Genomic DNA, 57312 nt, shown 5'->3' with positions numbered 1-57312 from the left:
GCACGCTCGACCGCCAGCTTTCCCGGGGCCTTTCCCCCGCTCATGCTCGCTGAAATGGACAGGCTCACCAGCGAACGCAGGCTGGCCTGGCGGGGCCGCGAGGCGTTCCTGAAACGCGTGATGCCAAGCCGCTGGAAGCGCGGCCAGCTCGCCGAGGCAGCGCTCGTCGATGGCGCTGTTCTCGTCAACCGGCCCTTCGCGCCCGCCATGGCCGTGCTGCGCGACAGGCCCGCCCAGCGCGAGGTTGACCGCCGGTTTGTCTATATCGACCCGAGCCCCGGCATCGGCGTGCCCGCGCAATCGGACCGGCCGGTCGGCTTTTTCTCGGCGATCTTCGGCTCACTCTCCTCGATCCCGCGCGAACAGCCGATCCGCGACAACCTCGAGGCCCTCGAAGCCCAATCGCGCGAGCGGGCGCGCCTCAGGATGATCGTCGATACCTTGCGCGGCGAAATCGATACCGCGGTCGAGCGGCTTTTCGGCTTTACCTTCTTCTTCGATCATCCGAACCAGAAGCGTCTCACGGCGTGGCGCGCCAAGGCGCAGCAGGCCGCCGCCGAGCAGGCCGGTTTCGCGTTCCACGGCTACGCGCAGGTCAAGCTCGCCGGCGTGGTGACGTCACTCGCCGAGGTGATCGAGGGAGCGATGGCGGACGCTCCACCTCGCGGTGCGGTCGAGGCCGAGCTCTGGGCACATCTCGCGACGCGCGGGTTCGACCGCCTTGCGCAGGCCAGGGGCGGCGCGACGGCGGAGGCCATCGCCTTTTTCCGCGCGCATGATTTCGGCTTCCGCATCCGCCGCCTGAAACTGCTCGCCCGCCGCCTGACGCAGGACTGGGACGATGCCGAAGGGATCACTCCGGCGGAGCGCGAGGCCGCGCGCAATATCGTCTACCGGGCACAGGCGCTCTATCAGGCGAAACAAACCGGCGCCGGCCTCGGCGAGGACTTCGCGCAGGCTGCTGCGGACGCGCTCAGCCATCCGGGTGTCATCCTTGCCGAAATTGCGCGGCGGCGCGATCTGACCGGTATCGACCTTGCCGTCGACGCGATGATCATCGACGGCCTCGCCGCCATGAGCAAGCCGCTGCGCCGCCGCTTCCTATACGCCTACCTCGGCTTTCCGTTCTACGATGTCGCCACGTTGCCGCTGCTGCAGGGCGAAGGGATGGGCGAGTTCGATCCCGTCAAGGTCGACCGCATCTCGCCCGAAGACGCGATGTCGATCCGTCACGGCGGCACGCGGGCCTGCCTCAAGGGTATCGAATTCTTCCACTTCGGTGCGTTTTTCGCGCGCGCCTACCGCGAGAACGACTACCTCTGGGGCCGGCTCCACGGCGCCGAGCGCACGGTGGATCTGATTGCCTCAACCGCCGAGCCCCCCCTGCCGGACAGCGTGATCCGCACCTTCAAACGCGATGTCTTTCTCGCGATTCTGGAGGAGGAAAAGCCGCGCCTCACGGCCGAACCGGGTATGGTCGACGGCGTGATCGCTGAGGTGAACACAATGTTTGCCGGGGGCTGAGGCGCTTCCAAAATTCCCCTCACGTTCGTCATTGCGAGGATCGCAGAGACGAAGCAATCCAGCGCGGCTTGCCTAACGCTCTGGATCGCTTCGCTGCGCTTGCAATGACGAAAGGGGTGGCTGATCCGAACGGGGAACAGCCCGCGCCCCTACTCCGTCAGATCGTTCCACGCATCCTTGATCCGGTCGAAGAAGCCCTTCGACTGCGGGGTTTCCTCACCCGTCTCGGTCGCCTGGAACTCGCGCAACAATTCGCGTTGACGGGCCGAGAGCTTGGTCGGCGTCTCGACCTGAATCTCGATCACCAGATCGCCAGACCCACGCCCCTGCAGCACGGGCATGCCCGCGCCGCGCTTGCGCAGCTGCTTGCCGGACTGGATGCCGGCAGGGATCTCGATCTTGTGCCGCGCCCCGTCCAGCCCGGGAATCTCGATCTCGCCGCCCAGCGCCGCCTTGGTGAAGCTGATGGGGCAGCGCGTGAGCAGCGTCGTGCCCTCGCGCTCGAACATGCGGTGGCGCTTCACATGGAGGAAGATGTAGAGATCGCCCGGCGGTGCGCCGAACGGTCCCGCCTCGCCCTTGCCGGCAAGCCGGATGCGCGTGCCGTTGTCCACGCCCGCCGGGATCTGCACCTCGAGCTTCTGCTCGGCGTCGACGCGGCCCTCGCCCCGGCAGCTCTTGCAGGGGCTTTCGATCACCTCGCCGCGGCCATGGCAGGTCGGGCAAGTCCGCTCGACCATGAAAAAGCCCTGCTGCGCCCGCACCTTGCCGTGCCCGCCGCACAGGTTGCAGCGCCGCGCGGACGTTCCGGGCGTCGCGCCGGTGCCGCTGCAGGGCTGGCAGCTCTGCGCCACCTCGACCGCGATTTCGGCGGACTTGCCATGGAAGGCGTCTTCCAGCGTGATTTCCATGTCGTAGCGCAGATCGCCGCCACGGCGCGCCTGCTGGCGTCCGCCGCCGCCGAACGCGCCGCCGAAGATCGTCTCGAAGATATCGCCCAGATCGCCGAAATCGGCGCTGCCGCCAAAGCCGCCCGGGCCGCCGCCACCGCCCTGCTGGAACGCGGCATGGCCATAGCGATCATAGGCCGCCCGCTTCTGCGGATCGGAGAGGCAGGCATAAGCCTCGTTGATCTGCTTGAACTTCGCTTCGCTGTCCTGGCACCCCGGGTTCTTGTCCGGATGGTATTTCATGGCCAGCTTGCGATAGGCGGACTTGAGCACCTTCTCGTCCGCGGTGCGCTCGACTTCGAGCAGTTCGTAGAAATCAATCTCTGCCGACATTGCGGTTCCTATCTCAGAACAACGGCCCGCCGCCTGCACCCGAAGGACAGGCGGCGGGCCGGTTCAACGCAACATCACTTGATGTCGTCGACTTCCGAGAACTCGGCGTCAACCACGTCTTCGGCGTCCTTCGGAGCCTCGGCGCCCGGAGCAGATGCAGCAGCCTGCTCCTTCTCGTAGATCGCCTGGCCCATCTTCATCGCCTTTTCGGTGAGCGCCTGGGTCTTGGCGTTCATGTCGGCCGGGTCACCGCCTTCGATCGCCGTCTTGGTCTCGGCAATCGCCGCCTCGATCTCGGACTTCAGCGCGGCGTCGATCTTGTCGCCGTTCTCCTCAAGCTGACGCTCGGTCGCGTGGACAAGGCTGTCGGCGTTGTTGCGCGCCTCGGCCGCCTCGCGGCGCTTCTTGTCCTCTTCGGCAAACTTCTCGGCATCGCGTACCATCTGGTCGATGTCGCTGTCCGAGAGGCCGCCCGAGGCCTGGATGCGGATCTGCTGTTCCTTGCCGGTGCCCTTGTCCTTGGCGCTCACGTTCACGATGCCGTTGGCATCGATGTCGAACGTCACCTCGATCTGCGGCACGCCGCGCCGCGCGGGCGGAATGCCGACGAGGTCGAACTGGCCGAGCAGCTTGTTGTCCTGCGCCATCTCGCGCTCGCCCTGGAACACGCGGATCGTCACCGCCTGCTGGTTGTCCTCGGCAGTCGAGTAGACCTGGCTCTTCTTGGTCGGGATCGTGGTGTTGCGGTCGATCATCTTGGTCATGATGCCGCCCAGCGTCTCGATGCCCAGCGAAAGCGGAGTCACGTCGAGCAGCAGGACGTCCTTGACGTCGCCCTGCAGCACGCCGGCCTGGATCGCCGCGCCCATGGCCACGACTTCGTCCGGGTTCACGCCGGTGTGCGGTTCCTTGCCGAAGAACTCCTTCACGATCTCGCGCACGCGGGGCATGCGGGTCATGCCGCCGACGAGCACGACGTCGTCGATCTCCTTCGCGGTCACGCCCGCATCGGCCAGCGCCTTGCGGCACGGCTCGAGCGTGCGCTCGATCAGCTTGGCGACGAGCTTTTCAAGGTCCGAACGCGTGACGGTCTCGACGAGGTGCAGCGGGGTGGTGCTGCCGCCTTCCATGCGCGCGGTGATGAAGGGCAGGTTGATCTCGGTCGTCTGCGCGCTCGAAAGCTCGATCTTGGCCTTCTCGGCGGCTTCCTTCAGGCGCTGGAGGGCGAGCTTGTCGGTGCGGAGATCCATGTTCTCCTTCGACTTGAACTTGTCCGCGAGGTACTCGACCAGCACGTTGTCGAAGTCTTCGCCGCCGAGGAACGTGTCGCCGTTGGTCGACTTCACCTCGAACACGCCGTCACCGATTTCCAGCACCGAGATGTCGAACGTGCCGCCGCCAAGGTCGTAGACCGCGATGGTCTTGCCGTCCTGCTTGTCGAGGCCATAGGCGAGCGCGGCTGCGGTCGGCTCGTTGATGATGCGCAGCACTTCGAGGCCCGCGATCTGGCCGGCGTCCTTGGTCGCCTGGCGCTGCGCGTCGTTGAAGTAGGCCGGCACGGTGATCACCGCCTGCGTCACGGTCTCGCCGAGATAGCTCTCGGCGGTTTCCTTCATCTTCTGCAGGATGAAGGCCGAAATCTGCGAGGGGCTGTAGTCCTCGCCGCCCGCCTTGACCCACGCGTCGCCGTTCTTGCCCTTGACAATGCCATAGGGAACCAGCGCCATGTCCTTCTGGGTCATGGGATCTTCGAAGCGGCGGCCGATCAGGCGCTTCACCGCGAAGATCGTGTTGTCGGGATTGGTCACGGCCTGGCGCTTGGCCGGCTGCCCGATCAGGCGCTCGCCATCCTTGGTGAAAGCGACGATCGAGGGCGTCGTGCGCGCACCTTCGGAATTCTCGATGACCTTCGAGGTGCCGCCGTCCATCACCGCAACGCAGCTGTTGGTCGTGCCGAGGTCGATACCGATAACTTTAGCCATGGTGTTCCTGTTTCCTTGCCCTTTGGACGCTGCGGGTGCGGCCCCCCGAACCGGGCGAGCCTTCGTCTATGCAGCTCCGTCAGGGGGCGATATAGGTCGCCTTCTGCGCGGGACAAGGCCCCGGCCGCACCGCGTGTTTCGTTTCGTTTCAAGACTGGAGAGAGCCCCCGATGCGCCCCATCCGTTCCATGGCCCTTGCGGCCCTCGCGGCAACGAGCCTTCTTGCGCTCGCTGCCTGCAGCGGCAACGCGCCGGATGCCGCCGCATCGGCCTCCGCCGCGGCTTCCGCGCCGGGCACCAAATCCGATCCACTCGCCCCGGACAATGCGCCGAACGTCAGTGTGATCGAACCCGTGATCAAGCTGCCGACCGTGCCGGGCAATCCCGGTGTGCTCTATTTCACGATCCAGCAGGATGCCGGCAAGCCGAACCAGCTCGTCGCCATCCACGTCGATGGTGCCGAGCGCGCCGAAATGCACGAGACGAAGACCGAGAACGGCGTCTCGTCGATGGACAAGGTCACCTCGGTGGAATTCAGCCAGGAAAAGCCGGCTGAATTCAAGGCTGGCGGCTACCACGTCATGCTGTTCAACCTCGCCAGCACGGTGAAGCCCGGCAAGGACGTCGAGGTCACTTTCACGCTGGCCAATGGCGACAAGGTCAGTGCTTTCGCCAAGGTCGAGGAAGTCGGCGCCATGGAAGGCATGATGGACCACATGTGAGCGGGGCTGAGGCGGTTCCGCCGGGCGGCGCGCGCCCGCTGACAGCCGGCGAAGCGGCGCTGGCGCGGGGCGTGTTCGGCACAGCAATCGATCTGGCGCCGGTGCGCCTATGGCGCCGGCGCTTCTTTCCCTTCCAGCCGCGCGGCACGGTGATGGCACCGATGGGCCACATCCATTTTCACCCGGATGGCCCGCATTACCGCGACGACTTCAGCACGGCTCCGCTCGGTCTGCAGGGCCTGTTCATCCACGAACTGGTGCATGTCTGGCAAACCCAGCAGCGCGGCCGCTTCTATCTGCCGGTCGCGCGGCATCCCTTCTGCCGCTATGCCTACCGCTTCGTCCCGGGCAAGCCGTTCACCGCCTATGGCATCGAGCAGCAGGCCGAACTCGTGCGCCATGCCTTCCTGGCAGCGCGCGGTCGCCCGCAGCCCGGCGCGCCGCCGCTTGACGCGTTGCGGGCAGTGCTCCCCTTCGGCGCGGACGACGCGCGTCTCGCCTGACCGTTCCGCCAGCCGAAACGCCCCGAACAAGCCGCTGGCCCTCGCCCCTTCGGCACGGCAGCATCCAACGAGACACGAGGATGCCCCGATGCCCCACACCGTAGACCACCACGTCATTCTCGATGCCGTCGCTGCCGCGCGCGGCGGCGTCCGCAACGTGTTCGACGATATCGACCCGCAGCGCGTCGCCCACATCTGCGTCGATATGCAGAACGGTTTCATGGAGCCGGGCTCGCCGGTCGAAGTCCCGATGGCGCGCGAGATCGTCGGCAACATCAACCGCATAAGCGCTGCCGTGCGCGCGTCAGGCGGGCTCAATGTGTTCCTGCGCTTCACCACGCCCGATGCGGCAAGCTGGTCAGTCTTCGTCCGCCGCCTCGGCACCGGCGCTGCCGCCCACCGCGCTGCCTTCACGCCCGGCGCGCACTATCACGATTTCTGGCCGGCACTCGATGTCGAGCCCGGCGACGCCGTGGTCGACAAGCACCGCTTCAGCGGCTTCACCCCCGGCACCAGCGATCTGGACGCCGTGCTCAAGGCGCGCGGGATCGATACTGTCCTCATCACCGGCACGCTCACCAACTGCTGCTGCGAGAGCACCGCGCGCGATGCGATGCAGTTCAACTACCGCGTCCTGTTTGCCGCCGACGCGAACGCGGCGTTGACCGATGTCGAACACGCCGCCACGCTCCACAGCATGGCGTTCGTGTTCGCGGACCTTTACGACACGGACGAGGTGTTGGGGCTGCTGGGCGCCTGATCAATCCGGCTTCTTCGCCACCGCCACCATGGCGGCGCGCAGCAGGCGGTCCTTGATCATGTAGCCGGCCTGCAGTTCCTGCAGCACGGTGCCCGGCTCCACATCGTTGGAGGGGATTTCCAGCATTGCCTGGTGCTGGTGCGGATCGAGCGGCAGGCCCTTGGCCGCGATCCGGCTGATGCCGTGGCTCGCAAACACCTTCTCGATCTCGCGCCCCGTCGCTTCCAGCCCGGCGACAAGGTTCTTCATCTTGTCGTCCTCGCGCAGCTCTGCCGGGATCGTCTCCAGCGCGCGCGAAAGGTTGTCGGCAACCGAGAGAATGTCGCGCGCAAAGGCCGTCGCGGCATAGGCGCGGGTATCGGCCACTTCCTTTTCCATGCGGCGGCGCACGTTCTGCGTCTCCGCCTTGGCGTAGAGCACGTCCTGCTTCGCCGCCTCGAGATCCGCCTTCAAGGCCTCCAGCAATTCGGCCTGCACATCGCCGCCATCGGTGAGCTCGGAAGGCACGCCTTCCAGTTCCGCCGCCACTTCCGGGTCCTGCGGGCGCGTGTCGTTATCAGTCATTTTCTACCAAATCCGTCTTGCGTGATGATCCTGCTCAAGGATTGAGCCGTGAAATCAACCATGGGGACAACCCGCGCATAATTCAACCGCGTCGGCCCGATAACGCCCACCACACCGACCACGCGCCCCTCCCCGTCTCGCCACGGCGCGGCGATCACCGATGAGCCGGAGAGCGAGAACAACCGGTTCTCGCTGCCGATGAAAATGCGCGCGCTGTCCGCCTCGCGCGCGGCATCGAGCACGTTCGCAATCGCCTCCGCGCTTTCCAGTTCGTCGAGCAACTGCCGCACCCGCTCAATATCGCCCAGCGCAGCCTCGTCGAGCAGGTTGGCCTGGCCCCGCACCACCAGCACCGGCCGCTGCGCCGCATCGCGGCTCCACACGGCAAGGCCGCGTTCGACCAGCGCCGCGCTTGCCGTATCGAGCGCCGAGCGCCCGCTCGCGATCTCGGCGCGGATCGCCCGCAAGGCATCGGCCAGGGTCCGCCCCGCCATCCGCGCAGTCAGGTAGTTGCCCGCCTGCTCCAGCGCCGAGGCACTGGCCGCGCTCGGCAGATCGATCACGCGGTTCTCGACGCTGCCGTCATCTCCCACCAGCACCACCAGCGCGCGCGCCTGCCCCAGTGGTACGAAGGAAATCTGGGCAAGCCGCATTTCCCGGCGCGGCACCATGACGACGCCCGCCGCCGCCGAAAGATCCGAAAGCGTCGAACTCGCCGCCGCCAGTGCCGCCTCGATCGTACCCCCTTCCGCCAGCCCCCGCTCGATCTGCGTGCGCTCCGCAAGCGAGGGTTCGGCCGCCTGCATGATCCCGTCGACAAACAGCCTCAGGCCAACCTCGGTCGGCATCCGCCCTGCGCTGGTATGGGGCGCGGCGAGCAGCCCTGCGTCCTGCAATTCCTGCAGCACCGAGCGGATCGAGGCAGGCGAAAGCCCCACCGCTCCGCTCCCCGCAATTGTGCGCGAGCCAACGGGCTGGCCATTGGCAATATAGCCCTCGACCACCAGCCGGAAGATTTCGCGGGCTCGCAGCGTGAGTTCGGAAAGTCCAGGTCCAGCCATGGCGCCTATCTAGGGCGTTTTGCCCGCCCGTCAAAGCAGCCGCGCCCTGTGGAACACAGCCTTTTCGCACCGGGGGGCCTTTCATTCCGCTCCGCGCGGGCTAAAGGCGTCGCGAACAGCAGACAAAGGAATTCCCATGCGTCCTTCAGGCCGCGCCGCAGACGAGATGCGCGCGATCACGGTTCAGACCGGTTTCACCAAGCACGCCGAAGGCTCGGTGCTGATCGGTTTCGGAGATACCAAGGTGCTCGTCACCGCCTCGGTTGAAGAGCGCGTGCCGCCCTTCATGCGCGGCAAGGGCGAAGGCTGGGTCACGGCGGAATACTCGATGCTCCCCCGCGCCACACACACGCGCGGCAGCCGCGAGGCAGCCAAGGGCAAGCAATCGGGCCGCACGCAGGAAATCCAGCGCCTGATCGGCCGCTCCTTGCGCGCTGTCACCGATCTCAAGAAGCTCGGCGAACGCCAGATCACGCTCGATTGCGACGTCATCCAGGCCGACGGCGGGACCCGCACCGCCTCGATCTCGGGCGCGTGGATCGCGCTGCGCCTCGCGGTGCAGGGGCTGCTCGACAGCGGCGCGATCAAGGAAGATCCGCTCACCCGCAAGGTCGCCGCGATTTCCTGCGGCATCCATCAGGGCACCCCGGTGCTCGATCTCGACTATATCGAGGACAGCTCGGCCGATGCCGATGCCAACTTCGTGCTGATCGAGGGTGGCCATATCGCCGAAGTGCAGGCGACGGCGGAAGGCGCAACCTACGACGAGGAAGGCCTGCTGCGCCTCCTGCGCCTTGCCCGCATCGGCTGCGCCGAGATCTTCGCTGCGCAGGACAAGGCTGTGGCCCGGTGACACGCCTGCTGCAGCCCGGGAAACTCGTCATCGCCACGCACAATGCGGGCAAGCTGCGCGAGATCCGGGCGCTGCTGGAACCCTATGGGATGGACTGCCTCTCGGCGGGCGAACTCGGGCTTCCCGAGCCTGCCGAGACGGGCACGACCTTTGCCGAAAACGCGCTGATCAAGGCCCACGCCTCGGCCAGCGCGTCCGGTCTGCCTGCGCTGGCCGATGATTCCGGGCTCTGCGTGGCAGCACTCGGCGGCGCGCCCGGCGTCTACACCGCCGACTGGGCCGAAGCCGCGCCGTTTGAGGGCGGGCCGGGCCGCGACTGGTACATGGCCATGGGCAAGGTCGAGGGCAAGCTGGCCGAACTCGGCCCCGATACCCTGCGCGACTGCTGGTTCGCCTGCGTCCTCGCGCTCGCGTGGCCCGATGGCCGCGAGGCCGTGTTCGAAGGCCGCGCCCCCGGCACGCTCACCTGGCCGCCACGCGGCACGATGGGCTTCGGCTATGATCCGGTGTTCGTACCCTCAGGCGACAGCCGCACCTTCGCCGAACTCGACCCGGCCGAAAAGCACAGGATCAGCCACCGCGCCGACGCTTTTTCGAAGCTCGTTTCTTCGGCGCTGATGGACTGATTTTCGCGGGGCCGGCCTTTGCCGGCGCCGGTGCAGCGGCTGCGGCTGCGGCTGCGGGCTTGGCCGCCGGCGCATAAGAGTAGACCGGCTGTCCCACGACATTGCCCGCCGGCCAATAGCGGCACACCAGAAAATCGCGCTGCGTATTGCGCACAACCGCGCAACCGACCTCGCGCGTGTCCTTCCACACCAGCTGGGTATAGTGCCCCACATCCTCCCAGCGCCCGGTGGTCGAAACGTCCGGAAAAGCGCCGGACTTGAACTGCTTGCTCTCGTCGATGAAGAAACCGATCATCTCTTCGGGGGTGAAGTCCCCTTTGGTGCCGGTCCAGAGGTTTTCCCCCTCTCCGCCATCGGCCCCCACCGGCGCATGTTCGAACATGTCGGACACGGCCAGCGTCTGCGCCCATGTCCTGGCGTGATCCGCTAGCTTGGCGCTCCAGACGAGCGGTTTCACGCCCCGCCGCACCCGTTCGGCATTGTGCGCCGCAAGCAGGCGCGCCGCCACGGTCTCGGTCGGCACCACGGTGACTTCGGCCGCCAGCGGCGAAGCGCCGGCCAGTGCGGCAATGGCAATGGTCGCAAGGGCTCGAATGCGGGGCATATGCGCTGTTCCCTCAGCTTTGGGCCTTGACTTTACCAGCCCGAGTCAGGCTGGAAAGGGGCATGGCCTTTGCCCTTTATATCCACTGGCCGTTCTGCCTCGCCAAGTGCCCCTATTGCGATTTCAATAGCCATGTCCGCGAACGGACCGACCTTGCGGCATGGCAGGAAGCGCTCCTCGCCGACATGGCGCACGAAGCCGCGCTGACCGGCGGGCAGACGCTCACCTCGATATTCTTCGGCGGCGGCACCCCCTCGCTGATGCCGCCTGCGCTGGTCGCCACGCTGATCGAAGCCGCCGCCCGCCACTGGCGCTTTGCGCCCGATATCGAGATCACGCTGGAGGCCAATCCCTCCTCGGTCGAAGCGGCCAATTTCGCGGCCCTCGCGGGGGCCGGCATCAACCGCGTCTCGCTCGGCCTGCAGGCGCTCGATGACAGCGCGCTCACCTTCCTTGGCCGCCTCCACGATGCCGCAGAGGGCCTCGCCGCGCTGGAGGTGGCGCAGCGCCATTTCGCCCGTGTCAGCTTCGATCTGATCTACGCCCGCCCCGATCACACGCCGGACCTGTGGGAGGCCGAACTCGCCCGCGCGCTCGCGCTCGGCACCGGCCATCTCTCGCTCTACCAGCTCACCATCGAACCCGGCACGCGCTTCGCCACGCTGGTGCGCGAGGGGCGCTTCACCCCGCTCGATGACGATGCGGCAGGCGATCTCTTCGCCCTCACGCGCGAGCTCACCAGCGCCGCTGGCCTCCCCGCCTACGAAATCAGCAACCACGCTCGCCCGGGCGAGGAAAGCCGCCACAACCTCGTCTACTGGCGCTATCAGGATTACGCGGGGATTGGCCCCGGAGCCCACGGCCGGCGCGGCGGCTTCGCCACCGTACGCCACCGCAAGCCCGAGAACTTCCTCAAGGCCATCAGCGCCCAGCACCACGGCATTGCCGATATCCGCGAACTCGGCGCGCGCGAGCAGGCGGCCGAGGCACTCCTCATGGGCCTGCGGCTTGCCGAAGGCATCGCGCCCGCCGCGCTCGCGGCGCGTTTCGGCCTTGCCGAAACCGATCTGATCGATCCGGCCAAGCGGGCGTTCTACGCAGGCAAGGGCCTCCTTGCCGAGCGGGCAGACAGGCTGATCGTGACCGAGGCCGGCATGCCGCTGCTTGACGGTCTGCTGGCGGAGCTTGTCCCCGCCGGCCTCGTGGCGGCATGAGCGCGCCCGATCTGCTCGAAGCCTGGGGGGGCCACCTCTCGCTGGCCCGCCGCCGCTCGCCCCACACCGTGCGCGCCTATGTCGCAACCGCCGCGCGCTTCCTCGCCGTGCTGCCGCCCCCGCACGACTGGACCGCCCTCGCGAAGCTCGACGTCGGCGATGTCCGCACCCAGCTTGCCGCCCGCCGCGCAGACGGCATCGGCAACGTCTCTGCCGCGCGCGAACTCTCGGCCCTCAAGGCTTTCCTCGCCTTCGCCCGCACGCAGGCCGGCGGCGCGGACGCCCCGCCACCGCGCCTGCGCGGGCCCCGGATCAAGAAGGGCCTGCCCCGCCCTGTCACCCCGGATGAGGCGGTGAACCTCGCCGCCATGGTCGCGGACGAAGGCACCGAACCCTGGATCGGCGCGCGCGATCGGGCCGTGCTCCTGCTGCTCTATGGCGCGGGCCTGCGGATCGCCGAGGCGCTCTCGCTCACGGCCGGCGTCCTGCCGCTGGGAGACGCGCTCACCGTCACCGGCAAGGGCGGGCGCCAGCGCGTCGTGCCGATCCTGCCCATCGTTAAGGCGGCGGTGGAAGACTATGCCGCCAAGGTCCCCTTCCCGCTCGACCGCCAGGCACCGCTGTTTCGCGGTGCCAAGGGCGGCCCACTCGCGCAAGGCATGATCCAGCGCGCCGTCGCCCGCGCGCGCGTGGTGCTGGGCCTCCCGGCCACGGCCACGCCCCATGCGCTGCGCCACAGCTTCGCCACGCATCTGCTGGGCGCCGGTGCGGACCTTCGGAGCCTGCAAGAGCTGCTCGGCCACGCCAGCCTGTCCTCGACCCAGATCTACACCAAAGTCGATGCCGCCACGCTGCTCGATGTCTACCGCAGCGCGCATCCGCGCGCCTGAGGGCCCTACTTCCCCGCCGAGCGCGGCAGCCGCAGCACCGCCATCAGGCCGCCCAGATCCTCGCTCTCGCCCAGCGTGATCGAACCGCCGTAAAGCTCGGCCACATCGCGCACGATGGCAAGGCCAAGGCCGGTCCCGGGCTTGCCGGTATCGAGCCGGGCCCCCCGCGCGAAAAGCTGCCCGCGCGCCGCATCCGGAATGCCCATCCCGTCGTCCTCGATCCAGATCTCGCAATGCTTCGGATCGTCGGGCACCGCGTCGATCGTCACGAAGACCGAGCCGCCTCCGTATTTCGCAGCGTTTTCGATGAGGTTGCCGAGGATCTCGTCGAGGTCCTGCCGCTCAATCGCGACGCTGGCCTCGCGGTTGCCGTCGAGGTCAAAGCGCACGGCGGGATAGAGCCGCGTGACCGCGCGCTCCACCGCCTCGGCGCTTTCGCCCACGCTGGCGCGCGAGAGGCCCGTCGCACGGCGGCCAACCGCGCGGGCCCGGGCGAGATGGTGGTCAACCTGGCGGCGCATCACCGCCGCCTCGCGGATCACCGTGTCCGCAAGGTCGTCGGCCTTGGCGGTCGCGGCGTTCATCACCACGGTCAGCGGTGTCTTCAGCGCATGGGCGAGATTGCCCGCATGGGTGCGCGCTTCCTCGGCCTGCCGCTCGGAGTGCTCCAGCAGGCCGTTGATTTCCTCCACCAGCGGCTGCACCTCGAGCGGCAGCGGCTCGTCCACCCGCCGCGCCTGGCCCTCGCGCATGTCGGCAATCGCCCGCCGCACGCGGCGCAAGGGACCAAGTCCATAATAGGTCTGCAGCGCCGCCATCGTGATCAGGCCCAGCCCCAGCACCACGAACGACCAGATCAGGATCGCCCGGATCCGCTGGATCTGTGCGTCGAGATCGCTGCGGCTCGCCGCCACCGCGAACTGCCAGCTGATCGGGCTGCCCGGCAGGATCACCGTCCGCTCGATGATCCGCAGTCGCTCACCGCCGAACTGGCTGCTGTCATAGACATGCGGGCTGCCGTCGAAGTGATCGCCTTTCAGCTTGAGCGTGCGATCCCACAGCGACCGCGACGGGAAATCCTCGTGCCCCTTGCCCGAGATCTGCCAGTAGAGCCCGCTGCTCGGCTCGAGGAACCGCTGGTCGCCCAGTGCGCGGTTGAAAAACACCTCGCCGTCCGGCCCGATCTCGGCCGAACCGACCATCGCGGTCAGCATGTAGCCCAGCTGGTTGTCGAAATTGCTCGTGGCGAGCCCCGCCATCGTCCGGTCAAGCGCAAGACCGCCGCCCAGCAGCAGGACCGAAATCCACGCCACCGCAATCAGCAGCATGCGCCGCGAAAGCGATCCCGTTTGCCGTGCGATCGCCCGCTGGCCGTCCGCTGCCGCAGCGGGCGTCGGCACGGCCTCTTCGGGGGCGATCACGGTGTGCTCCACGCGGGGTCAGGCCTCGCCGGGTCAGCCTCGCCCGCCCTGCGCCGGGTCGTCGAGGCTGTAACCGAGCCCGCGGATCGTGGTGATCACATCAGGCCCCAGCTTCTTGCGGATACGCGTGACGAACACCTCGATGGTGTTGGAATCGCGGTCGAAATCCTGATCGTAGATATGCTCGATCAGTTCGGTGCGGCTCACCACCTTGCCCTTGTGGTGGAGCAGATAAGACAGCAGCTTGTATTCCTGCGCGGTCAGCTTCACCGGCTCGCCATCCAGCGTCACGCGGCCGGAGCGGGTATCGAGCCGCACGCCGCCGGCGATCAGTTCGGACGACGAATTGCCCGAAGCGCGGCGGATCAGCGCGCGCAGGCGGGCGATCAGTTCCTCGCTCTGGAAGGGCTTGGCGAGATAGTCGTCGGCCCCAGCATCGAGCCCGGCCACCTTGTCCGACCAGCTGTCACGCGCCGTCAGCACGAGCACCGGAAAGGTCCGCCCTTCCTTGCGCCACATGCCGAGCACGGTCAGCCCGTCGATCTCCGGCAGGCCGAGATCGAGCACCACCGCGTCGTAGTCCTCGGTCGAGCCCATGAAGTGCCCGTCCTCGCCGTCGGTCGAAAGATCGACGGCATAGCCGTTCGCCTCGAGCGTCGACTTGAGCTGCTTGCCGAGGGTCGGTTCATCCTCGACGATAAGGATACGCATCGCTTGCCCCTTGCTGCACCCGCCTGCGGGCGGGACCATACTTCAGGAGGCTTGATGGAGCGACAAACCTGAACGGTCAAGGAACGGGGCGTTCTGCTCCCGGCAATCCGTTCGGCTCAGCGCGATTCGCCCAGGATCTGCCCGGTGCGTGCATCGACATCGACAAAAACCACGTGGCCACCCTGGATGAACTTCAGACGATAGGCCATCGCGGTCGGATCGTATTCGGGGCCGAGGTACTGCATGCCGCGCTTGGTCGGCAGCACACGCGCCTCGATCTCGCGCAGCGAGCGGACATTGCCGTTGCGCACATCGCGGCGGATGTCGCTCTGCTCGTCGGCGCGCTGTTGCTGCGCATCGGCGGCCGGGGCCAGCGAAACGATGAGTGCTGCGGCAAGAAGAACGGAAGTCCAACGCATCATGCGAAGCGCCATAGCCTGCGGCCTTTGAATAGCTTGTGAACGCGAGGAGAGGATCGCGTTCCCCCAAGGTCCGCTGCCCTACTGTCTCAATATGACAGAACGTGCGCACCGGTGCCAAGCTGCCTTTCGCGGATACTGGACCTCTTGCCCTGCCCCGGCTAAGCGCGCCGGATCATGGCAGCAGCACCGATCCTCAGCTGGGAAGGCCTCGGCCTCAACCAGGGCACGCATTGGCTGTTCCAGGGTCTCGATATCCAGATCGGCCCACGCGACCGGCTCGCCCTCATCGGCCGCAACGGTGCGGGGAAAACCACGCTGCTGAAGCTCCTCTCGGGCACAGTCGATGCCGACAAGGGCACCCGCTCGGTCCAGCCGGGCACGCGCATCGTCACGCTGGAGCAGGACCCGTTCTTCACCGGCTACGAAACCCTCATGGACTTCGCGCTTTCCGGCAAGGACGCCCCGCCGCGCCACGAAGTCGAATCCATCGCCGGCCAGCTCGGCATCGACCTGTCGCGCAAAGCAGACAGCGCCTCGGGCGGTGAACGCCGCCGCGCCGCCCTTGCCCGCGCGCTTGCCAGCGAGCCCGATCTGCTCCTGCTCGACGAGCCGACCAACCACCTCGATCTCGCCGCAATCGAATGGCTGGAATCCTGGCTCCAGCGCTACAACGGCGCCTTCGTCGTCATCAGCCACGACCGCACCTTCCTCGAACGCCTGACCAAGGCGACGCTCTGGCTGGATCGCGGCTCGCTCCGCCGCCGCGAGATCGGCTTCGGCGGCTATGAGGCTTGGATGGAAGCGGTCTACGCCGAGGAAGCCCGCGCGGCCGACAAGCTCGACGCCAAGCTCAAGATCGAGGCCCACTGGCTCGAACGCGGCGTCACCGCGCGGCGCAAGCGCAACATGGGCCGCCTCGAAAAGCTCTGGGAAATGCGGGCAACCCGCGCCGCGATGCTCAGCCCCCAGGGCGCGGCCAAGCTCACCCTCGCCAGCGACGATGCCAAGAGCAAGGCGGTGATTGTCGCAGACAAGATCACCAAACGCTTCGGCGAACGCGTGATCGTCAAGGACTTCTCCCTGCGCATCACCCGCAAGGACCGCATCGGCCTCGTCGGCGCGAACGGCGCGGGCAAGACGACGCTCCTCAAGCTCCTCACCGGCGAATTGGAGCCCGATAGCGGCACCGTCACGCTGGCCAAGACCCTCACCCCCGTGGTGATCGACCAGCAGCGCAGCCTGATGCAGCCCGAAAAGCGCATCCGCGATGTGGTCGCCGAGGGCAGCGACTGGATCGACGTGCAGGGGGTGCGCAAGCACATCCACGGCTATCTCAAGGACTTCCTGTTCGATCCCGGCATGGTCGAGGCCCGCGTCGGCACGCTCTCGGGCGGCGAACGCTCGCGCCTGCTGCTCGCGCGCGAATTTGCCCGCCCCTCGAACCTCCTCGTGCTCGACGAGCCGACCAACGACCTCGATCTCGAAACGCTCGACCTGCTGCAGGAAGTGATCTCGGACTACGACGGCACCGTCCTCATCGTCAGCCACGACCGTGACTTCCTCGATCGCACCGTCACGATCACGCTCGGCATGGACGGCTCGGGCAAGGTTGATGTCGTCGCGGGCGGCTATGCCGATTGGGAAAAGCAGCGCGAACAGCGCCTCGCCGGCAAGCCCGTGGCGCGCGAAACGGCCGACAAGCCCGCCGCCGCGCCACCGCCACCTCCGCCGCCCAAGAAGGCCAAGCTGACCTACAAGGACCAGCGCGACTACGAGCAGCTCCCGGATCGCATTGCCGAGCTGGAAGCGCAGATCGCCCGCGACGAAGCCGCGCTGGCCGACCCCGACCTTTACACCAAGAACCCCACCCGCTTCGCCGCCCTCACCGCGTCGCTCGACAAGGCCCGCGCCGAAAAGGACGCAGCGGAAGAACGCTGGCTGGAACTGGCGGAGATGGTGGAGGGGTAACCGGGCCTGAGAAACCCGCCGTTTCAGCCTATCTCGCCCGTCGCAAGCGCGCGCGCCAGAGCGCCCGACGCTGCGCGCGTTCTGCATTCGAAGATCGACCGCGCGAGTTCGAGTTTCCTGTTCCAACGGATCAGTGCCAGAAACGGATTGGTTTCGCGCGGAGCACGCCCCTCGCAGCGCGCGACGGGCAAGGTCTGCCCGTCCTCAACGACGGCGAAGGCGAGCGTCTCGACTTCATCGTCATGATCTTCACGCAAGACGAGATAGGGGCCCGCCGCCGCCAGCTCGGCCTTGCTGACGGGGCTTTCCCTTACGCACCGAACCGCACGATTGGCATCGCGCACGCCGCTCGCAACGTAGGCGTTGCAGTCAGGGCTATCGATGATGTGGACTTCCTCCATGTAGTCTGACAGCGCTCCGCCCGAGACCGCGCTCCTTGCCGCCGGTGTTAAAACCGTCGCATTCAAGACCCGGTCGGCATGTCCTTTGGGAACGAGATCAAACACCGCAAAGGCTGCGCCGTAATCAAACACCCATGTCCGCGGAATCTTGGTTGCCAGTTCCCGGTTGATCGCCACCGGCCGCAAGGTCGCCAATTCCGCCCTGGGGCCGCACCACCAGTCATAGGCAACAGCACCAAGAGCAAGGCTTGCGATCACCATGATCAGGCCCGCCAAGTCGAGCCTGCGCTCCTTCCGGAGGCTCGAGGCAACCCGCCTCAGCCCATGCCAGATCGCCCAAAGCAGACACCAGACAACCAACGGCGGCAGCGCGAGCGCCAGAATGAAAGCGGCATAGGCAGCAACAAGCTGGAAGAAAATCACGCGGCACCCCCTGGTAGCGTGAGGGATACATTACGCGCGAGTGTTCAACTTCCCGCTAACGCCTGTTCAAACATGGCCCTCACCCCGCCGCCAGCCGCTCCGCCGTCCGCTCCTCGATCCGCTTCTCCAGCATGAACAGCGGCATCGTGCCTTCTTCCAGTATCCCGTGGAACCACGGCAGGCTGAACTTGTCGCCCAAGGCGGCCTGCGCCTTCGTGCGCGCGGCAACCCACGCGGTGTGCCCCATCTTGTAGCTGCACGCCTGCCCGATCAGCACGCAATAGCGCTCTACCTCGCGCTGGCTGCGCGCCTCAGCAAAGCCGGTCGTCGCGACCATGTAGGCGGTCGCCTTCTCGCGGCTCCAGCGGTAGTGGTGGATGCCGGTATCGACCACCAGCCGCGCCGCGCGGAACAGGAAGGATTGGAGATACCCTGCGCGCTCCAGCGCGGAATAGCCGCCCAGCTCGTCCGCCAGCTGCTCGGCATAGAGCGCCCAGCCCTCGCCATGCGCCGAAAGGAAATAGTCCTTGAGATACAAGGGCAGCGCGCCGCCCTTCTGCGCATAGCCGCCCTGCAGGTGGTGCCCCGGAATCCCCTCGTGATAGGTCAGCGCGGGCAGCGAATAGCGCGGCCAGTCGCCCACCGACTTGAGGTTGATCCAATAGATCGCCGGGCGCGAACCATCGAGGCTGGCGCTGTAGTAATAGCCGTTCGAGGCCCCGTCCTGGATCTCCACCGGCACGCGGCGGATCTCCAGCGGCTCGCTCGGGAAGTTCGCAAAGGCCTGCGGCAGCTTCTTCGCCATCGCCGCGATCCCGGCATTGAGCGAGGCGATGAGGTCGCTGCGCCCCGCATCGCTATCGGGATAGAGCTGGTCCGGCGCATGGTTCAGCGCCGTCAGCCGCTCGCCCACCGTGCCCTTGGTATAGCCCGCGCCCTTCAGGATTGCATCGAGCTTGGCCGTGATATCCGCGACCTGCTCCAGCCCGATCCTGTGGACCTCTTCAGGCGAGAGCTTGGTCGTCGTCGCCTCCGCCAGCGCCGCTGCATAGATCGCATCGCCACCCCTCACGCGCCACGCGCCGTCGCCCGCCGGGGTCTTCGCCCGCAGCGCCTTCACCAGCGCGATCTGCCGGTCGAGCGCGGGATAGACCGCGCCGCCGACGATCTTCGCCGCCTGTGCCGCCCAATCGCCGGCAATGCCTCTGGCCGCAGTCCGCCGGGTCAGCGAACGCACCATCGCGCTGGCCTCGGGCGCGGCCCCGCGCAGCTTGGCGAGCTGGCCCAGCGCCAGATCGAGCGACCAGCGCGGCGCGATCACCCCGCGCGCCGCCAGCCGCTTCTGGCCCAGCGTGTCCTCGTCGAGCGCAAAGGCAAAGGCCTTCAAACGCGCCAGATAGGCCTCGGCATCCGCGGCCGTTTCCACCGGATGCTGGCTGTCGAGCATGTCCGGCACTTCGAAGTACACACCCTGCTGCTGGGTGATCGGATAGGGCTGCTGCACGCCTTCGATGCCGAAGGGCACGCCTGCCAGCCGCCGCTCGAACATGTAGGTCAGGATATCGCGCTGCCGCCGCACCGCCGGGCTGAGGCTGGCGGGATCGACGCTGCGCATCGCGGCAAGCCCGGCGCGGTCGAACGCCTGCACCGCCGCGCGGCCCGCCTCGCTCCGGTCATCAAGTCGCGAACGCAAGGCGGCGCGCACGCCGGTATCGAGCCCAAGCCCGGTCGCGTGCTGCGGTGTCAGCAGCAGGTTGTCGTAGAACAGGCGGTCGGCCAGCGCGGCAAAGGCGGCATCGCCCGGCGTGGCAACTCCGACGGCGTACCCCTGCGCCGGCAGCCAGGCCGTCAGCGCAGCGGTGGCAGCACCGGCGAGAAATTCACGTCTTTCCATCGAGCAGGCTCCGCGTGTCACAAAGCCTTCCGCTGGCATATCCGCCCTCCGGCAAGCAAGGTGCCCGCCCGGGTAGGCCGGGAAAATCGTCACGCCACGCCGTAGAACCCCGCCACCCGGTCGAGCGCCAGTTCCAGCACCAGCTTGCCGCTGCGCGCCGGCCAGGCCAACGCCTTTTCCGCCGCCGGCACGCCTTCGCCCGCGCAGACCACGCGCCACAGGATATCCGAAAGCCCGGGCCCCGCAGCCGCAATCGCGCCGTCAAACCGCCGCCGCGCCGCCAGCTGACGTTCTCCCGGCGTCAGCCCCGGCTCACCGCCGGCAATGCGCACCGGATCCCAGCGCATCGTCACCGAAGGCGCGAGCTCGGCCCGCTCCCAATCGGCGCGCAGCCGCTCGCCCGCCGCGAACTGCCGGTCGTTCAGATGCCCGCGCGCATGAAGCCAGGTCAGCGGCGATTCGGCGAGGTTGACCTTCACGCTGCGCACGGCCCCCGGACCCGAACCGGGCCGCACCCCGTCCTGCCGCCGCGGCCCTTCCTCGGTCAGTTCACGCTCCACCAGAAACTGCGCCATCTCGCCCCCTTTGAAAGAACAAATAAAGAACATTTGAGGTCATGCCGGAGATTAGGCCTTGTAGGAAAGCACAAAACTTGTCGCAGCGCACAAAAGCTGTAAGTGTAAAGACTATGGCCCTTCAGAGTGCGCCGACATGATCAACCGCATCCGTGATATCCGCCGTCAGAAGGGCCTGACTCTGGCCGATGTTGCCGCGCGCTGTGCGCCGCCCACCACGGCACAGACGATCGGCCGGCTCGAAACGGGCATGCGTTCGCTTTCGCTCGGCTGGATGAACCGCATCGCCGCCGCGCTCGAAGTCGATCCCCAACTGCTCGTTAAGGCCGAAGCGGAGAGCGAGCCGCAGATCATCGCGCGGCTTGCCGCCGGCGGCGCGGAAGCGCTGGCCAAGCCGATGGCCGCCGTGTTCCCGGTCGGCCCTGGATCGGCCCAGCTTGTCGTGATGACGGTCGAGGCCGGTGCCGGTGAGTACCGCTCGGGCGATCAGGTATGGCTGCGCCAGATCGGATCTGCCGATTTCGGCCGCGCGCTCAACCTCGACGTGCTGGCCCCCCGCCCCGGCGGCCGTTTCGCCTTCGGCCGCATGATCGACCGCGACGGGGACCGGGTCGCGCTGCTCCCGCCCGGTGTCGGCCAGCGCCAGGTGGTGATCGATCACCCGGCCTGGATCGGCGTTGCGGAATTGCTCGTCCGTTCGCTCTGATCTTACGCGCGAAGTGCCGGTGAAGCGCCGCCTGCTGTCGATTTCGACGCTCTATCCCGCCGCGCCGGCCCGCCCGGGCTTCGGCCGCTTCGTGGCGCGTCAGATGGAGGCGCTTGCCGCCCGCGGCGATTGGGAAGTCACGGTGATCAACCCGATCGGCCTGCCGCCGCCCCCCTTCGGCAGCGCCGGCCGCTACAAGCCGCTCGCCGCGATCCCCCCGGTGGACAGAAGCGGACCGATCACGGTTCACCACCCCCGCTTTCTCCTGATCCCGGGGCTTTCCGGTCGCTTCAACCCTTGGGCGATCACCCGCGCGGTGCTCCCACTAGCCCGCCGCCTTCATGCCGAGGCGCCGTTCGATCTGGTCGATGCGCAGTTCTTCTATCCCGATGGCCCCGCCGCCGCGAAGGTGGCCCATGCGCTTGGCCTGCCCCACGCGATCAAGGCACGCGGATCCGATATCCACCTGTGGGGCGATCGCCCCCCTGCCCTTGCCCAGATGCGCAGCGCCGCCCGCAGCGCCGCGGCCGTGCTCGCCGTTTCCGGCGCCCTCGCGCGTGATATGGCGGCGCTCGGCCTGGCCCCGTCCGGCGGGATCACCGTGCACTACACCGGGCTGGATCATGCCCGCTTTCAGCCTGTGCCCCGCGCCGCAGCGCGTGCCAGCCTTTCGGCAGGCCTCCCCCAGCTCGCGCTGGCCCCTCAGGACCGCCTTGCTGTCTGCGTCGGCGCGCTGATCCCGATCAAGGGGCAGGCCCTCGCCATCGAAGCGCTCGCCAGCCTGCCAAGCGATGTCCAGCTGGCCCTGGCCGGAACGGGCGCGGACGACGCTGCGCTGCGCGCGCGTGCCGCCGCGCATGGTGTTGCCAGCCGGGTTCATTTCCTCGGCGCTGTCAGCCATGATGTGCTGCCCGTGCTGCTCGCCGCAGCCGATGTCATGGTCCTGCCCTCGGAGCGTGAAGGCCTCGCCAATGCCTGGATCGAGGCGCTCGCTTGCGGCGCCCCGCTCGTCATCCCGCCCATCGGCGGTGCGGCAGAAGTTCTCGACCGCCCCGCCGCTGGCCGCCTCGCCGCGCGTGCGCCTGCCGCCATCGCAGCGGCCATCGCGGAAATCCTGGCCGCACCGCCTGCGCAAGCAGACGTGGCCGCGAGCGCCGCACGCTTCAGCTGGGATGTGAACGCCGAAGCGCTCGCGGCAATCTACGAAAAGGCCGCCTCAGGCCGCTGACACCGCGCGGACGCGGCTTTGAACATGCTCGGCACGGACGCGGGGGTGAAGCGCCCGCCTCAGGCTTCCCCGCGCGCCAGCCGCTCCTGCTTGTCGAGCGCGCTGTCGGTCGGCACGAAGCTCTTCGAGGTGACCTTCAGCCAGATCAGGATGGGCGCCGCCATATAGATCGAGCTGTAAGTGCCCACGAAGATGCCCAGCGTGATCGCCGCGGTGAAGCCGAAGATCACGCCCGGCCCCAGCAGCAGCAGCGCCGTCAGCGTGATCAGCATCGAGAGCGACGTCGCCAGCGTGCGGTGCAGGGTCTCGTTCACCGAAAGGTCGAGCAGCTCGGGCATCGGCATCTTGCGGTATTTCTTCAGGTTCTCGCGGATACGGTCATAGACCACGATGGTATCGTTGAGCGAATAGCCGATCAGCGTCAGCAGCGCCGCCACGATGGTCAGGTCGAACTCCAGCTGCGTCACCGCGAACATGCCCAGAGTCAGCGTCACGTCGTGGACAAGGCTGAACAGCGCGCCGATGCCGAACTGCCATTCGAAGCGCAGCCAGATGTAAGCCGCCACTGCCAGCGCCGCGAGGCCGAGCGAGAGCACCGCGCTGTGCCACAGCTCGCCAGAAACCTTGCCGGAAACCGAATCGACGCCGTCCACCCGCGCGTCGCCATGCTTCGCCTTGATGTCCGCCGTGATCGTGCGGGCCATCTTGTCCGAAAGGCCGCTGTCATGGTCCGCGCCGGCCGGCAGCTTCATGCGGATCGAGATCTCGTTGGGCTTGCCGTAGCGCTGGATGATCGGCTCGCCATAGCCAAGCGCCTCGATCTCGCCGCGCAGCTGCCCGACCGGTGCCTCGACGCTCTTGGTGAAGGTCACGCGGATCATCTGCCCGCCGATGAAATCGACGCCGAGGTTGAGACCCTTGGTGAACACCAGCGCGAGGCTGGCCGCCATCAGGAGCACGCTGACGGTGTAGAACGGCACGCGCCAGCGGAGGAACTTGATGTTCGTGTTGTCGGGAACGAGCTTGAGAAGTTTCATCTAACCGGTTCCTTAGAGCGCGATTTCGGTAGGCCGCGCCTTGCGCAGCCACTGGGCGACCCACATGCGGGTCAAGGTCACCGCCGTAAACACCGAGGTCGCGATACCGATGAGGAGCACGATGGCGAAGCCGCGCACGGGCCCGGTGCCGAATGCGGCCATCGACATCGCCGCGATCACGTTGGTGATGTTGGCATCGAAGATCGCGCGGCTGGCTTCCTTGTAGCCCGTCTCGACCGCCTGGAACACGCGGCGGCCGCGGTGCCGCTCCTCGCGGATACGCTCGTTGATCAGCACGTTGGCATCGACCGCCGCGCCGATCGTCAGCACGAAGCCGGCAATGCCGGGCAATGTCAGTGTCGTGCCGATCGAGGCCATGACGCCAAGGATCATCATGACGTTGAAGACCAGCGCGATGCAGGCGTAGGCGCCAAAACGGCCATAGACCGCGAGGATGAAGGCCACCAGCGCCAGCGTGCCGACCGCCATCGCGATCATGCCCTTGCGGATCGAGTCCGCACCGAGGTCCGGCCCGACCGTTCGTTCCTCGACGACCTTGAGGTCGACCGGGAGCGCGCCAGACCGCAGCGAAATGGCAAGGTTGCTCGCCGCCTGCGTGGTGAAGCTGCCCGAAATCACCGCGCTGCCGCCCAGGATCGGCTCGTTGATGTTGGGTGCCGAAAGCACCTTGCCATCGAGGATGATCGCGAAGGGCTTGTTGACATTCTGCGTCGTCAGCTTGGCGAACCGCGCGCCGCCTTCGGTGTTGAAGGTGATCGCCACCTGCGGTTCGTTGGTCTGCTGGTTGTTGGTCACCTGCGCATTGGTGAGCTGGTCGCCGCGAATGCCGCCGAGGCGCTTGACCGCAATCGAGCCAACCGGACCGCCGTCCTTGCCCGCCGCATAGGGCACGATCTCGCTGCCCGGCGGCACGATGCCGCGCTGGATATCGCTCTGCAGCGCGGTCGTGTCGACGAGCTTGAACTCGAGCTTGGCGGTTTGGCCAAGTAGGTTCTTGAGCGCCTGCGGATCCTGCAGACCGGGGACCTGCACGACGATGCGGTTGGCGCCCGAACGGATGATCGTCGGTTCGCGCGTGCCGAGAGCATCGATGCGCTTGCGCACCACCTCGACCGCGGTTTCCATCGCCTGCGAAACGGCAAGGTCGATGCCTTCGGGCGTCGGGGTCAGCACGAAGCGGTTGCCGTCAACGACATCAATCTTCCAGTCGCGCGCGCCGGTCAGCCCGGCCCCGTTGGTCAGGGGCAGGATCGCCTCACGCACCGCATCGACCTTGCTGGGGTCCTCGACAAGGAACGTCAGCGCGCCATCGCGGTTGGAAATGTCGCTGATGCGGATATCGGGGTTCGCCTGCTTGAGCTTGCCCCGCACCGACTCGTCCATGCCCTCGATACGCTGCTGGCGTACCTGCGCGGCGTCGGCCTCGAGCAGGATGTGGCTGCCACCCGCCAAGTCGAGCCCGAGGTTCACCTTGGGCGCATGAAGGGATGCCGGCAGTTCATAGCCCATGGTCGAGGCAATCGAGGGGATCGCCGCAGCCGCCAGGATCAGCGTCAGCGACCAGAGCCAGATCACCTTCCAGCGCGGAAATTCAAGCATTGCGAGCAGTCTTCCTGAAGGGGGCCTCGCGCATCCGGTAATGGCAGGATGGGGGCCGCTGCATCAATCGTCGTGTCGGGATCAGTCGTTCGCCGGGGCCGAACCGCCAGGCGGCAGCACGTCACCAAGCGTCGCCCGAACCGCACGCACGCGCACATTGGGGCCCAGTTCGAGATCGACGGTCGTGTCATCGACCTTGATCACCTTGCCGATGAGACCGCCTCCAGTCACCACCTGATCGCCCTTCTTCAGCCCCGCGATCTTCGCCTGCTGCTCCTTCTGGCGGCGCATCTGCGGCCGCAGGATCAGGAAATAGAGAACGGCCGCCATCCCGACGTAGGGGATGGCGGCAATGTAGATCGGTGGGCCATTGTCTGTCGCTGCAGGGACAGCGGCGGCAAGCAGAGTAAGAAGAGCAGAACCGTTCATGGCGGACAAGGCAACTTTCGCATGGGGCTTCCGGCGCGGAGGGCCAGTATCGGCTGGCGCGCTAGCAGTTTGGCATGGCTTAGGCAACTTTGCGCGGGACCGAACACATTGTGTTTGCAACAAGCCTTGCCATCCAACCGGAGCCTGCCTATACGCCCGCCTTCCGGTCGGGACGTAGCGCAGCCTGGTAGCGCATCACACTGGGGGTGTGGGGGTCGGAGGTTCGAATCCTCTCGTCCCGACCAATCATTTCAAGCGGCGCTTTTGCTCCCCCACGCGCCGCACTCAGCCTCCCGGAACCTCCTCAATCGTTGTTGCGCGCCGCCGCAAACCGCAAGGCTGGTGGTTCGGAACCTCTCGTCCCGGCCAACTTTATTCCTCCCCGGAAAACAAGCCTGCAAACTGCTTGCGCAGCTCGGCCTTCAGCACTTTGCCCATGGCATTGCGCGGAAAGTCCGGCACGATGCGGATCGCCTTGGGCTGCTTGAAGCGCGCCAGCTTTTCACGCGCCACCGCCTCGATCGCGGCAGGTTGCAGATCGGGCCGCCCTGCCATCACCACCGCCACCACGCCCTCGCCGAAATCCGGATGCGGCACGCCGATGATCGCCACATCGGTCACACCGTCCACTTCGGCGAGCACCATTTCGAGCTCGGCGGGATAGATGTTGAACCCGCCCGAGATGATGAGATCCTTGGAACGCCCCGCGATGGTCACGCGGCCGGTTTCATCCTTGAAGCCGGTGTCTCCGGTCACGAAAAACCCGTCTGGCCCGATCGCTTCCGCCGTCGCTTCGGGTCGCCGCCAGTACCCGGCGCAGAGGTTCGGACCCTTGATCTCGATCTCGCCGACCTCGCCCGCCGGCAGTTCCACGCGTGGATCGCCGCCGACCACGCGCAGCTCGACCCCCGGCAGCGGGTAGCCCACCGTGCCCGGAATGCGACCTTCCGGAGCATAGGGATTGGAGGTGATCATCGCCGCCTCGGTCATCCCGTAGCGTTCCAGAATGCGGTGCCCGGTGCGTGCCTCGATCTCGGCAAAGACCGACGGCAGAAGCGGCGCCGAACCGCAGATCATCAGCCGGATGGACCGCACCGCCTCCAGCCCGAAATCCGCGCGCTCGAGCAGGCGCGTGTAGAAGGTCGGCACCCCCATGAACACGCTGACCGTGGGGAGCAGCGCAATCACCCTGGCCGCATCGAACTTGCCCATGAGATGCACCGTAGCCGCGCTGTAGAGCCCCAGATGGAGCGCCACGAAAAGGCCATGCGCATGGAAAAGCGGCAGGCTGTGGAGAATGCGGTCAGCATCCGAAAACCGCCACGCCTCGAACAGCGCCGCGACATTCGAGGAGAGGTTGCGGTGCATCAGCATCGCGCCCTTGGGCCGCCCGGTCGTGCCCGAGGTGAACAGGATCGCCGCAAAATCGGTCTCGGCCATGACCTTCACCCGCAGATCGGGCTCGAGCCCCGCCGCCAGCGCCGGCAGCGAGCCCGAGCCATCCGGCTCCAGCGTCATCCGCGCCGGCACGTCGCCGTCCGGCACCGCCGTCGCGCTGCCGTGGACGAGCAGCACCGGCTCCGCGTCCTCTATCAGCAGGGCAAGCTCGCTCGCGGTATAAGCGGGGTTCACCGGCACGGCGATGGCGCCCGAGGCGAGCACGGCAAGATAGGTGAGCGCAAAGCCAGGCGAGTTCTCCGCCTTGATCATCACCCGGTCGCCGCGCTTCACGCCCAGCTCGGCCAGGGCGGCCCGGTAGCGCCCGATGGCGGCGGGCAGTTCGCCAAAGGTGCAGACCGTCTCCTCCTGCCACAGCCACGCAGGCTTCGCCTCATGCCCCGCATGGCGGGCAAGGAACACGGCAACGAGATTGGCATTCATGGCACGGCCTTCTCCGGCTGATCTCGCCCGCCCATAGAGCCGAGCAGCCCTGCCCGCCAAGCCGGATCAGCGCTCGCCCAGCGCCTTCGCCATCAGCGCTTCCATCCGCGCCACATCGACCGAGAGCACCACGTCCGCCTGCCCTTCATCCAGCCCCGGCCGGTAGGCATCGTGCCAGGTCAGCATGTCGCCATAGCCGGGCCCGAACTGGACATCGAAATCATACCACAGCCGCTCCGCCTTCGTGACGATGGACGGATCGAGCCAGACCGCCACGGCAATCTCGTCCCACATCGGAAAGCCCGGCTCCATCCGCCGCAGGAACGCGGCGACCGGCGGGCGCGAGGCCTTGGCTAGCCGCTCCAGCAACGCGGGCGAAAGCTGCGTCGCGGTCGAGGGATCGGCCGGCACGATCGTCACCTTCGGCCACGGCGCGTGCGCGGTCATGCTCGCCGCCTCCGGATCAAAGCGGATGTTGAACTCGCGCCGCGGCGTATTCACGAACTCGCGCGCGAAGTCCGCAGCAGACTTGCCCTCCAGCACCTGCTTCGGCGCAAGGCTGCCGCCCATGATCACCAGTTCCTTGACCAGCGTGGCAAACTCCGGATCGAGCCGCTGCGCCAGCGCCAGATTGGTGAGCGGCCCGGTCGCCAGGATCGTCACCTGATGCGGATGCGCGCGCACCGTGCGGATCAGGAACTGTGCCGCCGGCTCGTTCAGCGCCTTCAGCTTCGGGTTGCCCCAGGGCAGGTCCACCGGGTCGAACGGGCCGTGATAGGGCGGGGTCGATTGCGCGGTCGGCTCGGCCCAGCGCTTCATGAACGCGCCCTTCCACACGAGCTTGCCGTAAAGCGCCTCCCACCGCTCGGTGCGTGCCTCGCTGTTGAGCAACGGAAAGGTCGCGCCCTGCGCCACCGGCACTTCGGTCCGGCCCAGCAACTCCAGCCCGCGCAGCACCATCGCGGTCGCCCGGTTCGCCCAGACATTGCCCGAAACCGTGGTGATCCCCAGCACTTCGACGCGGGGGTCCTCCAGCAGCATCAGATGCGGGATCGCGAAACCCTCGTCATCGATGATCACCTGCCGCTTCGGCTCGGCCGCCCACGCGGGAGCCGCTAACACCAGCAGCAAGGCAAGGAGGACCCTTCGCACCTTACTTCTTGCCCGCGTCGGTCCGGTACTTGTCGAACCACGCAAGGATCGCCGAGGCCTTGGCCGCCGATTGCGAGGGCCGCGCGGTGAACCCGCCGTGGCTGGCACCGGGCACCTTGACCAGCGCGGTCGGCACGCCCCTGATCTGCAGCGCGGCGTAATACTGCTCGGATTCGCTCACCGGCGTGCGGTAATCCTCGCTCCCCACCACAACCATGGTCGGCGTCTTCACATTGCCCACCAGCGAGAGCGGCGAGCGGTTCCAGTAGCTCATCGGGTCTTCCCATGGCTGCTTCCTGAACCAGTAGCGCGAGGTGAAGCCGGTGCCGTCCATCGTCAGCGCCTCGCTGATCCAGTTGATCACGGGCTTCTGCGCCGCTGCCGCCTTGAAGCGGTCGGTCTTGCCGACAATCCAGCTTGTCAGCACCCCACCGCCCGAACCGCCGGTGACAAAGAGGTTGTCGGGATCGGCCACGCCCTTGGCCACTGCGGCATCAACCGCGCTCATCAGATCGCCGTAATCATCGCTCGGATAGTTCTTGTCGATCGTGTTGGCGAACTCGCTGCCATAGGATGTGGAGCCGCGCGGATTGGTGAACAGAACCGCATAGCCGTGCGCCGCATAGAGCTGGTCGTCGGTCGAGAAGACCTGCCCATAGGCGCTGTGCGGCCCGCCGTGGATCTCGAGCACCAGCGGCACGCGCTTGCCCGCCTGATACCCCGGTGGCAGCACCAGCCACGCCCCGATCTTGCGCCCGTCGCTCGCCGTCACATCCAGCGGCTCGACCTTGCCGAGCGTCTTGGCCGAGAGGAGCGTCTCGTTAAGCTGCGTCACCTGCCGCTTGCCGACGAAGAGATTGGCCGGACGCAGGCCGCCGCTGGCGTCTCCCGTCCACGCGATCACGCCGCCCTTGGAAACGCTGAAACTGCCGCCGGTGTAAGGCCGATCAAGCCCGCCCCCGGCCAGCCCTTCGGCCAGCACCGTCAGCTTGCCCGCCAGATCGACCCGCGCGACCTTGCGCACCGCCTTGTCATCATAGGAGACATAGACCGAGCGCCCGTCCGCCGCCCACTGCAAATCCTCGATGTTGCGATCGAGCGAGGCCGTCAGCGCGCGCGCGTTCGAACCATCACGGTCCATCACATAGAGCGCGCCCGGCTGGTAGCTCAGATGCGTGTCATCAAAGCCAAGATAGGCGATCTTGCTGCCATCGGGCGAAAGCACCGCGTTCTGGTCCGGCCCATAGCGTCTGGTCAGCTGTGTCAGCACCCCGCTTGCCACATCGAGCGCGAAGACCTCGCTATCGTTCGGCTCGCGCTCCCAGTCCGCGCGGCGGTTGGAGGACAGCACCAGCGTCTTGCCGTCGGAGGAAAACGAAAGCGGTCCCGAAACATCGAACTTGCCGAAGGTCAGTTGGCGCGGTGCACCGCCATCGGCGGCCACGACAAACACCTGATCGAACCCCGGCTTGATATAGCCGCCGCCGTCGGCACGGTAGGTCACGCGGTCGATCACCTCGAGCGGCTCGGCCCACTTCGCGCCCTCGGGCTTGTCCGGTGCCGCGCCGAACCTGGTCGGCTCGCCCGGCACATGCATGACATAGGCAAGTCGCTTGCCATCGGGCGACCACGCGAGGCTCGAAGGCGAATCCGGCAGCTGGGTGATCCGCGCCGTCGCGCCGCTATCCATCCAGCGCACGTATAGCTGCGGCGAACCGCTTTCCTCCGCCCCGACATAGGCCAGCCGCTTGCCATCGGGCGACCACACCGGCGCAAACTGCGAGCCGGAGCCGGCCAGCGGCACCTGCTCGCCGGTCTTCACGTCAACCAGCCAGATCGCCGAGCGCATCCTGTCCGCCATCACGTCGCCCGATTTGCGCACATAGGCAACGCGCGTGCCGTCCGGGCTGATCTGGGGGCTGTCCGCCATTTCGAGGCCGAACAGGTCCGCGCCGCCGAAGTCCCGCGAGGGCTGTTCCGTGGTCGGCGCGGGCGCGGACTGCGCGACAGCCGGCATGCAGGTCGAAAGCAGAAGCAGGGCAAGCGTCTGGCGAAGCATGGAGAATTCCCGAAGACTGAAGCTAAGCGCCTTTCTTGGCCTGCTCCCCCGCTCCGACGCAAGAGGTGTTTTAGTCAAGTGCAACAGCATCAATCGCCGCAAGGTGCCGCGCCACTGCGTCCGGCGGCAGGAACGATCCCGTAAAGCTGTTCTTCGCAAGCTGGACCAGATCGCCCCGGACAAGCCCCCGCGCCTCGGCCACCGCGCGGTAGTTGTCCGCAACATAGCCGCCGAAATAGGCCGGATCGTCCGAATTGACCGTAGCCCTCAGCCCCGCCGCCAGCATCCGGTCGAGCGGATGCGCGGCGAGGTCATCCACCACGCACAGCTTGAGGTTTGAAAGCGGGCAGACCGTCAGCGTCATCCCCTCACGCGCCAGCCGCGCCACCAGCGCGCCGTCCTCCAGCGCCCGGTTGCCATGGTCGATCCGGTCGACGCCAAGGACATCGAGCGCTTCGTGGACATAGGCCGGAGGGCCCTCTTCCCCCGCATGCGCCGTCAGCTTCAGCCCCTTGGCCCGCGCCGCTGCAAAGACCCGCGCAAACTTGCCCGGCGGATGCCCCAGTTCGCTCGAATCCAGCCCCACCGCCGCAATCCGGTCCAGCCAGGGCTCGGCCTGTTCCAGCGTCTCGAACGCCGCGTCTTCAGAAAGGTGCCGCAGGAAGCTCATGATCAGCGCCGAGGTGATCCCCAGCCGCGCCTCCGCCTCGGCCATGGCCGCGAGCAGACCCTCGATCACCGCGCCGAACGCGATCCCCCGGTCCGTATGCGTCTGCGGATCGAACATGATCTCGGCATGGACCACCCCGTCCGCCGCCGCGCGCTCGAAATAGGCCATGGCCAGATCGCGAAAGTCCGCCTCTGTCTGCAGCACGCCCGCGCCTGCATAGTAGATATCGAGGAAGTCCTGCAGGTTGGAAAAGGCATAGGCCGCGCGCACATCCTCCACGCTCGCATAGGGAATGGCGATCCCGTTGCGCTCCGCCAGCGCAAACATCAGCTCCGGCTCGAGGCTCCCCTCGATGTGGAGGTGCAGCTCCGCCTTGGGCAGCCGCCGAATGAAACGTTCAAGCGTGTCCATGGCCGGCATCCCTATCCCAAACGCAGCGCCCCAGCACATAGGTCCGCCGCACCGCGCGATCATCGCCCAGTATCTGCAAGGCGAACAGCCGCTCCGCCAGCGAAGCCCCCGCCGTCCGCCGCGCCATCAGCGGCGTGGCGGCGTCATCCAGCACCACGAAATCGGCCTCCTGCCCCTCGGCCAGCAAGCCCACCTCGCCGTCGATATGGAGCAGCCGCGCCGAACCGCCCGTCGCCAGCCACAGCGCGCGGAAGGGATCGAGCACATGGCCCCCCGGCAGCCCCGCTTGATAAGCTAGCCCCGCGTTATGCAGCAGCGAAAGCGATGTCCCTGCCCCGATATCGGAGCCCAGCCCCAGCCGCACCCCGTGCCGCTCGGCTTGCGCAAAATCGAACATGCCCGAACCGAGGAAGAAGTTCGAACTCGGGCACACGGCAATCCCGGCACCGCTCTCTGCCAGCCGCTCGCATGACCGGTCTGGCAGATGCACCCCATGCGCAAACACCGACCGGTCAGTGACCAGGGCGAACCGGTCATAGGCATCGAGATAGTCCGCCGCCTCGGGAAACCGCGCCGCCACTTCGGCAATCTCGCGGGTGTTCTCAGCCAGATGCGTGTGCAGCAGCACCCCCGGATGTGCGGCAAGCAAGTCTCCCGCCACCGCCAGCTGCGCATCGGTCGAGGTCAGCGCATAACGCGGCGTCACCGCATACCCCAGCCGGGCGCGCCCATGCCACTTGGCGATCAGCGCCTCGCTTTCGGACCGCGCTTCCTCCACCGTATCGCGCAGGCCCTCCGGCCCCAGATCCATCAGCACCTTGCCGCAGATCATCCGCAGCTCCCGCGCCTCCGCCGCCGCAAAGAACGCCTCGACGGAAGCGGCATGGACAGTGCCGAACACCAGCGCGCTCGTCGTCCCGTGCCGCAGCAGTTCATCGAGGAACGCCTCCGCCACGCCCGCCGCATGGACCGGATCAGCAAAGGCCTTCTCCGCCGGAAAGATATGCCGCTCCAGCCAGTCGAGCAGCTGCGCTCCATGGCTCGCGATGCGGCCCAGCTGCGGGTAATGCACATGCGCATCGATGAAGCCGGGGACGATCAGCCCCTTCAGCCGCTCCACCGCCAACCCCGGAAAGCGCGGTGCCACCTCTGCAAAGGCCCCGCGCGCCACCACGCGCCCGGCTTCCACCACCAGCAGCCCATCGGCCTCATGCCGCACCGCATCCGGCGCTCCTGCCGGATCGTGCGACAGGCTCAGGATCTCCCCGCGAAAGCCCTTCATGCCGCCTCAGCCCGCACCGCAGCCGCCTGCGGCAATTGCAGCAGCTGCGCGAGCAGCGCCACCGCGATCACATCCGGCTCCTTCCCCGTCACGCCGGGCAGGCCGATCGGACACGTCAGCCGCCCCCGCGCCTCGGCGGAAACCCCAGCCCGCTCCAGCCGCGCCAGAAACCGCGCGCGCTTGGTCTGCGAACCGATCAGCCCGGTAAACGCCAGCGCAGGCCGCTGCAACGCTGCCAGTGCAAGCCGGTAATCGAGCCCATGATCGTGCGTCAGGATCACCAGCGCCGCCTCCTCCGGCGCTTCGGCCACGCACGCTTCGATATCCGCATCCGCCACCAAGGTCACACCTGAAAGGCCCACAAACGCCGGCCGGGTATCGAACCATGCCAGTCGCAGCGGCAGCCCGCCCGCATGGCGCGCAATCGCCTGTCCGACATGCCCTGCGCCAAACAGCCAGAGCGGCCGCCGGAAGCCGCCGATCACCTCGGCCAGCCGCGCGCCCTCGCCCGGCTTGTCACCCCGGGCGGATACCGGCTGCGCTGGCTCATCCGTCACCTGCCGCTCGATCCCGTCCGGCCGCAGCACGCTCACCAGCACCCGGCCCTCGCGCGCCTCGGCCAGCCAGCCCAGCGCCTGCCTGTCCACATGCTCCACCAGCAGCCGCATCCGCCCACCGCAGCATTGGCCGAGCAGGGGCCCAAGCGGATAGTCCTGCACCCGCCATGTTCCAGGCGCGTGGTCCAGCACGCAGCGCGCCTGCTCCGCCGCGCGAAACTCCAGCGCCCCGCCGCCAATCGTGCCGAAAAGCCCGTCTGCCGTCATCAGCATCCGCGTCCCCGCCCCGCGCGGCGCGGAGCCTTCGGTCGCCAGCACGCTCACCATCGCCACCGGCCCCGCCGCCGCCAGCCGCGCCAGATCGCCCGGCCAGTCCATCACGCGCGCATCCCGGCAATCGCGCGCAGCACCGCCTCGGGCGTCGCCGGCGCGTCGAGTCTGGGCATATCCCGCACGTCGGGCGCGGTCGCCGCAATCGCTGCCGAGATCGCCGAGAACACCGAATTGGCCAGCATCAGCGGCGGCTCGCCCACCGCCTTGGAACGGTGGATCGTGGGTTTCACGTTCTCCCCGTCCCACAAGTCGATCCGCATCCGCTTCGGGCGGTCGGACGCGGTCGGCACCTTGTAGGTCGCGGGCGAATGGTTGAGCAGCCGGCCCTTCGCGTCCCATTCCACCACTTCGGTGGTCAGCCAGCCTTGCCCTTGCAGGAAACCGCCCTCGATCTGCCCCCGGTCGATCGCCGGGTTCAGCGAGCGCCCGACGTCGTGCAGAATGTCCACTGCCAGCACCCTGTGCTCACCGGTCAGCGTGTCGACCACCACCTCGGACACCGCCGCGCCATAGGCGAAATAATAGAACGGCCGCCCCCGGTGCGAGGCCCGGTCGTATTCGATTTCCGGCGTCGCGTAGAACCCGGTGGACGACAGCGAAATCCGCCCCAGCCAAGCCTTGCGCGCCGCTTCGGCAAAGCTCATCCGCGCCGCGCCCGCCACAACACCCTCAGGCGTGAACCTGACGTCATCCGCGCCGCAGCCGAACACATGCGCCAGAAAATCGGCCATCCGCGCCCGGATCGTCATGGCCGCACGCCATGCCGCCATGCCGTTGAGGTCCGCGCCGGATGAGGCCGCCGTCGCTGAAGTATTGGGCACCTTGTCGGTCCGCGTCGCGGTGATCCGCACCGCATCGACGCCGACACCGAACACGTCCGCCACGATCTGCGCGATCTTGATGTGGAGCCCCTGCCCCATCTCGGTCCCGCCATGGTTCGCCTGGATGGAACCATCGGAATAGACATGGACCAGCGCGCCGGCCTGATTGAGGTGCGTGGTGGTAAAGCTGATGCCGAACTTGACCAGCGTCAGCGCGATGCCCTTTTTGAGCACCGGCGAGCCCGCATTGAACGCCGCAATCGCCTCCCGGCGTGCATCGTAGCGCGCGGTTTCCCGCAGCCGCGCAATCAGCTCAGGGGCGATATTGTCCTCGATGGTCATGTCATAAGGCGTCACATCGCGCCCCGGTCCATAGAGATTGCGGATGCGCACATCGAGCGGATCAAGCCCCAGCTGCGCTGCGACATGATCGCACACCCGCTCGATCGCCAGCATCCCCTGCGGACCGCCAAAGCCCCGGAACGCCGTCGCCGAAACCGTATTGGTCTTCAGCCGCTCCGAGACAATCTCGACATCGGGCAGGAAGTAGCAGTTGTCGGCATGGAACATCGTGCGGTCGTTGATGCCGGGGGAAAGGTCCATGGTCGCCCCGCAGCGCCCGGCAAACCGCAGCTTGACGGCGCAAAGCCGCCCCTCGGCATCGTGACCAACGTCATAGTCGACCTCGAAATCATGGCGCTTGCCGGTCACGATCATGTCGTCGTCGCGGTCGCAGCGGAACTTGGCCGGCCGCCCGGTGTGGTGCACTACCAGCGCAGCGGCGGCGGCAAACAGCGCGGCCTGGCTTTCCTTGCCGCCGAAGGCCCCGCCCATCCGCCGCACTTCAACCGTGACGTCGGCACTGGGCTTCCCCAGCAGATGCGCCACCAGATGCTGCACTTCGCTCGGATGCTGGCTCGATGAGACGACGTGAATCTGCCCGTCCTCGCCGGGCCGCGCATGGGCGACCTGCCCCTCCAGATAGAAGTGATCCTGCGCCCCGATCCGCAGCGAACCGGCCAGCCGGTGCTCTGCCGCCGCGAGCGCTCCATCGGCATCCCCGCGCGCCATGCGCTGGTCCGCCTCGATCCGCGACCCCGCCGCGCGCGCCTGCGCGCTGGTGATCGCCGGTTCCAGCGCCTCGTATGTCACCTTGCCCAACCGCGCCGCCTTGCGTGCGGCGAGCCGCGTTTCCGCCGCCACAAGGAACACGGGCTGGCCGTGGCTCACCACCTCGCCATCGGCCAGCACCCGGTCGTCATGCGCAATCGGGCCGACATTGTTCTCGCCCGGAATATCCGCCGCCGTATAGACTGCCACGACGCCCGGGAACGCCAGCACCCGCTCCAGATCGATGCCCGTGATCCGCGCCCGCGCCTCGCTCGAAAGCCCGAACGCGAGATGCAGCGTGCCCGGCAGTTCGGGTTCGTCATCAACGTATCGCGCCAGCCCCGCAACATGCAGATGCGCGCTGTCGTGCGGCAGCGCCGGCATCGCGGCTTGCGGCCAGAGCGGGTTCCCCTCGGCCATCAGCAGGCCTCCACATCGAGCACGCAGACCGCCGCCCCCTGCTCGCGGTACCACAGCCGCCAGAGCAAGGCGGAAGCCGCCTCGATCCGGTAGGCCGCCGTCCCGCGCACGTCGGTCAGCGGGTTGAAATCCGCCGTCAGAGCCTCAGCCGCCGCAGCGATGGTCGCCTCGCTGAACGGCTGGCCAGCGAGCACGGCCTCGCAGCCCGCTGCCCGCCGGGGTGTCGCCGCCATGCCGCCAAAGGCAACCCGCGCGGCGGTGATCGTCCCCGCCTTCACCGTCAGCGCGAAGGCCCCGAGCACTGCCGAGATATCGCTGTCAAACCGCCGCGAAAGCTTGGACACATGGATCACGTTGCCCGCTGCCGGACGCGGCACGAACACGCTCTCGACAAACTCCCCCGGCCGCCGGTCCTGCTTCCCATAATCGAGGAAATAGTCCTCCAGCGGCAAGGTCCGCCGCCCCGCTGCCGACCGGAGCGTCAATTCCGCCCCCAGCGCAATCAGCGCTGGCGGCCCGTCACCGATCGGCGAGCCGTTGGCGATGTTCCCGCAGACGGTCGCCGAAGAGCGCACCTGCAGCCCCCCGATCCGCCGCACCAGTTCGCCAAGGTCCGGATGCAGCCGCGCCAGCGCCCCATGCGCCTCGGCATAGCGCACCCCCGCGCCGATCCGCAGACCCCCGGCGGTCTCCTCAAGCCCCTTGAGGTCCGCCACATCGCCGATGAACACGAGGGCATCCAGATCGCGCAGCCCCTTGGTCACCCACAGGCCCACGTCGGTCGCCCCGGCCACGATCCGCGCTTCCGGATGGGCAGCCAGCACATCCACCAGCGCGTCGGAAGAACGCGGCACAAACCACTGCCGCCCGTCGAAATTGCCGCACGCCATGTCATCGCCGGCAAGGCCAGCCAGCCCAGCCAGCACCGCACGATCATCCTGCGCCAATCGTGGAACCGCCTCGCCAGCTTCCAGGATCGGCCCATACCCCGTGCAGCGACACAAGTTGCCCGCAATCGCGTCCGCAACCGGCAGTTCGCTCCCCAGCGCGCCGATGGCCCGCCCATGCAGCGACATCACGAAGCCCGGCGTGCAGAACCCGCACTGCGAGCTGCCATTGGCCGCCATGCACGCCTGCAGCGGGTTCAGCGCCCCCCCGGCAGAGAGGCTCTCCACCGTCATCACCGCCTTGCCGTGGATCATCGGCAGAAACAGGATGCAGGCATTCACCGCGCGCCATTGCACCCCCTCGCCAGCCGCCTCGCCCACCAGCACCGTGCAGGCGCCGCAGTCCCCTTCCGCGCAGCCTTCCTTGGTGCCAGTGCGCCGCAGCGGCCCGCGCAAGGTCTCCAGCAGCGTGGCCGTCGGATCGGGCGCCGCCAGTTCCACCACCGCGCCATCGAGGAGGAAGCGCACCCCCACGGCTCAGCTCCCCCGGTAGGTCGAATAGGCGAAGGGCGAGACCAGCAGCGGAACATGGTAGTGGCCGCCCCCGGACTCTGGAGTGTCCGAAATCCCGAAGGCGATCCGCACATCGCCCAGAAACGGCGGATCGGGCAGCGCCACGCCCTCGGCGGCAAAGTATTCCGCCACCGCAAAGGTCAGCGCATAGCGGCCGGGCACAAGATCCGGCACGCGCTCCAGCAATTCGGGGCAGCGCCCGTCGGCATTTGTTTCGCCGGCAAACAGCGCCTCGCCGCCCGCATCCTCCAGCCACAGCTGCATCCCCGCAGCCGGCTTGCCCTGCATGGTATCGAGCACATGGGTCGAAAGCGTCGTCATTGCGGGGCTCCTGCGGCAATCCAGCGGCCCAGCGCGTCGCGTTCGGCGCGGGTCATGCCGGTCGTGTTGCCCAGCGGCATGATCTCGGCATCGACCGCGACCTTCTGCACGCGCGGGGCAAACTGGCGGGCATGTTCGTAGCTATCGAGCATCACGCCCTGCGGCGGCGCGGTGACGAGATCGCTGGCCGGCTTCTCGGCATGGCAGGCGGTGCAGTGCTTCTGGAAAATCGGCTGGACGCTCGCCCAATCCGCCGCGCCACCAGCCATCCGCCGGATGCCCGCCTTCTCCGCCGAAACATAGGTCACGCTCACCAGCGCCAGCACCGCGGCCACCGCGATGGCCCGCCCCGGCGGCCGGCCCCGATGCCGCAAGTTGAACACATGCCGCACGGCAACGCCGGTCGCGCCGAGCAGGGCCAGCACCAGCCAGGGCCGCTGCGCCCCGAAAGTCACCGCATAATGGTGGCTGATCATCACGAACAGCACCGGCAAGGTCATGTAATTGTTGTGGAGCGAGCGGCTCTTGGCTGCCTTGCCCAGCGCCGGATCGGGCACTTCGCCCGCCTTGAGCGCCGCCACCACCTTGCGCTGGTTGGGGATGATCACGAAAAATACGTTCCCCACCATCGCCGTGCCGATGATCGCGCCGACATGGAGGTAGGCCCCGCGCGCGCTGAAAATCTGGCACAGCCCCCAGGCCGCCGCGACCAGCACCGCAAACCACGCCGCGCCCAGCGTGCGGTCCTCGCGGCCCAGCGGCGAACGGCAGAGCCCGTCATAGACCAGCCAGCCGCCCACCAGCACCGCCGCGCCGATCCCGAAGGCCTGCACGGGGCTGAGCGCCGCCTTGGCCGGATCGATCAGAAAGCTCGCCGCGCCCACCCAGTAGACCAGCACGAGCAGCAGAAAGCCGGTGATCCAGGTGGTGTAGGCCTCCCACATGAACCAGTGCAGGTCCTCTGGCATCTCGCTTGGCGCGACCTGATACTTCTGCTTGTGATAGAAGCCGCCGCCGTGGACCGACCACACCTCGCCCGAGGCCTCACCCGATTTCGGCGGGACCAGATGGTTGTCGAGCCACACGAAGTAGAACGAGGAACCGATCCACGCGATGCCCGCCGTCAGGTGGAACCAGCGGATCGCCAGGTTCAGCCATTCGGCCCAGTCCACAGTCACCGCGCATCCTCCAACCGTAAGCGGACGATTTCGCCGATCTGCGCGATAGCCGTGGCGATCTCCGTCTCACGGGTCTGCGCCAGCCGCGCTTCCATCGCCGCGAGAATCCCCGCCTTGTCGGTCAGCCGCACGCAGATGATGAAGGGAAAGCCGAAGCGCTCCCGGTACGCCGCATTGAGCGCATGGAACCGCGCGAACTCATCCGCCGTCAGCCGGTCGAGCCCCGCGCTCGCCTGCTCCGCCGCCGACGCCTCGGTCAGCGTGCGGTCAATGGCTGCCCTGCCCGCCAGCTCGGGATGCGCGCGGATCAGTGCCAGTTGCTCCTCCGCGCTCGCCGCATGGACCACCGCCATGAGGTCGGCATGGCGGTCCCCGCTCGAAGGCAGGGCATCCGCCCGCGCCTCGACCCACGGGCTATGCTCGAACAGCGCAGTCACGCGGTCGCGCCTTCGAGGCTGACATGCGCGGAAACCACCTTCCAGCCATCCACAAACTTCACCCAGGCCTGGCTCTGACGACCGCGCCGGTCGCTCCCCTCGCGGAAGAACTCGGCATCCGCTGTCGCGAAGGTGTCGCCGTAGACGGTGATCGCCACATGCCCCAGCCGCCGCTGCGGCGATCCGCCGCGACCTTTCCGAAACTTGCGGATCGCTTCGATCCCCCACAGCACTTCGCCCACGCCAAAGCGGTTGGTCGTCGGCGCGTTGTGAAACAGCGCGTCCATCGCCGGGAGATCATCCGCCATCAGCGCACGCTCGTACTCTGCGAAGGCCGCGGTCATTTCCGCAAGCAGTTCGGGATCATTCACCCTCATGCCGGATGCTCCGCCGCCCAGTGCCGCGCGATATCCACCCGCCGCGCGATCCACGCATCTCCGCTGGCGATCACATGATCGACAAACCGCGCCACCGCCCGCGCCCGGCCCGGACGGCCCGCAACACGCCCATGGAGGCCGACCGACATCATCCGCCCGCCTTCCTCGCGCAGCTGCTCGAAAGTGTCGCGCAAGTATCTGAAAAACTGCTCGCCTTCGGTGAAACCATTCAGCGACACGATCTTCATGTCGTTGGCATCGAGCGAATAGGGCACGATCAGTTGCGGCCCCCCATGCCGCCGATCCCAGTATGGCAGGTCATCGGCATAGCTGTCCGCATCGTAAAGGAAGCCGCCCTCCTCCACCACGAGCCGCGCCGTGTTCGGCGAGGTCCGCCCCTGATACCACCCCAGCGGCCGCGCGCCGGTCAGCTCGGTATGCAGCGCGATGGCCTTCGCGATATGCTCGCGCTCCACCTCTTCAGGCACGTACTGGTAGTCGATCCAGCGATATCCATGGCTCGCGATCTCCCAGCCCGCCGCCAGCATGGCCTCGACCGCCGCCGGATTGGCCGTCATGGCCATGGCCACGCCGAACACCGTCACCGGCACACGGCGCGCCGTGAACAACCGATGCAGCCGCCAGAACCCGGCGCGGCTGCCGTATTCGTAGAGGCTCTCCATCGCCATCGCCCGCGCCGGATGGCTTGCCGCTCCCACCATATCCGAAAGGAACGCCTCGGAACCCTTGTCACCGTTGAGGACCGAGTTCTCAGCGCCCTCCTCGTAGTTGATCACGAACTGCACGGCGACTTTTGCCCCGCCCGGCCAGCGGGCCTCGGGCGGGGTCGCGCCATAGCCGACAAGGTCTCTGGGTGACGTCATGCCGCCTCCCACGCCGCAATCGCCGCCGGCACCGCAGCGCCGAGCGGAACCTTGTGGCCAGCCGCCGTCAGACAGGCCTCGAGCGCCACCAAGGTCAGCAGCACCTTGTGCTTCATCGCGTTGTAGCCCATCGCGCCCAGCCGCCAGATCCTGCCCTGAAGCGGCCCAAACGCGGTGCCGATCTCGATTTCGAAATGCGCCCGCATCGCGGTGCGGATCGCCTCGCCATCGACGCCGTCGGGGATATGAACCCCGGTCACATTGGTCATCCGGTGCGCGTCATCGCCATATACGGTGAGGCCCATGGCGCGGACCCCCGCCGTCATCGCCGCGCCCGCCTTGCGGTGCCGGGCAAAGCGCTGTTCCAGCCCCTCGCCCAGCGCCACCCGCGCGCATTCCCGCGCGGCATAGAGCATCGAGGTCGCCTCGGTGTGGTGGTTGAGCCGCTTCTCGGACCAATAGTCCATGATCATCGCGAGATCGAAGTAGTTGGACGGGATGCGCGGGCCCGTCCCGTCGGCGATATCAGCGCGGCGGATGCCCTGCTCGACATGCCGCCGCGCAAAAATGCGCTCCGCCGCCCGGTCCGAAATCGTGATCGGCGCCGAACCCGAAGGCCCGCCGAGGCACTTCTGCAAGCCTGCCGTCACCACGTCGACGCCCCAGCGGTCTGCCGCGATCTCCATGCCGCCCAGTGTCGCGCAGGCATCGACGTAGAGATAAGCCCCCGCCGCCTTGCAAAGCGCGCCCAGCCCGTCGAGCGGCTGCGCCATCGTGGTCGAGGTATCGCCGTGCACCGTCGTCACGACCTTGGGGCCATGGTGCTCGATCGCGTCGGCAATCGCGTCCATCGGCACGACTTCGCCCCAGGGCGCGCTCACCGTCTCGATCCGCGCGCCCAGCCGTGTCAGGATTTCGGTCAGCAGCAGGCCAAACCGCCCGAAGTTCACCACCAGCACCGTGTCGCCCGGTTCGACCAGGCTCACCAGCGAAGCCTCGATCGCGGCGCGCGCGGTGCCATCGATCAGCATGGTCCACTGGTTCTCGGTCCCGAACACTGGGCGATAGAGCGCCATGACCTGGTTCATGAACCCGGTCATCTCGGGATCGAACTGGCCGAGCAGGTCGGCCGCCATCGCGCGCAGCACGCGCGGGTGGGCGTTGACCGGACCCGGCCCCATCAGCAGGCGCTGCGGCGGATCGATCTCGCCGAACAAGGTGGGATCAAGCGTCACATTTCGCTCCCAGGAGTCTGATAAAGCCGGACATCACGTCCAGCGCCGCTTGTGCGTCTGCCGGTTCGACATGTTCGGCCGGATTGTGGCTCACCCCGCCCCGGCAGCGCAGGAACAGCATGGCGGTGGGGCACAGCGCGGCCATGATCATCGCATCGTGCCCTGCGCCCGAAACCAGCCGGAAGGGCCGGTGCCCCGCCTCTGCCATGGCGGCATCGAGCAGGTCCATCAGCCCCGCATCGCAGGGGCTTGCGGGCAGATCATGCACCTGCCGCACCGAGAGCCCGAGGTCGCGCCGCCCCGCGATCGTGCGAAAGCGGCGCAGGATCTCATCTGCCGCCCGGTCGCGGACCGCTGCATGGCCGGCCCGCACATCAAGCGTGAAGCGGCTGCGTCCGGCAATCACATTGGCCGCGCCTGAAGGCACCTCGACCACCCCCACGGTCGCCACCAGATCGGCCGGGCCCGCCGTCGCGACCTCCTCGGCCGCCAGCACCATCTCGGCCATGCCCGCCACGGCATCGCGCCTGAGGCCCATGGCCGTCGTCCCGGCATGGCCCGCGGTTCCTGAAAGCCCGATCTCGAAACGCAATTGCGCCGCGATCCCGGTCACGGTGCCCAGCGCCAGCCCCTCGGCCTCCAGCACTGGCCCCTGCTCGATATGGGCCTCGAGATAGGCGATCACGTCACCGGGCCTGCGTGCGGCAGAGGGATACGCCGCCAGATCCAGCAGATCGCCCAGCCGCACCCCATCACGGTCCGCCACATCCAGCGCGGCGGGATCAAGCGTTCCCGCCACCGCCCGGCTGGTCAGCATTGCCGCCGGGAAGCGCGAGCCTTCCTCATCCCCGAACGCATAGACCTCCACCGCAAAGGGCATCTGCACGCCGCCTGAGGAAAGCGCTGCAACCGCTTCAATTCCCAGCAATATCCCCAGCGGACCGTCATAGGCCCCCGCACCGCGCACGCTGTCGACATGGCTGCCGATCACCAGCGCCGGTGCGCCCGGCTTGCGCGCCTCATAACGCCCGATCAGGTTCGCTGCCGCATCGCGCCGCACGCTCATCCCGGCCCCGGCCATCCATTCGGCCAGCTGGTCCTGCGCGGCGTGGTAGGCAGGCGAAAGATAGGTCCGCGTCAGCCCGTCGGCACTGTCACTGAACGGCGCTTTCGCCAGCGTATCGCAACGCGCGACAGCCCGGGCGCCGCCAGAGACTTTGGCCATCACCATGCTGCCACCCCGCCATCGCTGCGCGGATCGGTCGCGCCATCAAGCCGCCCGTCTGGATGGCGCACGATGGCACCCGCATGGCCCATCATTGCGGTCAGCGGCCCGACGCGCTCCACCGCATGGCCCGCCGCTTCCAGCGCCGCGTAAAGCTCCGGCGCAAAGCCATCTTCCAGTTTGAGCGTGGTCGATTGATCCCCCCACGTGCGCCCCAGCAGCCAGCGCGGTGCGCTGATCGCCGCCTGCAAGTCCGCACCGAACCGCGCATAGCGCGTAAACAGCGCGGCTTGCGTCTGCGGCTGGCCCTCACCGCCCATCGTGCCATAGGCCATGACCCGCCCATCATCGAACTTCGCGAGCGCCGGATTGAGCGTATGGAACGGCTTGCGGTGCGGCTTCAGCGCATTCCAGCCACTTTGCGCCAATCGGAAACTGCTCCCCCGGTTCTGCCAGGTGATCCCCGTCCTCGGCAGCACCAGCCCCGAGCCGAACTCGAAATAGGTCGACTGGATCGCGCTCACCACGCGCCCCTCGCCGTCCGCCGCCCCGAACCAGCAGGTATCCCCCCACTGCGGCGGCTGCGGCCACGCAAAGGCTTGCGCCGGATCGATCCCCGCCGCCAAAGCATCCAGCGTCACCGCATCATCCAGCAGCCCCTGAAAATCGAATCCGGTCAACGCCGGATCGCCCACATGCCGGTCGCGCAGCAGAAACGCCTGCTTGGTTGCCTCGACCAGCCCGTGCACATGGTCGAACCCGTCCGCAGTATCCGCCGCCAGCCGGTCAAACAGCGCCAGGATCAGCAGCGAGGCAAAGCCTTGCGTCGGCGGCGCGCTGTTCCAGAGCTGTGCGCCCTTGATCGGCGTGGTAAGCGGCTCGGGCCGCGTCGCCAAATGGGCCGCCAGATCCGCTGCCGAAACCGGACTTCCCAGCAAGGCCAGATCCGCTGCAATGTCCGCCGCCAGCGCGCCAGTGTAGAAGCTCTCCAGCCCCTCCGCGCAGAGCCGCCGCAAGGTCTGCGCCAGCACCGGCTGCCGCAGCACATCGCCCTCCCGCAGCGGTTGCCCGTCTGGCTCGAATGTCGCCGCATAGGCCCCCGGCTGCACGCGCAGTTCCGGCCCCTTGGCTGCCGCAATCGCTGCCTGCCCCGCCGTCACTGCCACGCCTGCCTCGGCAAGGGCGATGGCATCGCGCACCAGCCGCTCCAGCGGCAGCGATCCGCCTGCGCTCGCCAGCGCCGCCGCCCAGCCGGAAATCGTCCCCGCCACCGTATTCGCCGCCAAGGGCCCGCGAAACGGCACCGTCGCCAGCCCCGCATACATCTCCAGCGAGATCGCCCCCGCCGCCCCGCCGCAGCCGTGGATGCCGTGCACCGCGCCATCGGGCTCATGGATCACCCAGAACCCGTCCCCGCCGATCCCGGTCATATGCGGATAGACCACCGCGAGACACGCCGCGACCGCGACCGTCGCCTCCACCGCATTGCCGCCGTCCTGCAGCACGGACAGGCCCGCCTCCGCCGCCAGCCGGTGCGGTGCGGAGACCATGCCCTTCCGGCCCGAGACGGTTGTCAGGTCCATCAGTCAGGCAAGGCCGCGACGAAGGCCCGCACCACGTGCGCCGAATTGGCCGAGGAGAGATGCTCGAAGACATATTCCATGTTCTTGTGCGGATCGCCGCCGGCAAGGTCGGACAGGCTGCGGAACACGATGGCCGGCACCGCATTGCTCATCGCCACCTGCATCACCGCGGCGCTTTCCATATCGAGCACGCGGGCCTTCCACGCCTTCTGGAGGTAGACGCGGAACGCGGCGTTGTCGGCATAGATGCCCGCCGTCACGCCCGTCCCGCCGACCATGACCTTGGGCGTCTTCGGCAGGCACAGCGCCGATCCTGCGCGCATCTTTTCCGAAGCCGGCACGCAGCGCTCCAGCGTGATGGTGGGCACCACCTTCTGCGCCAGCGCCAGCAGATCGGCATCGACCGGGATCCGGTAGACCCGCTTCATCGGCGCGCTTGGCGTGGTGATCAGCGTGCCGCGCGGGAAGAGGAAGTTCCAGTTCGCAGGCGATTGCGCATCGCCCTTGTCCGGCGCGACCCACCCGCGCTTCGTCATCCGCGCGAACGAGCCCTCGAGATACTGGCCCCAGTCCTGGGGCACCACGACATCGCCGATGGAGAGCGCCGGATCGACGCCGCCCGCGATGCCTGAAAATACGATGCGCTTCACGGTGAACCGGTCAAGCACCAGCTGCGTGCTCATCGCCGCATTCACCACGCTGACGCCGCTCTGCATCAGCACGACCGGCTTGCCTTCCAACGTTCCCGTCAGAAAGGTGTTGCCGTTGATCGTATGCTCCCTGGCATCCTTGATCATCGGGACAAGCGAATGCCACTCGGGATAGAATGCCGTCATCACCACCGTGCGCGGCGTATCGTCGAGCTTCTGGGCAGCGGCGGGTGTCGCCACGAGTGCCGCAAAGATCAGGAAAGCACGGCGCATCATGCCGCAGCCATCCAGGCAAAGCGCGCCACGAACAGCGCGGCGAGCGTGTAGAGAAACCAGTCCTTGAAGCTCGCCTCGCCCTTGATCAGCTTGAGGAAGGCGTGCGCCGTGATGCCGAAGGCCAGGCCATTGGCGATCGAGAACGTCAGCGGGATCATCGCCACTGTCAGGAACGCCGGGATCGCAGCCATCGGGTCCTCCCAGTCCACCTCGGTCAAGGGCAGCAGCATCAGCCCGCCCACCACCACGAGCGCCGGTGCGGTCGCCGCCAGCGGCACGAGGCTGGCGTAAGGCGCCACGAACATGGTCGCGAGGAACAGCAGGCCGCATACCACCGCCGTCAGCCCCGTGCGCCCGCCCGCCTGCACGCCCGCAGCGCTTTCGACATAGCTGGTCACGGTGGAGGTGCCCGCCACCGCGCCCACCATCGTCGCCACGGCATCGGTCATCAGTATGCGGTTGAGGCCCGGAATCCTGCCCTGCTTGTCCATCAGTCCGGCACGCTTGGTCACCGCCACCAGCGTTCCGATATTGTCGAACAGGTCGACGAAGAGGAACACGAACAGGATTTCGAGCAGCCCCAGCCCGGCCTTCCCCGAAAGGCCGAAGACGCCCGGGATGTCGAGCTTGAACGCCGTCGCCGTCAGCGCGGCGAGGCTGTATGGCTCGGTCGGCGCATGGACCTGCCCCATGACCCAGCCGGCCAGGGTCGTCAGCACGATCCCGATCAGCATGGCCGCGCGCACATTCCACACTGAAAGCGTGCCGATGATCACGAGGCCGAACAGCGCCAGCGCAGGCCCCGGCTGCGTCACGCTGCCCAGCGCCACAAAGGTCGCCGGATTGGCCACCACGATCCCGGCATCCTTGAGCCCGATAAAGCCGATGAACAGGCCGATGCCGCCCGCGACCGCCGCAAACAGATGCTGCGGGATGACCGAGACGATCAGCTGCCGCACCCCCGTCAAGGTCAGGATCAGGAAGGCGACGCCCGACAGGAACACGCAGCCCAGCGCCACCGGCCAGGGCACGCCCATCTGCTGCACCACCGTGAAACTGAAATAGGCGTTGAGCCCCATGCCCGGCGCGAGCGCCAGCGGCGTGTTCGCCACGAGCCCCATCAGAATCGAGGCAAAGGCGGCGGCAAAGCAGGTCGCCGCCGCCACCGATGCCACCGGCAGCCCCGCCTGCCCCAGGATCGCCGGGTTGACGAGCACGATATAGGCCATCGTCAGGAACGTGGTGAACCCCGCCAGCACTTCGGTGCGCACATCGGTGCCGCGTTCGTGCAAGTGGAACCGGGTCTCCAGCATCCCCGCATCTGCTGTTTCGCCCGTCATGTCATGCCCCCCGCAAATGCGCCTTCCGGCATGGTCACGCCGGTAATGCCTCTGTCTTCAAGTTCTGTTGCCAGCCGCAGCAGCGCGCCTTCGCCGCCCGGCTTGCCGATCAATTGCAGCCCCAGGGGCAATTGCCCCGGCCGCTTCAAGGGCACCGCCAGCACCGGCAGGCCGGTAAACGTGATCGGCTGGGTGTGGATGCCAAGGTTCGACCGCGCCTCGCTTGGGACGCCGTCGATCAGGATCAGCTGATCCTCGATCAGCGGCGCGGCGCAGGGCGCGGACGGCGCCAGCAGAACGTCGAAATCCGCTATCAGCGTGGCGATTGCGGCCCGGTGTTCGGCGCGAAAGCCGCGCGCTTCATCATAGAGCGCTTGCGGCAGCAAGGCCCCGGCAATCAGCCGGTCGCGCACCGCCGGGTCATAAGCCATGGGGTTTTCGGCCAGAGCGTCGCGGTGCAGCTGCCCGCCCTCATAAGCGGTCATGACGAACGCCGCACTGCGCGCCCGCGCCACATCGGGCAGTTCGATCAGCGGCGCATCGGGCGCGATGGCGTCGATCGCGGCCAGCTGCGCGGGATCGGCATTCTCGCGAAACCGGCCGCCGAGCCGCGCGATCCTTGGCGCAGTGCCGGCCGGCAGCACCGCTTCGCCGCGCAGCACGCCCCAGACCAGCGCCAGATCATCGAGGCTCGCCGCAAACGGCCCGATCTCGTCAAAGCTCTCGGCAAAGGGAAAGGTCCCCCTGAGCGGCAGGTCATCCCGCGCCGGCCGCAGACCATAGAGCCCGCACAGGCTTGCCGGAATGCGCACCGAACCGTTGGTGTCCGATCCCAGCGCAAAGGGCACCAGCCCCGCCGCCACCGCCGCCGCCGATCCGCCGGAGGAGCCGCCGGCCAGCCGCGTGGACCCGTGGGGATTGCGCGTGGTGCCGTAATCCGCGTTTACCGTGGCAAAGCCATAGGCGAACGCATCCATGTTGAGCGTGGCGCAGAGCACCGCGCCCGCCGCTTGCAGCCGCCGCACCGCTTCGGCATCGGCGCTCGCGGCAGGCCCCGCGGCGCGCGCGGCAGAGCCTGCCGTCGTCGGCAGGCCCGCGACATCGAACAGGTCCTTTACGGCGTAAGGTACACCCGCAAGCGGCCCCGGATCGCCCCCGAGCGCGCGCTTGGCATCGACTGCGGCGGCCTCGGCCATCGCCCGTTCGGCCAGGACCCGCGTTACCGCCACGTGCTGATCCGCCGCCAGCGCATCGAGCGTGCGTGACACAACTCTGCAGGCGCTCACTTCTCCGCTGCGAACCGCCGCTGCAATCTCGCTCGCCGTCCTCATGCGCCCTCCTCACCCAGCGCGATGCGCGCATGACGCGTCAGCAGGGCAAGATTGGCGTTCACCCCGGGGCGGCATTCCTCCGGCACCGGCAGACCGATCTCCCCGGCGCGCGCCAGCATCGCGGCCTCATCCTGCGGCGGAAGCGGCGCAGACGCCGCAGCCAGCGCCTCGCCCTCGCGGCGCCAGCGCCCCGCCAGCCAGGCGCAGACGAACAGCTGCAACTGGTGGAAGATCATCAGCGGAAGGATCACGATGCCCACTTGCGCCGGCGCAAACAGCGCGCCCGCCATCGGCACCCCCGAAACAAGGCTCTTCTTCGAACCGCAGAACAGGAGGACAATCGCATCCTCGCGCGCCAGCCCCGCCGCGCGCGCCACAACGCCGTTCACCGCAATCACCACCGCCAGCATCGCCGCCGAAGCCGCGAGCAGAACGGCGAGATCGAACGGCCCGACGCGCAGCCACACCCCGTTCACCACCGCCGCGCTGAACGCCGAATAGACCACCAGCAGCACTGAGGAACGGTCCACCGGCTGCAGCAGCTTCTTGTGGCTATCGATCCATTTGCCGATCAGCGGCCGCAGCAGATGCCCCGCCACGAACGGCAACAGCAGCTGCGTCGCGATCTTCTGGGCGGATCCCAGTCCGTCCATCGCGCCGCCCGCACCGCCGTTCGCATGAATGAACACGGTCACCAGCAGCGGGGTCAGTACCACGCCGATCAGGTTGGAAAGCGAGGCGCTGCACACCGCCGCCGCCACATTGCCGCCCGCCATCGCGGTAAAGGCGATCGAGCTCTGCACCGTCGAGGGCAGCAGCGCGAGGAACAGCAGGCCCATCGCCAGTGTCGGATCGATCAGCCGCCCCGTCAGCGCCTGTGCGACGAGCCCCAGCACCGGAAACAGCAGATAGGTGAACGCCAGCGTCATCAGATGCAGCCGCCAGTGCCCCACGCCTGCCAGCACCGCCTCGCGCGAGAGTTTGGCGCCGTGGAGGAAGAACAGAAGCACGATCGCGGCATTGGCGGCCCAGTCGAACCCCGCCAGCACCGTCCCGCGCGCAGGCAGCACGCTCGCCGCCACGACGCAGCCCACCAGCCACATCAGGAACGGATCGATTGTCGGCAGTTTCGCGCGAATGGCCATGTCTCCCCCCGCTATGCCCCGCCAGACCCTATCGACCTAGCGCAATGAAGCGGACGGTTTGTTGCAAAAAAGCGCGCACTCGTCACCACCCGCTCAGGCTCCATCCCCGGCGATAACGGCCGCTTGCGGTTCCTCGTCGCCCGCCGTTTCCTCGGGCAGCAGCAGATTGAGCAGGATCGCCAGCACCGCCGCCGGCAGCACGCCCGATGCAAGCAGCATCCGCGCCGTCTCGGGCAGATGGGCCAGCGCATCCGGCTCCAGCTGCAGGCCGAGCGCGAGCGAAAGGCTGACCCCGAACACCAGCATGTTGCGCTGGTTCCAGGTAACCCCCGCGAGCATCGACAGCGCGGCGGAGGCGACCATCCCGAACATCACGATCACCCCGCCGCCCAGCACCTCGATGGGGATCGTGGTGATGCCCGCGCCGATCTTGGGCACCAGCCCGCAGATCACAAGGAACACCGCGCCCAGCGTCACCACATGGCGGCTCATCATGCCGGTGATCGCGATCAGGCCCACGTTCTGGCTGAAGGTCGTGTTGGGCATCGCGCCGAACAGCGCCGCCAGCGCCGTCCCCGCGCCGTCCGCCGCCACGGCGCCTTTCAGTTCGGCATCGGTCGCGGGCCGGCCCGCTGTCCCCTCGCAGATCGCTTCGACATCGCCGATGGATTCGATGGAGGAGACGAACCCCGTCAGCACGAAACCGAGAATGGCCGATGCGGAGAGGGCAAAGCCGAAATGGAACGGCTGCGGCACCATGAACAGCGGTGCCGCGCCCACCGCCGCGAACGAGATCCGCCCCATCATCAGCGCCACCAGATAGCCCGCCAGCAGCCCCAGCAGCACCGAAGCGGTCGACCATATCCCCCGCGCGAAAAACTTGAGGCCCAGCGTCGCGAAGACGACCACGCCCGCCAGCAGCCAGCTGTTCGCCGCGCCGAACGCGGGCGTGCCCACCGCGGGGACACCGCCGGCCGCATACTGAACCCCGATCCGCATCAGCGAGAGCCCGATCATCAGCACGACAAGGCCGGTGATCATTGGCGGCAAGGCAAACCGCACGCGGCCCACGAAAACGCTGAGGCCCCCATGCACCAGCCCGCCGATCAGAGCCGCCGTCGTCAGCTCCGCCATCGCGCCCACGCCGCGCCCCGCCACAATCGGGATCATGAGCGGGATGAAGGCAAAGCTCGTCCCCTGCACCAGCGGCAGCCGCGCGCCGATGGGGCCGAAGCCGACCGTCTGCATCAGCGTCGCGATCCCGGCAAACAGCATCGCCATCTGGATCATGTAGATAAGTTCGGACGGGTCCGCCGAACCGAACCCGAAGCCCGCCGTGCCCGCCACGATGATCGGCGGCGTCAGGTTGGAAACGAACATCGCCAGCACGTGCTGGATGCCGAGGGGAAGCGCGAGGGCCATGCCGGGGAAGAAATCCGGATCACGGGCCTGAGCCCGGCTGACCGACTTGGGCAATCTTCCAGCAGAGGGGGGCACGGCGGGCAGTCTCCTATCCGGTGGCAATGAGCCTATCGAGCGAGCGGCGCGCCGCGCCGAGAATGGCGGCGCGCGATGTCTGCACGAGGTCGCCCCCGCGCACGACGGGGCGGCCTTCGACAAACAGGTCGCGCACCCCTGCCGGCGGCGCGAGCACCAGCCCCGCGACGAGGTCCCAGGCGCCGGTGGACGAGACATCGGCCATGTCCCACACGGCAACATCGGCGCGCTTGCCCGGCACCAGCTGGCCCAGATCGGTCCGCCCCAGCACCGCCGCCCCGCCGCGCGTCGCGAGCTTCAGCGCCTCGCGCGCGGCAAACGCCGTCGACCCGTGCGTCACCCGCTGCAGCAGCATGGCCTGCCGCGCCTCGCCGAGCAGGTTCGCGCTGTCGTTCGAGGCCGATCCATCGACGCCAAGCCCCACCGGCACCCCGGCATCGACCATGCGCCGCACCGGCGCCACGCCCGATCCCAGCCGGCAGTTTGATCCCGGGCAATGCGCCACGCCGGTCCTGGTGCGCGCAAACAGGTCGATCTCCTGCGCGTCGAGCTGCACGCAGTGGGCATGCCACACATCGGGCCCGGTCCAGCCGAGCTCTTCGGCATATTGCCCCGGCCGGCAGCCGAAGCGTTCAAGGCTGAAAGCCACGTCGTCGGCATCTTCGGCGAGATGGGTGTGCAGCATCACGCCCTTGTCACGCGCCAGCAGCGCCGCATCGCGCATGAGTTCGCGGCTCACCGAAAAGGGCGAACAGGGGGCCACGCCCACGCGCACCATCGCGCCGTCTGCCGCGTCGTGGAAGCGGTCGATCACCCGGATGCAGTCGGCAAGGATCGCATCCTCGCGCTCGACCAGACTGTCCGGCGGCAGGCCCCCGGCGCTTTCCCCCACGCTCATCGCGCCGCGCGTCGCGTGAAAGCGCAGGCCGATCCCCGCAGCGGCATGGATGGTGTCATCCAGCGTCACGCCATTCGGAAACAGGTAGAGGTGATCGCTGCTCAGCGAACAGCCCGAAAGCGCCAGCTCGGCCAGCCCCAGCTGCGTCGCGGCGAACACGTCATCGGGCGTGTAGCGCGCCCAGATCGGATAGAGACGCTTCAGCCAACCAAACAGCGAAGCCTCGGTCGCCCCCGGCACCGCGCGGGTCAGCGTCTGGTACAAGTGGTGGTGGGTGTTGATCAGCCCCGGCGTCACCACGCACCCCGCCGCCTCGATGATCACATCGGCATGGCCTGCCAGCGGTGCGAGTTCGGCGGTAGTCCCCACCGCAAGGATCACGCCGTCCTTGAGCGCCACCGCGCCGCCGGGAATCTCGCTCCCCGCGTCGTCCATAGCCGCGATCACGGCCGCGTTGCGGATGAGCGTCAGCGTCATGTCAGCACCGCACCCTCATTTCGGCGGGCTCGCTTCATAGCGGTCCCAATGCGCTGTGATCTCGTCCACGACCTTGCCGCCGACCGCATAGAGGCTCTCCAGCGCCGCGGTCATCCCGGCATAGCCCTGGTTCTCGCTCAGGAGATAGGTTGCCGCATCCACTCCCGGCGGCGGCATCGTGAAATTGCTGCCCGCCCGCAGCACCATGACGCGATTCCGGTCGGCCCGGCCCACCTTGGTGAGGTATTCGATCGACTGGACGGTGCCGGTCTCCTCCATCGCGGAGGTCACGAACTCGCCCTTCCCCCGCGTCCAGAACTTCGTCCAGTCATTGGCCCACTGCGTCATCTTCGCGCCGTGCCAGAAGGTCATCGCCGCCAGATTGTCGCCCTTGAGCACGAACGGCGGCTTCTGCGCATTGGGATAGCCCTTGAACGCCGTCCGCGCCTCGGCGATCCGCGCGTCATCGGGGAGCGCCATGTCCCTGGTCAGGGCAAAGGCCCAGTCCTGCAGCGCAGGGTTGAGCTCGAACATTTCGCCGTTCGCCGGGTCCAGCGGCGTGGGGTCCATCGGACCCTTGCTGTGGAGCGCGAAATAGCCGCTCTTCCAGTCCTTGGGGATTTCGCGCGCATCGATCTCGTGCGCCATGTCGCCGTCGATCAGGTAATGCGCCCAGGCAGCCGAGCCGACCGAGGCGTCCTCGGGATCGATCCCGGCAATCCCCGCCACCAGCCAATAGGCCTTGGACAGCTCGAGCCGATCATCCAGCCCCAGCGCCAGCGCGGCGGTGGCGGACTTGATCGAGCCCATGCCCGTCACGATCGCCAGCACACCCGTCTCGGGATCATAGGCCAGATCATGCCAGCCTTGCGGGAACGGCAGCGTCTCGGTCAGGTGGCGGCGTTCCTTCCACAGCTGGAACTCGCCCGGCTTGTCGCCGGTATCCTTGCCGATCTCGAACATGGTGACGACGACCACGCGTACCGGCAGCCTGGCCGCGCAGGGCCGCGCCGGCGCACAGGCCCGCACAGCCGCCAGCGTCGCCGCATCGGCGACCGGAGCCGCATGGGCAGCCGCGGGCAGCAGCAGGCAAAGAGCGCAAACGAGGCGCGCGAAAAGACGCATGGGTATGGTCACCCTGAAATCACGTCAGAAATAAGAGGCGAGGGACGGCGCTTCCGCCCCTCGCCCATGGCCCGGTCAGAACTTGTAGACGACCGAGGCCTGCCAGCTGCGCGGACGCTCGGGCAGCGCGATCGTGCCGCCGAACAGTTCAGTGAAGTTGGCGCGGAAGTACTTGGCATTCGTCAGGTTTTTCACGACCGCGCGGAACAGCCACGGCCCCTTCGTGTACGACACGCTGCCATCGACCAGCGTGTAGGCCGGCAGGCGGATCGCCTGCGACTGGCCCGAAAACACCGACGGAACATGGCTGACACTGCCGGCAAACGCGAGACCATTGTCGAACGAGTAGGTAGCAGTCGCCGAGAACAGATCCTTCGGAATACCCGCGCGGCGCGACTGGTTCTTGTTCGCAACCGGCACGAGACCAAACAGCTGGCCACCAAAGTACAGCGAGGGATCCTTGACGTTGGTGAGATCGCCCACGCCGAAGAAGCTGAACAGCGATCCGTCGTTCAGACCCGTCAGGTTGTAGACGTTGGTGCGGGTATAGGCGCCGGTCACCAGGAAGTGCTTGTCCACCGACCAGCGCATTTCAGCTTCGAGGCCGCGCGTCTCGACCGCCTGGTTCACTGTGATCGACTGCGCGTTGAAGTCGACGCGGCTCTGCTTGTAGACCGACACGGCGGCATAGAGACGGTTATTGAGGAACGAGCCCTTGATGCCGCCTTCATAGAGCTTCGAGGCGGTCGTCCACGTCTTGCCCTTGAGGTTGCCCGGATCGAGCTCGGCGCCCTGCCCGGCGATCACCACCGACTGACGGGAGATCGTGGCATAGGGCACGAGGCCGAACGGCAGACGGTAGTTGGCGCTGGCCGACCACGACCACACACCCTTGGTGTCCTGACCGACATCGCCGTTCTTAGAACGGGTGCGGGTCGCATCGCTCGACGACTTGCCCTTGATGTTGTCGTAGCGGGCACCCAGCGTCAGATCGAGACCGAAGTCGAAATCGAGGTCGGTGAGACCGGCGAACCCGAAATCGGTGTAGTAGCCGCGCAGGTAGGACGAGTAGTCCTTGCCCGACTGGGTCGAGAGCAGGCGCGTCGAGAGCGCGTCATAGCCCTTGGTAAGGTCAACACGGTGGAAGTACTCGTAGTCGAAATCGTCACCGTGCAGGAAGTCGGTGTAGCGCACCGACGGCGACAGCTGGACCGAGAACTTGCCGACGTTCGTGGTGAACTTCTTCGAGAGGACGATCTTGTCCTCGATCACGTAGGAATTGTGGAACTGCGAGAAGCCGTAGGCGTTCTCGTTGATGTTGTCATAGCCGTCGTAGAACAGCTGGTTCTTGATCTCGAGATCGTTCCCGAGGTCCCAGATCAGGTCCATGTAGGCGGTGGTCGACTTGTTCCACAGCTTGTCGTTGGGGCCGGTCAGCGTGTTGCGGCGGTCGAGCTTGGCCGTGCCGACGCCGGTCAGCGCAAGCTGCGGGAAATTCGCCTTGAGGCACGCGTCGGTCCAGCCCGCCGGGCCCACACCCTTGTTGTCGCACGCAAACGTGCCGAACACGCCGAACGAACCCGCCGCATCGAACTCGTCGGGCGAGATCTTGCCATCGCCGCTGGTGTCGAGCGGCTTGGCGGAACCGGTGATGTAGGTGCCGTTGTCGACGAGGTCCTGCGTCAGGCGGTTCCAGCCGCCGTTCTGCTGGCCTTTGTAGTTCTGGTACATGCCGCCGAATTCAAGCCGCAGATTGGGCGTGAGGTCGGTATCGAACGAACCCTGCAGAATGGTCTGCTTGGTGCTCATGTTGCGATAGTACGAGCCCGAATCCTCGACCTCGGCGTAGAGGCTGTAGCCGAACGCCTGGCTGCCGAGCTTGCCGGGGCCGCGCAGTTCGGCCGAAAGCACGCTCTTCGACCAGCTGCCGCCGGTGTACGAGATCTGGCCTTCGGGATTGTCCATGTACTTGCCCTTGGCCACGCGGGCCGACTTGGGCACGAAATTCATGTAGCCGCCGGTCTTCGACGGGCCATAGATCGGCGAGGCCGGGCCGCGCACGATGTCGATGCGGTCCGAGGCGCCGATCGGGGTCGGGTAGTTGCCGGGATTGTCGAGCCGGCGCACGCCGCGGAAGTAGACTTCGCCAGGGGTGCCGCGAATGTCGAGCGCACCGCCGACGCCGAAGAACGAGTTCGTGAAGGTGCCCGGAGCCTGCGCGACGAGGTCGTAGATCTCGCTCACGCCGAAGCGCTCGAGCTGCTCTTTCGAAATGGTCGAGGCCGAGCGCGGGGTTTCGACAAGGTTCTTGTCGAAGCCGAAGATCGAGCCGACATCCTTGACGGGCAGTGCGCCAAGCGAGCCGACGACGACGATCTCTTCCTTGGCCGGCTGTTCGTCGGCCGGGGCCTCCTGCGCGAAAGCCGGAACGGTCAGCGCGGTGCAACCGAGAAGCAGGGCAAGGCCTTTGACAAGGCCGCGCGGCGCAGCAGACTGCGCAGGTTTGTTCGGGTAGAGCATTGAGTTGACCCCCTGGGACGCAAATGGCGCTCCGCCCTCACCTCACGTGAGGAGCGCGATGCGCGTGGTTGAACCGCGCCTCTCCCGCAAACCATCGGGCAGTCTTCCCGGCCGCCATGCCGCTATGCGGCATCCCCTTGGCCAAGCGCACCCGTTTTTTATCATGCCACCAAAGCGGCGGACCGTATTATTTGTGTTGCGTTCTTAAGACACCTTTCGCGCCCGCGCCAGCCGCTCGGTCTCGTAGGTTGCAAATTGGTGTTCAAGATCCATCTGCAGTCGCGCCTTCTCGTTGCTAGCCAGATACTTGGCGCATGAAGGTGTGGCAGAATCAGCACAGGCGGGCACCGGCACCAGCCCAACCGGATCGGACCAGAGTGCCCCGCCGGGCACGAAGGAATAGGCAAGGCCCGCACGCGCGATGCGCTTGAGATCGCTGTAACCGAGGCCCTGTTCGCGCACCGCGCGGACATATTCGTTGGTCATGTCCGAGCGCAGCACGCCCTCGTCATCGGTCGATAGCACCACCGGCACGCCGTGCGCGCGGTAGAGGTTCAGCGGGTGGTCCGCGCCCTTCACGCCCAGGATCACGGCATTGCTGGTGAGGTTGATCTCGACCGCAACGCCCTCGCGCGCCATCCGCGCCATGGTATCCTCGGCCCGGTCCTCGAAGGCGATACCGGTGCCGTGCCCGATCCGCTTCGCGCCCACAGCCACCGCCTGCGCGATGTGATCCCGAAGGTCCGCCGGCGGCACCTGCCCCAGCGTGACCTCGCCCGCATGCAGGGTCATCTTCACACGGGGATACTTCGCGGCCAGCAGGCGCAGCATCGCCATGTGCAGGCCATAATCGCGCCGCGCCAGCCACGCATCCTCGGGCATCACGATATTGATCCCGACAAAGCGCGGATCGGCGTTCGCCATCATGAAGCCCAGGATCAGCGAGCGATAGACCTGCCGCGGCGGCAGCGCCCGCAGCGCCTGGAACAGGTAATGGACGGCAACCTTGCAGGCCGGTTCCGCCGCCGGCGTGCCGCAGGCCATCGCCTTGGCCGAAACGGCCTCGTCGGCATCGAGCTCGGCGCGCGCCTTGGGGATCAGGCCCGCGAAGGCCTTCGCCTCCTCGGCGTAGACCGCCGCCAGATCGCCTTGCGCCAGCGCAGCATCGCCCGCCGCGCGCACCACCGACGTCAGCGTCAGCGTGTTGTGATCAAGCTCGAGGTAGGAAACGGTGTC

At 67.4% G+C, this 57312-nt stretch carries 50 protein-coding genes and 1 tRNA gene (2 of these 51 running past the window's edge); 12 read left to right on the top strand and 39 right to left on the bottom strand.

Going from position 1 to position 57312, the window contains the following annotated elements:
* On the top strand, positions 1-1524 hold the 3' portion of the coding sequence (locus tag AQZ52_RS10550; protein WP_240481588.1) for a patatin-like protein. 804 nt of this gene lie to the left of the window's left edge; 1524 of the gene's 2328 nt are visible here — the last part of the coding sequence; its start codon lies beyond the left edge, outside the window; its stop codon occupies positions 1522-1524.
* Positions 1525-1673: 149 nt separating this feature from the next.
* Here the strand turns inward: AQZ52_RS10550 and dnaJ are convergent, their stop codons facing one another.
* Together dnaJ and dnaK are read right to left on the bottom strand one after the other, a co-directional pair.
* Positions 1674-2807, bottom strand: a complete 1134-nt coding sequence (gene dnaJ, locus AQZ52_RS10545) for a molecular chaperone DnaJ (protein ID WP_067910204.1) — start codon at positions 2805-2807, stop codon at positions 1674-1676.
* A gap of 74 nt (positions 2808-2881) precedes the next feature.
* The gene (gene dnaK, locus AQZ52_RS10540) at positions 2882-4789 is read right to left on the bottom strand and encodes a molecular chaperone DnaK (protein ID WP_067910200.1); all 1908 of its coding nucleotides are present in this window, start codon (positions 4787-4789) and stop codon (positions 2882-2884) included.
* Between the two features lie 170 nt (positions 4790-4959).
* On the opposite strand from dnaK, the gene AQZ52_RS10535 reads away from it, so the two are divergent.
* The 3 genes from AQZ52_RS10535 (at position 4960) to AQZ52_RS10525 (ending at position 6774) form a co-directional block, all read left to right on the top strand.
* On the top strand, positions 4960-5511 hold the full coding sequence (locus AQZ52_RS10535) for a copper chaperone PCu(A)C (RefSeq protein WP_067910198.1): 552 nt from the start codon (positions 4960-4962) through the stop codon (positions 5509-5511).
* A complete protein-coding gene (locus AQZ52_RS10530; protein WP_067910194.1) occupies positions 5508-6014 on the top strand; it encodes a vgr related protein in 507 nt (168 codons plus the stop codon). Before AQZ52_RS10535 ends, AQZ52_RS10530 begins: the two co-directional genes overlap by 4 nt.
* 88 nt (positions 6015-6102) lie before the next feature.
* Positions 6103-6774, top strand: coding sequence for a cysteine hydrolase family protein (locus AQZ52_RS10525; protein ID WP_067910191.1), 672 nt, complete (start codon positions 6103-6105; stop codon positions 6772-6774).
* Here the strand turns inward: AQZ52_RS10525 and AQZ52_RS10520 are convergent, their stop codons facing one another.
* Together AQZ52_RS10520 and hrcA are read right to left on the bottom strand one after the other, a co-directional pair.
* Positions 6775-7338 carry a nucleotide exchange factor GrpE gene (locus tag AQZ52_RS10520; RefSeq protein ID WP_067910189.1) on the bottom strand — a complete coding sequence of 188 codons (564 nt, stop codon included), beginning with the start codon at positions 7336-7338 and terminating at the stop codon, positions 6775-6777. It lies immediately after the preceding gene.
* Positions 7335-8399, bottom strand: a complete 1065-nt coding sequence (gene hrcA / locus AQZ52_RS10515) for a heat-inducible transcriptional repressor HrcA (RefSeq protein ID WP_067910186.1) — start codon at positions 8397-8399, stop codon at positions 7335-7337. Before hrcA ends, AQZ52_RS10520 begins: the two co-directional genes overlap by 4 nt.
* A gap of 136 nt (positions 8400-8535) precedes the next feature.
* Between hrcA and rph the strand changes: the two genes are divergently transcribed.
* Positions 8536-9252, top strand: a complete 717-nt coding sequence (gene rph, locus AQZ52_RS10510; RefSeq protein ID WP_067910183.1) for a ribonuclease PH — start codon at positions 8536-8538, stop codon at positions 9250-9252.
* Complete coding sequence (gene rdgB / locus AQZ52_RS10505) at positions 9249-9878, top strand: RdgB/HAM1 family non-canonical purine NTP pyrophosphatase (protein WP_067910180.1); 630 nt, start codon at positions 9249-9251, stop codon at positions 9876-9878. The genes rph and rdgB overlap by 4 nt, the downstream gene beginning before the upstream one ends.
* Here the strand turns inward: rdgB and AQZ52_RS10500 are convergent.
* Positions 9823-10482 carry a CAP domain-containing protein gene (locus AQZ52_RS10500; protein WP_067910176.1) on the bottom strand — a complete coding sequence of 220 codons (660 nt, stop codon included), beginning with the start codon at positions 10480-10482 and terminating at the stop codon, positions 9823-9825. The two genes, rdgB and AQZ52_RS10500, sit on opposite strands and share 56 nt — an antisense overlap.
* Before the next feature lie 62 nt (positions 10483-10544).
* Between AQZ52_RS10500 and hemW the strand changes: the two genes are divergently transcribed.
* Both hemW and AQZ52_RS10490 read left to right on the top strand, forming a co-directional pair.
* A complete protein-coding gene (hemW, locus tag AQZ52_RS10495) occupies positions 10545-11696 on the top strand; it encodes a radical SAM family heme chaperone HemW (RefSeq protein WP_067910173.1) in 1152 nt (383 codons plus the stop codon).
* Positions 11693-12586 (top strand): tyrosine recombinase XerC, encoded by an 894-nt coding sequence (locus tag AQZ52_RS10490; protein WP_067910170.1) that lies wholly within the window; start codon positions 11693-11695, stop codon positions 12584-12586. Before hemW ends, AQZ52_RS10490 begins: the two co-directional genes overlap by 4 nt.
* Before the next feature lie 5 nt (positions 12587-12591).
* On the opposite strand, the gene AQZ52_RS10485 is transcribed toward AQZ52_RS10490, so the two are convergent.
* The 3 genes from AQZ52_RS10485 to AQZ52_RS10475 form a co-directional block, all read right to left on the bottom strand.
* Positions 12592-13914, bottom strand: coding sequence for a sensor histidine kinase (locus AQZ52_RS10485; RefSeq protein ID WP_082697985.1), 1323 nt, complete (start codon positions 13912-13914; stop codon positions 12592-12594).
* Between the two features lie 126 nt (positions 13915-14040).
* A complete protein-coding gene (locus AQZ52_RS10480; protein WP_067910167.1) occupies positions 14041-14718 on the bottom strand; it encodes a response regulator transcription factor in 678 nt (225 codons plus the stop codon).
* A 116-nt stretch (positions 14719-14834) separates the two neighbouring features.
* Entirely contained in the window at positions 14835-15137 is a 303-nt protein-coding gene (locus tag AQZ52_RS10475) for a PepSY domain-containing protein (RefSeq protein ID WP_205626483.1), read from the bottom strand.
* A 177-nt stretch (positions 15138-15314) separates the two neighbouring features.
* Between AQZ52_RS10475 and AQZ52_RS10470 the strand changes: the two genes are divergently transcribed.
* Positions 15315-17108: an ABC-F family ATP-binding cassette domain-containing protein gene (locus AQZ52_RS10470; RefSeq protein ID WP_067910164.1), complete on the top strand. Its 1794-nt coding sequence runs from the start codon at positions 15315-15317 to the stop codon at positions 17106-17108.
* Positions 17109-17131: 23 nt separating this feature from the next.
* Here the strand turns inward: AQZ52_RS10470 and AQZ52_RS10465 are convergent, their stop codons facing one another.
* The 3 genes from AQZ52_RS10465 to AQZ52_RS10455 form a co-directional block, all read right to left on the bottom strand.
* Positions 17132-17932, bottom strand: coding sequence for a hypothetical protein (locus AQZ52_RS10465; protein WP_067910162.1), 801 nt, complete (start codon positions 17930-17932; stop codon positions 17132-17134).
* A gap of 79 nt (positions 17933-18011) precedes the next feature.
* Positions 18012-19826 carry a DUF885 domain-containing protein gene (locus AQZ52_RS10460; RefSeq protein WP_067910158.1) on the bottom strand — a complete coding sequence of 605 codons (1815 nt, stop codon included), beginning with the start codon at positions 19824-19826 and terminating at the stop codon, positions 18012-18014.
* Between the two features lie 89 nt (positions 19827-19915).
* On the bottom strand, positions 19916-20401 hold the full coding sequence (locus AQZ52_RS10455) for a DUF6456 domain-containing protein (protein ID WP_067910155.1): 486 nt from the start codon (positions 20399-20401) through the stop codon (positions 19916-19918).
* 136 nt (positions 20402-20537) lie between these two features.
* Between AQZ52_RS10455 and AQZ52_RS10450 the strand changes: the two genes are divergently transcribed.
* Both AQZ52_RS10450 and AQZ52_RS10445 read left to right on the top strand, forming a co-directional pair.
* Complete coding sequence (locus tag AQZ52_RS10450; protein WP_067910152.1) at positions 20538-21107, top strand: helix-turn-helix domain-containing protein; 570 nt, start codon at positions 20538-20540, stop codon at positions 21105-21107.
* Positions 21108-21126: 19 nt separating this feature from the next.
* The gene (locus tag AQZ52_RS10445) at positions 21127-22335 is read left to right on the top strand and encodes a glycosyltransferase (protein ID WP_067912003.1); all 1209 of its coding nucleotides are present in this window, start codon (positions 21127-21129) and stop codon (positions 22333-22335) included.
* A gap of 59 nt (positions 22336-22394) precedes the next feature.
* Here AQZ52_RS10445 and secF read toward each other — a convergent pair whose 3' ends face one another.
* The 3 genes from secF to yajC all read right to left on the bottom strand — a co-directional run bounded on the left by secF (position 22395) and on the right by yajC (position 25421).
* Positions 22395-23372: a protein translocase subunit SecF gene (gene secF / locus AQZ52_RS10440; RefSeq protein ID WP_067910149.1), complete on the bottom strand. Its 978-nt coding sequence runs from the start codon at positions 23370-23372 to the stop codon at positions 22395-22397.
* 12 nt (positions 23373-23384) lie between these two features.
* Positions 23385-24992: a protein translocase subunit SecD gene (gene secD, locus AQZ52_RS10435; RefSeq protein WP_067910146.1), complete on the bottom strand. Its 1608-nt coding sequence runs from the start codon at positions 24990-24992 to the stop codon at positions 23385-23387.
* Positions 24993-25073: 81 nt separating this feature from the next.
* On the bottom strand, positions 25074-25421 hold the full coding sequence (gene yajC / locus AQZ52_RS10430) for a preprotein translocase subunit YajC (RefSeq protein WP_067910142.1): 348 nt from the start codon (positions 25419-25421) through the stop codon (positions 25074-25076).
* A 168-nt stretch (positions 25422-25589) separates the two neighbouring features.
* Between yajC and AQZ52_RS10425 the strand changes: the two genes are divergently transcribed.
* Positions 25590-25666: transfer RNA gene (locus AQZ52_RS10425), tRNA-Pro, on the top strand.
* 127 nt (positions 25667-25793) lie between these two features.
* Here the strand turns inward: AQZ52_RS10425 and AQZ52_RS10420 are convergent.
* The 25 genes from AQZ52_RS10420 to AQZ52_RS10300 form a co-directional block, all read right to left on the bottom strand.
* Positions 25794-27302, bottom strand: a complete 1509-nt coding sequence (locus tag AQZ52_RS10420; protein WP_067910139.1) for an AMP-binding protein — start codon at positions 27300-27302, stop codon at positions 25794-25796.
* A 66-nt stretch (positions 27303-27368) separates the two neighbouring features.
* Positions 27369-28454: a nucleoside hydrolase gene (locus AQZ52_RS10415; RefSeq protein WP_205626465.1), complete on the bottom strand. Its 1086-nt coding sequence runs from the start codon at positions 28452-28454 to the stop codon at positions 27369-27371.
* Position 28455: 1 nt separating this feature from the next.
* Entirely contained in the window at positions 28456-30513 is a 2058-nt protein-coding gene (locus AQZ52_RS10410; protein ID WP_067910136.1) for a S9 family peptidase, read from the bottom strand.
* Positions 30514-30583: 70 nt separating this feature from the next.
* A complete protein-coding gene (locus tag AQZ52_RS10405; protein ID WP_067911996.1) occupies positions 30584-31594 on the bottom strand; it encodes an adenosine deaminase in 1011 nt (336 codons plus the stop codon).
* Complete coding sequence (gene guaD, locus AQZ52_RS10400; protein ID WP_067910134.1) at positions 31581-32876, bottom strand: guanine deaminase; 1296 nt, start codon at positions 32874-32876, stop codon at positions 31581-31583. The genes AQZ52_RS10405 and guaD overlap by 14 nt, the downstream gene beginning before the upstream one ends.
* Positions 32873-33811 carry a xanthine dehydrogenase accessory protein XdhC gene (gene xdhC, locus AQZ52_RS10395; RefSeq protein ID WP_067910131.1) on the bottom strand — a complete coding sequence of 313 codons (939 nt, stop codon included), beginning with the start codon at positions 33809-33811 and terminating at the stop codon, positions 32873-32875. The genes guaD and xdhC overlap by 4 nt, the downstream gene beginning before the upstream one ends.
* The gene (gene xdhB / locus AQZ52_RS10390; RefSeq protein WP_067910128.1) at positions 33811-36117 is read right to left on the bottom strand and encodes a xanthine dehydrogenase molybdopterin binding subunit; all 2307 of its coding nucleotides are present in this window, start codon (positions 36115-36117) and stop codon (positions 33811-33813) included. Before xdhB ends, xdhC begins: the two co-directional genes overlap by 1 nt.
* Positions 36117-37538 (bottom strand): xanthine dehydrogenase small subunit, encoded by a 1422-nt coding sequence (gene xdhA, locus AQZ52_RS10385; RefSeq protein ID WP_067910125.1) that lies wholly within the window; start codon positions 37536-37538, stop codon positions 36117-36119. Before xdhA ends, xdhB begins: the two co-directional genes overlap by 1 nt.
* Before the next feature lie 3 nt (positions 37539-37541).
* On the bottom strand, positions 37542-37898 hold the full coding sequence (uraH, locus tag AQZ52_RS10380; RefSeq protein WP_067910122.1) for a hydroxyisourate hydrolase: 357 nt from the start codon (positions 37896-37898) through the stop codon (positions 37542-37544).
* Positions 37895-39076 (bottom strand): urate hydroxylase PuuD, encoded by a 1182-nt coding sequence (locus tag AQZ52_RS10375; protein WP_067910119.1) that lies wholly within the window; start codon positions 39074-39076, stop codon positions 37895-37897. Before AQZ52_RS10375 ends, uraH begins: the two co-directional genes overlap by 4 nt.
* Entirely contained in the window at positions 39073-39513 is a 441-nt protein-coding gene (gene uraD / locus AQZ52_RS10370) for a 2-oxo-4-hydroxy-4-carboxy-5-ureidoimidazoline decarboxylase (RefSeq protein WP_067910116.1), read from the bottom strand. The genes AQZ52_RS10375 and uraD overlap by 4 nt, the downstream gene beginning before the upstream one ends.
* Positions 39510-39890 carry an oxalurate catabolism protein HpxZ gene (gene hpxZ / locus AQZ52_RS10365; RefSeq protein WP_067910113.1) on the bottom strand — a complete coding sequence of 127 codons (381 nt, stop codon included), beginning with the start codon at positions 39888-39890 and terminating at the stop codon, positions 39510-39512. Before hpxZ ends, uraD begins: the two co-directional genes overlap by 4 nt.
* Positions 39887-40774, bottom strand: coding sequence for an allantoinase PuuE (gene puuE / locus AQZ52_RS10360; RefSeq protein ID WP_067910110.1), 888 nt, complete (start codon positions 40772-40774; stop codon positions 39887-39889). The genes hpxZ and puuE overlap by 4 nt, the downstream gene beginning before the upstream one ends.
* Positions 40771-41955: a pyridoxal-phosphate-dependent aminotransferase family protein gene (locus AQZ52_RS10355; protein WP_082697981.1), complete on the bottom strand. Its 1185-nt coding sequence runs from the start codon at positions 41953-41955 to the stop codon at positions 40771-40773. Before AQZ52_RS10355 ends, puuE begins: the two co-directional genes overlap by 4 nt.
* Before the next feature lie 43 nt (positions 41956-41998).
* Complete coding sequence (locus AQZ52_RS10350) at positions 41999-43240, bottom strand: allantoate amidohydrolase (RefSeq protein WP_067910104.1); 1242 nt, start codon at positions 43238-43240, stop codon at positions 41999-42001.
* Positions 43234-44817: a gamma-glutamyltransferase family protein gene (locus tag AQZ52_RS10345; RefSeq protein WP_067910101.1), complete on the bottom strand. Its 1584-nt coding sequence runs from the start codon at positions 44815-44817 to the stop codon at positions 43234-43236. The genes AQZ52_RS10350 and AQZ52_RS10345 overlap by 7 nt, the downstream gene beginning before the upstream one ends.
* A complete protein-coding gene (locus tag AQZ52_RS10340) occupies positions 44817-45743 on the bottom strand; it encodes a 5'-methylthioadenosine/S-adenosylhomocysteine nucleosidase (RefSeq protein WP_067910097.1) in 927 nt (308 codons plus the stop codon). The genes AQZ52_RS10345 and AQZ52_RS10340 overlap by 1 nt, the downstream gene beginning before the upstream one ends.
* Positions 45740-47083: an NCS2 family permease gene (locus AQZ52_RS10335; RefSeq protein WP_067910094.1), complete on the bottom strand. Its 1344-nt coding sequence runs from the start codon at positions 47081-47083 to the stop codon at positions 45740-45742. Before AQZ52_RS10335 ends, AQZ52_RS10340 begins: the two co-directional genes overlap by 4 nt.
* Entirely contained in the window at positions 47080-48414 is a 1335-nt protein-coding gene (locus AQZ52_RS10330; protein ID WP_067910091.1) for an AtzE family amidohydrolase, read from the bottom strand. The genes AQZ52_RS10335 and AQZ52_RS10330 overlap by 4 nt, the downstream gene beginning before the upstream one ends.
* The gene (locus tag AQZ52_RS10325) at positions 48411-49559 is read right to left on the bottom strand and encodes a bile acid:sodium symporter family protein (protein WP_067910088.1); all 1149 of its coding nucleotides are present in this window, start codon (positions 49557-49559) and stop codon (positions 48411-48413) included. The genes AQZ52_RS10330 and AQZ52_RS10325 overlap by 4 nt, the downstream gene beginning before the upstream one ends.
* A 93-nt stretch (positions 49560-49652) precedes the next feature.
* On the bottom strand, positions 49653-51056 hold the full coding sequence (locus AQZ52_RS10320; protein WP_067910085.1) for a nucleobase:cation symporter-2 family protein: 1404 nt from the start codon (positions 51054-51056) through the stop codon (positions 49653-49655).
* Between the two features lie 13 nt (positions 51057-51069).
* A complete protein-coding gene (locus tag AQZ52_RS10315) occupies positions 51070-52431 on the bottom strand; it encodes an 8-oxoguanine deaminase (protein WP_067910082.1) in 1362 nt (453 codons plus the stop codon).
* A gap of 15 nt (positions 52432-52446) precedes the next feature.
* Positions 52447-53556 (bottom strand): purine nucleoside permease, encoded by a 1110-nt coding sequence (locus AQZ52_RS10310; protein ID WP_082697778.1) that lies wholly within the window; start codon positions 53554-53556, stop codon positions 52447-52449.
* A 75-nt stretch (positions 53557-53631) separates the two neighbouring features.
* The gene (locus tag AQZ52_RS10305) at positions 53632-56076 is read right to left on the bottom strand and encodes a TonB-dependent siderophore receptor (protein ID WP_067910079.1); all 2445 of its coding nucleotides are present in this window, start codon (positions 56074-56076) and stop codon (positions 53632-53634) included.
* A 204-nt stretch (positions 56077-56280) separates the two neighbouring features.
* Positions 56281-57312, bottom strand: partial view of an amidohydrolase family protein gene (locus AQZ52_RS10300; RefSeq protein ID WP_205626464.1) — the 3' portion only. Its footprint extends 528 nt past the window's final position; the window shows 1032 of its 1560 coding nt (coding positions 529-1560); its start codon lies off the right edge, out of view; it ends in the stop codon at positions 56281-56283.

The organism is Novosphingobium fuchskuhlense (assembly GCF_001519075.1).
Classification (GTDB): Bacteria; Pseudomonadota; Alphaproteobacteria; order Sphingomonadales; family Sphingomonadaceae; genus Novosphingobium; species Novosphingobium fuchskuhlense.
The sequence above is the reverse complement of the archived record's forward strand: the minus strand, read 5'-3'. Positions and strand labels throughout refer to the sequence as shown.

Coding starts and splice junctions, on each gene's coding strand:
- dnaJ (WP_067910204.1), bottom strand. CDS start 2,807: ATGTCGGCAGAGATTGATTTCTACGAACTGCTCGAAGTCGAGCGCACC.
- dnaK (WP_067910200.1), bottom strand. CDS start 4,789: ATGGCTAAAGTTATCGGTATCGACCTCGGCACGACCAACAGCTGCGTT.
- AQZ52_RS10535 (WP_067910198.1), top strand. CDS start 4,960: ATGCGCCCCATCCGTTCCATGGCCCTTGCGGCCCTCGCGGCAACGAGC.
- AQZ52_RS10525 (WP_067910191.1), top strand. CDS start 6,103: ATGCCCCACACCGTAGACCACCACGTCATTCTCGATGCCGTCGCTGCC.
- AQZ52_RS10520 (WP_067910189.1), bottom strand. CDS start 7,338: ATGACTGATAACGACACGCGCCCGCAGGACCCGGAAGTGGCGGCGGAA.
- hrcA (WP_067910186.1), bottom strand. CDS start 8,399: ATGGCTGGACCTGGACTTTCCGAACTCACGCTGCGAGCCCGCGAAATC.
- rph (WP_067910183.1), top strand. CDS start 8,536: ATGCGTCCTTCAGGCCGCGCCGCAGACGAGATGCGCGCGATCACGGTT.
- AQZ52_RS10500 (WP_067910176.1), bottom strand. CDS start 10,482: ATGCCCCGCATTCGAGCCCTTGCGACCATTGCCATTGCCGCACTGGCC.
- hemW (WP_067910173.1), top strand. CDS start 10,545: ATGGCCTTTGCCCTTTATATCCACTGGCCGTTCTGCCTCGCCAAGTGC.
- AQZ52_RS10490 (WP_067910170.1), top strand. CDS start 11,693: ATGAGCGCGCCCGATCTGCTCGAAGCCTGGGGGGGCCACCTCTCGCTG.
- AQZ52_RS10485 (WP_082697985.1), bottom strand. CDS start 13,914: ATGCTGCTGATTGCGGTGGCGTGGATTTCGGTCCTGCTGCTGGGCGGC.
- AQZ52_RS10480 (WP_067910167.1), bottom strand. CDS start 14,718: ATGCGTATCCTTATCGTCGAGGATGAACCGACCCTCGGCAAGCAGCTC.
- AQZ52_RS10475 (WP_205626483.1), bottom strand. CDS start 15,137: ATGCGTTGGACTTCCGTTCTTCTTGCCGCAGCACTCATCGTTTCGCTG.
- AQZ52_RS10470 (WP_067910164.1), top strand. CDS start 15,315: ATGGCAGCAGCACCGATCCTCAGCTGGGAAGGCCTCGGCCTCAACCAG.
- AQZ52_RS10460 (WP_067910158.1), bottom strand. CDS start 19,826: ATGGAAAGACGTGAATTTCTCGCCGGTGCTGCCACCGCTGCGCTGACG.
- AQZ52_RS10455 (WP_067910155.1), bottom strand. CDS start 20,401: ATGGCGCAGTTTCTGGTGGAGCGTGAACTGACCGAGGAAGGGCCGCGG.
- AQZ52_RS10450 (WP_067910152.1), top strand. CDS start 20,538: ATGATCAACCGCATCCGTGATATCCGCCGTCAGAAGGGCCTGACTCTG.
- secF (WP_067910149.1), bottom strand. CDS start 23,372: ATGAAACTTCTCAAGCTCGTTCCCGACAACACGAACATCAAGTTCCTC.
- secD (WP_067910146.1), bottom strand. CDS start 24,992: ATGCTTGAATTTCCGCGCTGGAAGGTGATCTGGCTCTGGTCGCTGACG.
- yajC (WP_067910142.1), bottom strand. CDS start 25,421: ATGAACGGTTCTGCTCTTCTTACTCTGCTTGCCGCCGCTGTCCCTGCA.
- AQZ52_RS10420 (WP_067910139.1), bottom strand. CDS start 27,302: ATGAATGCCAATCTCGTTGCCGTGTTCCTTGCCCGCCATGCGGGGCAT.
- AQZ52_RS10410 (WP_067910136.1), bottom strand. CDS start 30,513: ATGCTTCGCCAGACGCTTGCCCTGCTTCTGCTTTCGACCTGCATGCCG.
- AQZ52_RS10405 (WP_067911996.1), bottom strand. CDS start 31,594: ATGGACACGCTTGAACGTTTCATTCGGCGGCTGCCCAAGGCGGAGCTG.
- guaD (WP_067910134.1), bottom strand. CDS start 32,876: ATGAAGGGCTTTCGCGGGGAGATCCTGAGCCTGTCGCACGATCCGGCA.
- xdhC (WP_067910131.1), bottom strand. CDS start 33,811: ATGGACTGGCCGGGCGATCTGGCGCGGCTGGCGGCGGCGGGGCCGGTG.
- xdhB (WP_067910128.1), bottom strand. CDS start 36,117: ATGGCCGAGGGGAACCCGCTCTGGCCGCAAGCCGCGATGCCGGCGCTG.
- uraH (WP_067910122.1), bottom strand. CDS start 37,898: ATGACGACGCTTTCGACCCATGTGCTCGATACCATGCAGGGCAAGCCG.
- hpxZ (WP_067910113.1), bottom strand. CDS start 39,890: ATGAGGGTGAATGATCCCGAACTGCTTGCGGAAATGACCGCGGCCTTC.
- puuE (WP_067910110.1), bottom strand. CDS start 40,774: ATGACGTCACCCAGAGACCTTGTCGGCTATGGCGCGACCCCGCCCGAG.
- AQZ52_RS10355 (WP_082697981.1), bottom strand. CDS start 41,955: ATGGGGCCGGGTCCGGTCAACGCCCACCCGCGCGTGCTGCGCGCGATG.
- AQZ52_RS10350 (WP_067910104.1), bottom strand. CDS start 43,240: ATGGTGATGGCCAAAGTCTCTGGCGGCGCCCGGGCTGTCGCGCGTTGC.
- AQZ52_RS10345 (WP_067910101.1), bottom strand. CDS start 44,817: ATGGACCTGACAACCGTCTCGGGCCGGAAGGGCATGGTCTCCGCACCG.
- AQZ52_RS10340 (WP_067910097.1), bottom strand. CDS start 45,743: ATGATGCGCCGTGCTTTCCTGATCTTTGCGGCACTCGTGGCGACACCC.
- AQZ52_RS10335 (WP_067910094.1), bottom strand. CDS start 47,083: ATGACGGGCGAAACAGCAGATGCGGGGATGCTGGAGACCCGGTTCCAC.
- AQZ52_RS10330 (WP_067910091.1), bottom strand. CDS start 48,414: ATGAGGACGGCGAGCGAGATTGCAGCGGCGGTTCGCAGCGGAGAAGTG.
- AQZ52_RS10325 (WP_067910088.1), bottom strand. CDS start 49,559: ATGGCCATTCGCGCGAAACTGCCGACAATCGATCCGTTCCTGATGTGG.
- AQZ52_RS10315 (WP_067910082.1), bottom strand. CDS start 52,431: ATGACGCTGACGCTCATCCGCAACGCGGCCGTGATCGCGGCTATGGAC.
- AQZ52_RS10310 (WP_082697778.1), bottom strand. CDS start 53,556: ATGCGTCTTTTCGCGCGCCTCGTTTGCGCTCTTTGCCTGCTGCTGCCC.
- AQZ52_RS10305 (WP_067910079.1), bottom strand. CDS start 56,076: ATGCTCTACCCGAACAAACCTGCGCAGTCTGCTGCGCCGCGCGGCCTT.